This window comes from Streptomyces actinomycinicus (assembly GCF_016741775.1).
Lineage (GTDB): Bacteria > Actinomycetota > Actinomycetes > Streptomycetales > Streptomycetaceae > Streptomyces > Streptomyces actinomycinicus.
The window spans coordinates 57,672-103,356 of the sequence record NZ_JAERRK010000028.1 but is presented as its reverse complement, the minus strand read 5'-3'; the positions used below and the strand labels follow the sequence as shown (position 1 = coordinate 103,356).

The 45,685-nt window shown below is 72.9% G+C and carries 36 protein-coding genes and 1 other RNA gene (1 of these 37 running past the window's edge); 7 read left to right on the top strand and 30 right to left on the bottom strand.

All coding sequences use genetic code 11. The features are described from left to right. Positions 1–138: 138 nt before the first annotated feature. A complete protein-coding gene (locus tag JK359_RS35245) occupies positions 139–537 on the bottom strand; it encodes a DUF4234 domain-containing protein (RefSeq protein WP_201843710.1) in 399 nt (132 codons plus the stop codon). Positions 538–830: 293 nt separating this feature from the next. Between JK359_RS35245 and JK359_RS35240 the strand changes: the two genes are divergently transcribed. Further along, positions 831–1,820 (top strand): sigma-70 family RNA polymerase sigma factor, encoded by a 990-nt coding sequence (locus tag JK359_RS35240; RefSeq protein WP_201843709.1) that lies wholly within the window; start codon positions 831–833, stop codon positions 1,818–1,820. Between the two features lie 52 nt (positions 1,821–1,872). Here JK359_RS35240 and JK359_RS35235 read toward each other — a convergent pair whose 3' ends face one another. Beyond that, on the bottom strand, positions 1,873–2,541 hold the full coding sequence (locus JK359_RS35235) for a DUF998 domain-containing protein (RefSeq protein WP_201843708.1): 669 nt from the start codon (positions 2,539–2,541) through the stop codon (positions 1,873–1,875). Between the two features lie 166 nt (positions 2,542–2,707). Then, positions 2,708–3,013, bottom strand: coding sequence for a hypothetical protein (locus tag JK359_RS35230; protein ID WP_201843707.1), 306 nt, complete (start codon positions 3,011–3,013; stop codon positions 2,708–2,710). A 194-nt stretch (positions 3,014–3,207) separates the two neighbouring features. On the opposite strand from JK359_RS35230, the gene JK359_RS35225 reads away from it, so the two are divergent. Further along, positions 3,208–3,996, top strand: a complete 789-nt coding sequence (locus JK359_RS35225) for a VOC family protein (protein WP_201843706.1) — start codon at positions 3,208–3,210, stop codon at positions 3,994–3,996. A gap of 13 nt (positions 3,997–4,009) precedes the next feature. Here JK359_RS35225 and JK359_RS35220 read toward each other — a convergent pair whose 3' ends face one another. The 7 genes from JK359_RS35220 to JK359_RS35190 all read right to left on the bottom strand — a co-directional run bounded on the left by JK359_RS35220 (position 4,010) and on the right by JK359_RS35190 (position 13,840). Further along, positions 4,010–5,167, bottom strand: a complete 1,158-nt coding sequence (locus JK359_RS35220; protein ID WP_201843705.1) for an SUKH-4 family immunity protein — start codon at positions 5,165–5,167, stop codon at positions 4,010–4,012. 165 nt (positions 5,168–5,332) lie between these two features. After that, on the bottom strand, positions 5,333–7,642 hold the full coding sequence (locus JK359_RS35215) for a xanthine dehydrogenase family protein molybdopterin-binding subunit (protein WP_201843704.1): 2,310 nt from the start codon (positions 7,640–7,642) through the stop codon (positions 5,333–5,335). Further along, entirely contained in the window at positions 7,639–9,954 is a 2,316-nt protein-coding gene (locus tag JK359_RS35210; protein ID WP_201843703.1) for a 2Fe-2S iron-sulfur cluster-binding protein, read from the bottom strand. Before JK359_RS35210 ends, JK359_RS35215 begins: the two co-directional genes overlap by 4 nt. Then, the gene (locus tag JK359_RS35205) at positions 9,951–10,844 is read right to left on the bottom strand and encodes an FAD binding domain-containing protein (protein WP_201843702.1); all 894 of its coding nucleotides are present in this window, start codon (positions 10,842–10,844) and stop codon (positions 9,951–9,953) included. Before JK359_RS35205 ends, JK359_RS35210 begins: the two co-directional genes overlap by 4 nt. A gap of 270 nt (positions 10,845–11,114) precedes the next feature. Continuing rightward, on the bottom strand, positions 11,115–12,752 hold the full coding sequence (locus JK359_RS35200) for a beta-N-acetylhexosaminidase (RefSeq protein ID WP_201843701.1): 1,638 nt from the start codon (positions 12,750–12,752) through the stop codon (positions 11,115–11,117). Between the two features lie 198 nt (positions 12,753–12,950). Next, positions 12,951–13,238 (bottom strand): DUF3039 domain-containing protein, encoded by a 288-nt coding sequence (locus JK359_RS35195; protein ID WP_189294548.1) that lies wholly within the window; start codon positions 13,236–13,238, stop codon positions 12,951–12,953. A 29-nt stretch (positions 13,239–13,267) separates the two neighbouring features. After that, a complete protein-coding gene (locus JK359_RS35190) occupies positions 13,268–13,840 on the bottom strand; it encodes a YqgE/AlgH family protein (protein WP_201843700.1) in 573 nt (190 codons plus the stop codon). 333 nt (positions 13,841–14,173) lie between these two features. Between JK359_RS35190 and murA the strand changes: the two genes are divergently transcribed. Continuing rightward, the gene (gene murA, locus JK359_RS35185) at positions 14,174–15,514 is read left to right on the top strand and encodes a UDP-N-acetylglucosamine 1-carboxyvinyltransferase (RefSeq protein ID WP_201843699.1); all 1,341 of its coding nucleotides are present in this window, start codon (positions 14,174–14,176) and stop codon (positions 15,512–15,514) included. Between the two features lie 173 nt (positions 15,515–15,687). On the opposite strand, the gene JK359_RS35180 is transcribed toward murA, so the two are convergent. From JK359_RS35180 to JK359_RS35155, 6 genes are all read right to left on the bottom strand, one after another. Then, on the bottom strand, positions 15,688–15,969 hold the full coding sequence (locus tag JK359_RS35180) for an HU family DNA-binding protein (RefSeq protein ID WP_014673024.1): 282 nt from the start codon (positions 15,967–15,969) through the stop codon (positions 15,688–15,690). 324 nt (positions 15,970–16,293) lie between these two features. After that, a complete protein-coding gene (locus JK359_RS35175) occupies positions 16,294–17,709 on the bottom strand; it encodes an NAD-dependent malic enzyme (protein ID WP_201843698.1) in 1,416 nt (471 codons plus the stop codon). A 411-nt stretch (positions 17,710–18,120) separates the two neighbouring features. Next, positions 18,121–20,508, bottom strand: coding sequence for a HelD family protein (locus tag JK359_RS35170; protein WP_201843697.1), 2,388 nt, complete (start codon positions 20,506–20,508; stop codon positions 18,121–18,123). 60 nt (positions 20,509–20,568) lie between these two features. Next, positions 20,569–21,351 (bottom strand): anti-sigma factor family protein, encoded by a 783-nt coding sequence (locus JK359_RS35165; RefSeq protein ID WP_307788424.1) that lies wholly within the window; start codon positions 21,349–21,351, stop codon positions 20,569–20,571. 50 nt (positions 21,352–21,401) lie between these two features. Continuing rightward, a complete protein-coding gene (locus JK359_RS35160) occupies positions 21,402–21,989 on the bottom strand; it encodes a sigma-70 family RNA polymerase sigma factor (RefSeq protein WP_030348495.1) in 588 nt (195 codons plus the stop codon). Between the two features lie 249 nt (positions 21,990–22,238). Next, a complete protein-coding gene (locus JK359_RS35155) occupies positions 22,239–22,832 on the bottom strand; it encodes a CGNR zinc finger domain-containing protein (RefSeq protein WP_201843695.1) in 594 nt (197 codons plus the stop codon). A gap of 196 nt (positions 22,833–23,028) precedes the next feature. Here JK359_RS35155 and JK359_RS35150 point away from each other — a divergent pair, with 196 nt between their 5' ends. Continuing rightward, complete coding sequence (locus JK359_RS35150; RefSeq protein ID WP_201843694.1) at positions 23,029–23,214, top strand: hypothetical protein; 186 nt, start codon at positions 23,029–23,031, stop codon at positions 23,212–23,214. On the opposite strand, the gene JK359_RS35145 is transcribed toward JK359_RS35150, so the two are convergent. From JK359_RS35145 to JK359_RS35125, 5 genes are all read right to left on the bottom strand, one after another. Next, positions 23,211–24,362, bottom strand: coding sequence for a uroporphyrinogen-III synthase (locus tag JK359_RS35145; protein ID WP_201843693.1), 1,152 nt, complete (start codon positions 24,360–24,362; stop codon positions 23,211–23,213). The genes JK359_RS35150 and JK359_RS35145 overlap by 4 nt on opposite strands. Positions 24,363–24,450: 88 nt before the next feature. Next, on the bottom strand, positions 24,451–25,824 hold the full coding sequence (locus JK359_RS35140; RefSeq protein ID WP_201843692.1) for a nitrate/nitrite transporter: 1,374 nt from the start codon (positions 25,822–25,824) through the stop codon (positions 24,451–24,453). A gap of 293 nt (positions 25,825–26,117) precedes the next feature. After that, positions 26,118–28,274, bottom strand: a complete 2,157-nt coding sequence (locus JK359_RS35135; protein ID WP_201843691.1) for a bifunctional polysaccharide deacetylase/glycosyltransferase family 2 protein — start codon at positions 28,272–28,274, stop codon at positions 26,118–26,120. Between the two features lie 31 nt (positions 28,275–28,305). Then, positions 28,306–29,286 carry a hypothetical protein gene (locus JK359_RS35130; protein ID WP_201843690.1) on the bottom strand — a complete coding sequence of 327 codons (981 nt, stop codon included), beginning with the start codon at positions 29,284–29,286 and terminating at the stop codon, positions 28,306–28,308. 156 nt (positions 29,287–29,442) lie between these two features. Further along, positions 29,443–30,420, bottom strand: a complete 978-nt coding sequence (locus JK359_RS35125) for a LysR family transcriptional regulator (protein WP_201843689.1) — start codon at positions 30,418–30,420, stop codon at positions 29,443–29,445. 107 nt (positions 30,421–30,527) lie between these two features. On the opposite strand from JK359_RS35125, the gene JK359_RS35120 reads away from it, so the two are divergent. Continuing rightward, entirely contained in the window at positions 30,528–31,784 is a 1,257-nt protein-coding gene (locus JK359_RS35120) for an MFS transporter (RefSeq protein WP_201843688.1), read from the top strand. A gap of 47 nt (positions 31,785–31,831) precedes the next feature. Here the strand turns inward: JK359_RS35120 and ssrA are convergent. The 5 genes from ssrA to ftsE all read right to left on the bottom strand — a co-directional run bounded on the left by ssrA (position 31,832) and on the right by ftsE (position 35,803). Continuing rightward, positions 31,832–32,200: a transfer-messenger RNA gene (gene ssrA, locus JK359_RS35115) on the bottom strand. Between the two features lie 111 nt (positions 32,201–32,311). After that, positions 32,312–32,854 (bottom strand): SsrA-binding protein SmpB, encoded by a 543-nt coding sequence (gene smpB, locus JK359_RS35110; RefSeq protein ID WP_236678942.1) that lies wholly within the window; start codon positions 32,852–32,854, stop codon positions 32,312–32,314. A 68-nt stretch (positions 32,855–32,922) separates the two neighbouring features. Further along, the gene (locus JK359_RS35105; protein WP_201843687.1) at positions 32,923–34,092 is read right to left on the bottom strand and encodes a S41 family peptidase; all 1,170 of its coding nucleotides are present in this window, start codon (positions 34,090–34,092) and stop codon (positions 32,923–32,925) included. A gap of 67 nt (positions 34,093–34,159) precedes the next feature. After that, positions 34,160–35,077, bottom strand: coding sequence for a permease-like cell division protein FtsX (gene ftsX / locus JK359_RS35100; protein ID WP_201843686.1), 918 nt, complete (start codon positions 35,075–35,077; stop codon positions 34,160–34,162). Positions 35,078–35,113: 36 nt separating this feature from the next. Further along, positions 35,114–35,803: a cell division ATP-binding protein FtsE gene (ftsE, locus tag JK359_RS35095; RefSeq protein WP_031159396.1), complete on the bottom strand. Its 690-nt coding sequence runs from the start codon at positions 35,801–35,803 to the stop codon at positions 35,114–35,116. Positions 35,804–36,039: 236 nt separating this feature from the next. On the opposite strand from ftsE, the gene JK359_RS35090 reads away from it, so the two are divergent. Beyond that, on the top strand, positions 36,040–36,240 hold the full coding sequence (locus JK359_RS35090; protein WP_201843685.1) for a hypothetical protein: 201 nt from the start codon (positions 36,040–36,042) through the stop codon (positions 36,238–36,240). A 131-nt stretch (positions 36,241–36,371) separates the two neighbouring features. Here the strand turns inward: JK359_RS35090 and JK359_RS35085 are convergent, their stop codons facing one another. The 4 genes from JK359_RS35085 to JK359_RS35070 all read right to left on the bottom strand — a co-directional run bounded on the left by JK359_RS35085 (position 36,372) and on the right by JK359_RS35070 (position 42,050). Then, on the bottom strand, positions 36,372–37,271 hold the full coding sequence (locus JK359_RS35085; RefSeq protein WP_201843684.1) for a hypothetical protein: 900 nt from the start codon (positions 37,269–37,271) through the stop codon (positions 36,372–36,374). A gap of 294 nt (positions 37,272–37,565) precedes the next feature. Further along, positions 37,566–38,672: a peptide chain release factor 2 gene (gene prfB, locus JK359_RS35080; RefSeq protein ID WP_201843683.1), complete on the bottom strand. Its 1,107-nt coding sequence runs from the start codon at positions 38,670–38,672 to the stop codon at positions 37,566–37,568. A gap of 122 nt (positions 38,673–38,794) precedes the next feature. After that, a complete protein-coding gene (locus JK359_RS35075; protein ID WP_201843682.1) occupies positions 38,795–40,021 on the bottom strand; it encodes a serine/threonine-protein kinase in 1,227 nt (408 codons plus the stop codon). Positions 40,022–40,334: 313 nt separating this feature from the next. Further along, positions 40,335–42,050, bottom strand: a complete 1,716-nt coding sequence (locus JK359_RS35070; RefSeq protein ID WP_201843681.1) for a serine/threonine-protein kinase — start codon at positions 42,048–42,050, stop codon at positions 40,335–40,337. A 394-nt stretch (positions 42,051–42,444) separates the two neighbouring features. Here JK359_RS35070 and JK359_RS35065 point away from each other — a divergent pair, with 394 nt between their 5' ends. Further along, a protein-coding gene (locus JK359_RS35065) for an FtsK/SpoIIIE domain-containing protein (protein ID WP_201843680.1) crosses the window boundary here: on the top strand, positions 42,445–45,685 show its 5' portion. It continues 1,175 nt past the right edge of the window; 3,241 of the gene's 4,416 nt are visible here — the first part of the coding sequence; the start codon lies at positions 42,445–42,447; the stop codon falls past the right edge of the window.

Sequence of the window (45,685 nt, the reverse complement as noted above, 5' to 3'; positions counted from 1 at the left end):
AAGCGAGTTACGTGGGTTCGAATCCCGCCACGGCCTCTGTTTTTCTGGATAGGTGAAACGAATGGGCGGCACCCTTGGGGGTGCCGCCCTTTTGGTGGGCCGCCTCAGTCGAGGGGCTACAGCGCTCAGCGCCTGGCGTCATGCCACGAGGGGAATGTCTGCGCCCTCTGGCGGATTGTCGTAGCGGGCCCAGATTGCATTCATTTCGTTCTGGTAGTAGAGGGCTTGCGCGCCGACGAACATCAGAATGACTCCGATCCAGGGGTTGCAATCGGCCGGCAGGCCGGCGGCGCGCCGCATCTGGGAGATGCGTTCGCCGCAGCGGTAGGTCGAAATGAAGGGCGGCAGGATGAGCATCCAGCCCAGGAGCTGAGCCAGCATGGCCCATACGGGGCTTACTTCGATGCGGTCGTCCAAGTCGCGCGCTTCGCGGTTGATCTTGTAGTACCAGACGAAGAAGTAGATACCGAAGGTGAGGAGTGGCCAGACGAGCCACACGAGGAAGATGTTGCGTGATTTTCCCGCTCGGCCGTGCATGGGTTCCTTCAGGTAGCGCGGAGTGGTCGCAGCAAGGGCTGGCGTGCGAGGCGGTTTTCGGCGTGAGGCCCACGGGACTCAGCTTTCTGCGGAACGCCTGCTCGCGCGAGACGGAGGCGGATCAACGGGTGAATCCGCCCTCACGCGCGGTGGCCGCCCCTGCCGCTTCCCGCCGGGAGCGGCCACGTCGACGGCGCTGCCGCGGCCGGCCGGGGTGGGCTAGGGTCGTTCAGCGGATTTCGCCGGTGCCGGAGGAACTGGTGCGGGCGGGCTGCTCGTCGAGGGGGTACGGCATGGGGGACGTGGCGGCGGGTACGGCATCGGCGCTCGAGGGGCTCGAGGAACGCCGGGGTGAGCTGACCGGCTACTGCTACCGGATGCTCGGGTCGTACGCCGAGGCCGAGGACGCGGTGCAGGAGACGCTGGTGCGGGCCTGGCGGAGCGTGGAACGGTTCGAGGGACGGTCGTCGCTGCGGTCCTGGCTGTACCGCATCGCCACCAACGTGTGCCTCGACGCCCTGGCCTCCGGAAAGCGACGTGCCCTGCCGATGGACCTCACCGGGCCGGCGGACGGCGCCACCCCACCGGGGCCCCCGGAGGACGCGGCCTCGTGGATCGGGCCCTGCCCGGGCGGTGACCCGGAGGCGTCCGCGACTGTCGGGGAATCGGTACGGCTCGCGTTCGTGGCCTCGCTGCAGCACCTGCCGCCCAGGCAGCGGGCGACGCTGATCCTGCGCGACGTCCTGGGCTTCTCCGCACGCGAGGTGGCCGATCTGCACGGCTCCACCGTCGCCTCGGTCAACAGCGCGCTGCAGCGGGCCCGTACGACGCTGGCCGCGCGCCGGGAAGCGGGCGGGGACAGCGCGCCCCAGCCGCCCGACGCCGTGCGCCGGGTGCTGGCCGACCGGTACGCCGCGGCCTTCTCCCGCTACGACATGGAGGAGCTGAACATGCTGCTCCACGTCGACGCGACCCTGTGCCTGCCGCCGTACGCGAAGTGGATGCGTGGCACCGGCGACATCGAGGCGTGGCTGACCGGACCGGCCGTCGGCTGTCGGGGGTCCCGTCTCGTCCCGACCATGGCGAACGGCTCCCCCGCCTTCGGGCAGTACCGCCCCCGCCCGGACGGCGCGGGCTACGCGCCCTGGGCCCTCCAGGTCGTCGAGTTCGCCGGCGACCGCATCACCGGCATCACGGCCTTCCGCGACACCGACCGTCTCTTCCCGCTCTTCGGTCTGCCGGACCACCTGGGCGCGGACTCCCCGCCCGGCGCCCCCCTCTGATCATGGACCGAAGTCCCCGGGGAGGCCGGTCGCCTGCGGGAGCGGCAGTAGGTCAGCTCTCCCCCGGTGCGGCGACGAGCCGGACCGTCACCGCGGTCAGCCACAGCAGACCGAGACCCGCGCCCGCGGTGAAGGCCAGGACGGAGGCGGCGGAGGCCATGAACCCGGCCAGGACGGCCACGGGCACGAGGCGCGAGGCCACGGCCCAGCCACGGTGGCCGCGCGCGGCGAGCGGGCGGGCCAGGACGACGAACGCGGCGCACAGGGCGAGGTAGCCGCCCGCCCCGGCGGCCATGTGGACGGTTCCGTGCCCGCTCAGCGCGGTGGCGTCCGGGGCGCCGGCCGGGAAGCCCGCGCCGGCGTCGGCCTCGAAGGCCGCGGCGGCCCAGAAAGATGCGCCGAACACCGCCACCAGTGCCGGACCCCAGGTGCCGGCCGGGCCATCGCGCAGCTCTCTGCGCAGTCCGCCGGCACAGGCGATCAGCAAGGCCCCGGTGACGAGGAAGTTGACCGTCTGGATCCAGCCCGCCTCACCGAGGGCGAGCTGGCTGATCGCGTTGCGGGTGAAGTCGAACCCGTCCCGCGTGAGACCTTGCACGATCCCCGCCGCGAGGAACAGCGGGCCCGCCACCATGCCGCCGGCCAGGGCGCACCGGACCACGGGGCGCGACGCGGTCCCGGCGGAGGCGACCTGCTGGGGGGCGCTGAGCGCGTGAGTCATGACCAAGCCTTCCTGGCTCCGAAGTTGTCGCTCATATGACCGACGGCCGGGGGCGAAGTCATCGCTCAGAGGATCGTGTCCTGGATCACATCATGCCGGTGACGCGTGTGGCGCCCGGCCGTCCGGTGAACGGACGGGGGGCGCCACACACGCGTCGGACGGGGAACTAGCCGGGGAACGGCTTGGCCGCCTCGTCCTCGGCCTTGATGCACGCGTCGAGCTTCCGCTGGATGGCGGCCGCATCGGCGAGCGCCTTCCTGGCCGCCGCGTCCTCACCCAGGTGCTTCAGCTGCGCGGCCTTGTTCTTGAGGTTCGCGATCTGCTGGCGCATCTGGCTCTTGTTGCAGGTGACGGCGGCCTTGGAGACCACACCGTGGCCGGCCGGGACGGCGGCCTGGGCGGGCATCGCCGTGACGAAGAGGCCTCCGACGATGGCCGCGGAGACGGCCAGGGCGGAAAAACGCTTGGTCATGAGTTGAATCCCCCATGAATAGAACTCGAGTTGGGTCGGAGCCGATCCTACAAAGCGCTGAGAACTCGTCAGTAACCGGCCCCCGAGCAGCGGTTCGGCGCTCGCTCCGGCCGGAACCTCGGAGGGTCCGCTTCGTTCTTCCGTGCGGACCCCGAGTGACGCGGTGTCCCGAACCCACGGTGGAGGACCACACCATGCAGACGACCACGTATGTGCCGGGCGCCCCGAACTGGCTCGATCTGGGGAGTCCGGACACCGGCGCGAGCGCCGCCTTCTACTCCGCCGTCTTCGGCTGGGAGCTGCGGTCGGCCGGTCCGGAGGCGGGTGACTACGGCTTCTTCCTGCGGGACGGCAGGACGGTCGCCGGGCTGGGCCCGCTCACCGAAGCGGGTGCGAGCCCGTCCTGGACGGTGTACTTCCACACGCCGGACGCCGACGCCACCGCCAAGGCCGTGGAGCAGGGGGGTGGCAGGGTCAGGGTCGCTCCGGCGGACGTCTTCTCCTTCGGCCGGATGGCTGCCTTCACCGACCCCACGGGCGCGGACTTCGCCGTCTGGCAGCCACGCGAGACGGGTGGCCTGGAGGTCGTCGGCGTGCCCGACAGCCTCTCCTGGGTGGAGCTGTACACCACCGACGCCGAGGCGGCGAAGGCGTTCTACCGGTCGGTGTTCTCCTGGCAGATGAACGACGTGGCCATGAGCCCGGAGCTGACCTACACCGTCCTCTCGCCGGCCGCCGCCGGCGCGGAGGCGGCCCACGGCGGGCTGATGCAGTTGCCCCAGGAGAACCTCGATGCCGGATCGACGCCGGAGTGGCATCCGTACTTCGAGGTGAGCGACTGTGACGCCACGGTCGGCAGGGCGCGCGAGGCGGGAGCCACCGTCATCATCCCGACGACCGAGGCGGAGGGCATCGGCCGGTTCGCCATGTTCCTCGACCCCGCCGGTGCGCCCTTCGCCGTCATCACGACGGCGAAGGACTGAGGGAGCCGGGCTCTCAGAGCACCCCGCCCGCCTCGTCCTGGAAGAGGTCCGTCCAGTAGTGCCAGGTGGCGTCGGGCAGGGTGCCCGTGGGGTCGAGGGCGTTCAGGGTGTGGATCATGGCGGCGGCCAGCTGGTCGTAGGCCGTGGTCGCCAGTTCGCGGGACAGGTGGGTGTCGATCCTGCGCTCGTGGTGCAGGAGCCAGAGGGTGAAGGCCAGGGTGGAGACGTCGGTGTTGAGCGGGTGGAGCGTGGCATCCGGCTCGCTGAAGGTGAGGACGGCGCCCGTTCTGCCGTCGACCACCAGGCTGTTCTCCTCCAGCAGGTGGCCGAGACGGATCAAGTGGTCGCAGTGGGCGGGGAGTTGCCCTGCCGGGTAGCCGGGGCGCTCCTGTGTGAAGTACTCCCGCAGGGTCGGCAACGGCACGTCCGTGTCGGTGCGGAAGAAGACCGCCTCCTCCGGCAGCCCCGTCTCGCGCAGGAAACGCCGGGTCGGCTCGTGGGTGAGCGACGGCGGGAAGTCGACCTCCTCGAAGCGGGCCGTCCTGCCCTGGCCGAACTCCTGGTCCAGGACGCGCGCGGGCACGTCCAGGGTGAGGCCTGAGGCAGTGCCGGGTCCGGCGATCAGGGCGAGGGGACGGATCAGTGCCGCCGCCTTCCAGTACGGCGGGACCTCGCCGTCCGTGTCCTCTTCGAAGAGGGCCAGCAGGCGGCGGGAGGCCTCGGTCACCGTCTTCGGCCCGTACTGGCCGGACAGCGAGGCGAAACGGCCGCGCAGGCCCGACAGTTCCTCGGTGACGGCGGCGAACCGCAGCAGCGTGTGCAGGGAGGGCGCCAAGGGGCGCGGGTCGGACGGGCCGGCGAGGTAGGCCGTGGTGATCTCGCCCGTGACGCCGTCGAGCAGGATCGACTCGCGCTCCATGCCGGCCGGCGTGAGCAGTTCCCCTATCACCAGGCGGCCCCGCAGCTCCTCCGCGAGGCGGAAGGGGCCGTCCGCGGCGTCGGCGAGCGTGCGCAGGCCGTGTCTGCGCAGCGGGGAGAAGGTCAGCAGGTCGGTGTCCGCGGGCAGTCCGGGTCCCGTGAGCAGACCGCGTGTCGGCGCGTGCGTGACGTGGCGGCCCAGCTCCGCCTCGGTCAGCGTGATCGCCGGGATTCCGGCGTCGGTCGTGCTCATCGCTCCCCCGCGATCTTCCCCGTGCGTGACGGGCGTGCGTACACGGGCGTACGCGGCCCTCGGACAGGTGCCCTCACTGCTCCGCACACTACGCCGCCCCACTGACAACGTCCCTCACGGGAAAGGACGTCGGGCGGCCCGCTACCGTTGCGCTCCCGGACCGGCTCAGCGGTCCGGGATCACCGCGGCCTGCGGGCGGATCGGGAGACGGTTGACCGGGCGGCCGGTGGCGGCACGGACGGCGGAGGCGATCGCCGCGGGAGCGGTGACGACGGGGACGGCGCTGACGGACTTCGCGCCGAAGGGGGCGACCACGTCCCGCTCCTCGACCAGTCTGACGATCCGGATGTCGGGGGCGTCCAGCGCGGTCGGGAGGGCGTAGCCGGTCAGGTCGGGATGGCGGACAAGGCCGCGGGGCGTACGGAGGTTCTCGGTGAGGGCGATGCCGACGCCCTGGGTGACGCCCGCCTCGATGCGTGCCGCCAGTTGCGCCGGGTTGAGCACCTGGCCCACGTCCTGGGCCACCGCCAGCTCCACCACGCGCACCGAGCCCAGTTCGACGTCGACGTCCACGACCGCGCGGATGGCGCAGAAGGCGAGGCCCACGAAGGCGTCGCCCTGGCCGGCGGCGTCCAGCGGCTCGGTGGGGTGCGGGCGGCACTGGGCCGTGGCCCACAGTTCCTTGCCCTCCATCGCCTCCATGACGGTCGTCGAGAGGACACCGTCGTACGAGGTGATCTTGCCGTCGGTGATCTGGAGCAGCTCGGTGGACATGCCGAACTTGTGCGCGAGGGGCTGCAGCAGCTGCGTGCGGACCATCTTCGCGGCCCGCTCCACCGCGCCGCCGGACACCCAGGTGTGCCGGCCCCGGCAGCCCGCGCCGGCCGACGGCTGGTCGGTGTCGACGGGAGCGACGTGGACTTCCTCGATGCCGAGGGTCTCCTGGACGATCTGCCGGGCGAGGGTGGTGAAGCCCTGGCCGGTCTCCACCGCCGCGCAGAGCACGGTGGCGATGCCGTCGTGGACCTTGACCGTCGCCGTGGACACCTCGTCGGCGCCCTCCGCGCCGAGCATGTGGACCATGCCCAGGCCGTAGCCGACGCCGCGGCGCACCGCGCCGGGTTCGCCCGCTCCCTCGGGTCCGCCGGGCAGCAGCCACTCCTCCTCGGGCGTGTCCTTGGGCAGCGCGGGCAGCGGGTGGTCCCGTACCGCCTGGAGGAGTTCGGCGACCGGTGCCGGGCAGGTCACGGTCTGGCCGATGGGCAGCACGTCACCGGTGGCGAGGACGTTGCGCAGGCGCAGTTCGGCCGGGTCCAGGCCGAGTTTCTTCGCGAGCTTGTCCATCTGCGCCTCGTAGGCGGCGCACACCTGCAGGGCGCCCTCGCCGCGCACATGGCCGGAGGGCGGGTTGTTGGTGCGGACGGCCCAGCCCTCGATGAAGGCGTTGGGGACGACGTACGGGCCGCACGCGAAGGAGACGGCGGCGGCGAGGGCGTCGGATGAGGTGTCGGCGTACGCGCCCGCGTCCAGCAGGATCTGCGCCTCGACCTTGACCAGCTTGCCGTCGGCGTCGGCGTGGTGCCGGTAGCGCAGCAGGGTGGGGTGGCGGTGGGCGTGGCCGAGGAAGGACTCCTCGCGCGTGGCGGTGAGTTTCACCGGGCAGCCGGTCTTGAGCGCGAGCAGGCCGAGCGGGAGCTGGAAGCCCTGGTCCTCGCGGTCGGCGGTGGCCCCCGGCACCCCCGTGACGACGATCTTCACCCGATCCGGGGACAGCCCGTAGCAGGCGGCGGCCGTGTTGCGGTCGGCGTGCGGGTCGGTGGAGGCCAGGTACAGCTCCACGCCGCCGTCGGGGCGCGGTACGGCGAGGCCGGCCTCGGCGCCGATGGGGGCGGGGTCCTGGCGGCCGATGCGGTACAGGCCCTCGACCACCACCTCGCCGGCCGAGTCCGGGTCGCCGTGGCGCAGGGGGATGTGCCGGATCAGGTTGCCGTCGGGGTGCAGCGGCTCCGCCTCGAAGGCCTGCTCGGGATCGGTCACCGGGTCGAGCACCTCGTACTCGACGATGACGGCAGCGGCGGCCATCCGCGCGGTGTCCGGGTGGTCGGCGGCGACGGCGGCGATGGGCTCGCCGTGGTGCCGTACGGCCTCGGAGGCGAACACCGGCCGGTCGGGCGTGCCCCGGCCGTGGCGGGGCGTGCCGGGAACGTCCTCGTGCGTGATGACGGCCCGTACGCCGGGCATCTCGCGCGCGTGGGTGGTGTCGATGGAGACGATGCGCGCGTGCGCGTGCGGGGAGCGCAGTACGGCCGCCCAGAGCAGGCCCTCGGCCCACAGGTCGGCCGCGTACGGGAAGGTGCCCTCGGTCTTGGCGCGGGCGTCGGCGTGCGGCAGGGAGGCGCCGAGGCCGTGCGGCAACGGCTCGGCCGCGGGGGCGGGTTCCGCGGCGGTGGTCGCGGTGCCGGCTTCGTGGCTCACGCCTGGCCTCCGTCCTGGCCGTAGTGCTGGTCCTGCGGTCCCGGCGGTGTGCCGTACGGGTCGGGCGTGTCGCCGTAGCCGCCCTGCGGGTCGCCGTACGTGCCGCCCTGGGTGTCCCCGTAGTCGTCGGGGGCCGCCTCGAACGCGCGCGGCGTCCGGGTGGTGTCGAAGGCGCCCGGCGCCTCGAACGCCGACGCGTGGACACCGCCGGAGCCGGGGCCCGCCTGGTGCGGGATCCGTGCCTCGTCCGCGTCCGTCCCGCTGCCGGCCTGGGCCGCCTCGCGCTCGGCGACGACCTCCTGCACGGCCTCCAGGACACCCCGGTAGCCCGTGCACCGGCAGAGGTTGCCGCACAGTGCCTGCCGGGCCTCCAGCTCGGTCGGCGCCGGGTTGCCCTCCAGCAGGTCGTGCAGGGTCATCGCCATGCCCGGCACGCAGAAGCCGCACTGGACGGCACCGCACCGGGCGAGCGCGCGCTGCACGTCGGAGGGTTCGCCGTCGGCGGCCAGGCCCTCGACCGTGCGCACCTCGCTGCCGGCCGTGGTGACCGCCGGGACCAGGCAGGAGGCGACCAGGCGGCCGTCGACCTGCACGTTGCACGCCCCGCACTCGCCCTGCGAGCAGCCGTCCTTGGCGCCCGCGAGGCCGAGCCGCTCGCGCAGCACGTACACCAGGGACTCGCCGATCCAGGCGTCGGTGACGGGGCGGTCGGTGCCGTTGACCCGCAGGACGTAGGAGGCGAGGGGGTGGTCGTCGTGCGGCGGGAGGGGTGCGGCGGCCTGCTCCTCACCGCCCTCGGGGGCGGCCTCCGGCGCGGGCGCGGACCCTTCGGCGGAGTGGGCACCGGCGGCCTCGCCGGACTCGTCCGTCACGGGCGGACCGGCGTCCGCACCGCCTGCCGGATCGGCGTCCGCCACCCCGGCGCCGGGCGTACCGGCCGCCCCCGGCGCACCGGCACGCGACCCCGGCACGCCCGTAGGGGTCCCTGGCACGCCGTCGGAGTCGGCGGGTGCGCCGGCACGGCCGGTGGGCGAACCGGTGGGGTCGGCGGGTGCGCCGGCACGGCCGCGGGGCGCGTCGGCGTCCGCGTCGGTGGTGCCGGGGTGGTCGCCGACCGTCGTCGGGGCGAGGGGTGCCCCCGGCCCGGCCGTGGCGGCCGTCGTCGCGGGCTGCGGGGCGTCGGGCCGGTCCGTGGGCCGGTCGTGGTCCGCGGGGCCGCCAGCGGGGCGTTCCGCGGCCTCCAGGGGGCCGTTGCCTTCGGCGCCCGGCGCCGCACCCGGCTCGGCGGACTGGTGCCCGGCGTACCCGCTCTCCGCGTACTCGTTCTCCGTGTACGCGCCCTCGGTGTGCCCGGCCCCGGACCCCCCGGCCTGCACGTGCCCGGGCTCGGTGTGCCCTGCCTCGGGCGCCCCGGCCTGCACGTGCCCGGCCCCGGACCGCCCGGCCTCCGCGGGACCGTCGCCCTCGTGCCCGGCCGGTGTCTCGTGCCCGGCCGGTGTCTCGTGCCCGGCCGGTGCGTCATGCCCGGCCGGTGCGTGCCCGTAGCCGTCCCGCGGAACGTACCCGTCCTCCTGGACGTAGCCGCCCTCCTGGACGTACCCGTCCCCCGTGTCGTACGCGTCCTCGTACCCGCCCTCCGGGCCGTACGCGTCCTGCGCGGGCGCCGGCGTGCCGCCCGCCGGGTGTGCGCCGGCGTGGTCCGGCAGGGCCGTGTGGCCGGTGCCGTCGGCGGGCGCGGGGGAGTCGGTCGGGGCCGGGGTCTGCGGAGGGGCGGTCCGGCTCAAGGGCCGGCCCGCGCCGTCCGTCGCCCAGGGTGCGGGCGCGCCGCCGGGCAGCGTGGCGGGCGGGGTGCCGCCCCACTGCTCGACCAGCGACGACGTGGTGAACTCGCCCGATTCATCCGGAAGGTCGCCGCCGGCGACGGGGATGGACCACTGCCCGGTGACGTCGTGACCCGGGGCGGCCGGTGCGGCGGGCTCCTCGAAGGTCCAGTGCTGGGTGGCACCGGGCTGGTAGGTGAACCGGTCGTCGGCGGCCTGCGGCTGGGCCGCCGCGGCGTTCGGGTCGGGCCACTGGCCGCCGCCCTCGGGCGCGGGCCAGTCGTCGGGGACGGGGCGTGTGGCCGTTATCCGCGGCGGCACGTAGCCGTGCCCGGGCGCGGCCAGCGGGCTGTCGCCGGACAGCAGCGCGTCGATGCCGCCCTCGGGCAGCTTCACGAAGGCGGTGGCGCCGTCGTCGTAGTCGCCCTGGGGCAGCGGGTTCCAGCGGCCGCCGCCCTGGGACGTGCCCTCTCCGTGCTGGTCGTCGGTCACGACAGCGCCCTCCCCAGTGCTCGTCGGGCCAGTGCGGCGACGGTGCGCCGCAGGTGCAGTACGGCGGGCGGTAGCGGGGTCACCGAGCCGTCGGGCTCGGGGGCCGGGTCGGGGATGCAGGCCGCGGCGACGTACTCGCCGAAGGCGTGCAGCGCCTCCGGGACGAGCGCGCGGTCGTTGTCCCAGTCGATGAGCTGCGCGACCCACTCCTCGGCCTCCAGGGGCCGCAGCGGCATCGGCGCTATGGCCCCGACGGCGCAGCGCACGCCGCGCCGGGCGGGGTCGAGGACGACGGCCACGGAGGCGACCGCGCGGCCGGGCCCGGTGCGGCCGGTCGCCTTCAGGAAGACCTGCGGGGCGTGCAGCAGCGGTACGCGCACGTAGCCGATGAGTTCGCCGCCACCGAGCATCTCCACGCCGGCCAGCAGGTGCGACACCGGGATCTCCCGGCGGGCCCCGCCCGGGCCCGCGATGATCAGCGTCGCTTCCAGGGCGGCCAGCACCGGCAGCGCGTCCCCGGTGGGGGCGGCCGTGGCGATGTTGCCGCCCAGGGTGCCCGCGTTGCGGATGTGCGGCGGACCCGCGGCGCGCGCGGCGGCGGCGAGCGCCGGGATCAGGGCCGCGAAGTCCGGGCGGCCCATGCGGGCGTGCGTGAGGCCCGCGCCGAGCAGCGCGTGGCCGTCCTGGTACTGCCAGCCGCGGATCTCGCTGATCCGGCCGAGGCCCACCAGGGCGGCCGGCCTGAGCTGGCCGGAGTTGACGGCGGCCATCAGGTCGGTGCCACCCGCGACCGGGACCGCGGCGGGCATGGCCGTGAGGGCCGCCACAGCCTCGTCCAGTGTCGTGGGCAGCGTGACGGCCTGCGCCGCCTGCGGTGCGTGCGTGGTCAAACCGGCTGCCCCTTCCCGCTGCCCCACATGGTCCCGCCTGTGCTGCCGTACGGTACGTGCTGACAGGGCGGACGACGCAACTCTGGCACATCTTTGCAACACCCGAACGCGGGGGTCCGCTAGGAGGCATTCGCCCACCTCACCGGCGAGATGGTCCGTTTTCGCACGGCATCACCGGTGCGCACCGATTGCCACTCTTCGGTGATCCTGCCGGGGTTTTCCCGTTACCTGTTCGAGGGTTCACCAATGCGGGGCGGGGTGGCCGGCCGGTCACCTCTGCGGGGGAGGTCCCTCGATCGGGCGGCCGAGCACGCCGGGGCGCCGCTGCCACGGCCGGGGCCCGGTGGGCGGCCGGTAGCCGACGCCGAGGGCGTCGAGCCGGCGGTAATGGGCGGCCATCCGGCGCTCGAAGTCGGCGAAGTCCCGTTCCGCCGGGGCGGGCAGCCGGCTCCAGGCCACCTCGGCGAAGGCCGCGAGCCGGGGGAAGGCCTGGTAGTCCACGCGCGCGATGTCCTCCATCACCTCGGTCCACAGGTTGGCCTGGGTGCCCAGCACGTGCCGGGCCTCCTCCTCGGTGAGCCCCTCCGGCACGGGTTCGAACCGGTAGACGTCCTCCAGGGTGCGCACGTAGCCGATCGGCACCGGTTCGTCCTCGCCCGGGGCCTGACGGTGGTCCAGGTACACGTACTGCTCGGGGCACATGACCACGTCGTGGCCGGCCCGCGCGGCGGCGATCCCGCCCGCGTAGCCGCGCCAGGAGGAGACCGCGGCGCCCGGCGCGAGACCGCCCTCGAGGATCTCGTCCCAGCCGATGAGGCGGCGCCCGCGCGCGGCGAGCCAGGCGTCGAAGTGCCCGATGAACCAGGCCTGCAGCCCGGCCTCGCCGGCGAGGCCGAGGTCGGCGATGCGGGTCTTGGCGGCCACGGACTCGGCCCACTGCCCCTTGGGGCACTCGTCGCCGCCGATGTGGACGAACTCCGAGAACCCGGCCGCGCCCGCGGGGAACAGCTCCAGGACTTCCTCGAACACCCCTTCGTAGAACCGCAGGGTGGTGTCGGTGGGCGCCAGGACGTTGGCGGAGATGCCCCAGTCGTCCCAGACGGACAGGGCGGTGGTGTCGACGACGTCGGTGTTGCCGAGTTCGGGGTATGCGGCGACGGCGGCCTGCGAGTGGCCCGGTACGTCGATCTCCGGGACGACACTGATGTGCCGTTCGGCGGCGTAGGCGACGATCTCCCGGATGTCGTCGTGGGTGTAGTAACCCCCGTGCGGCTTCTCCTCCCAGAGCGGTGAGGCACGGTGACCGATTTTCGTCCGCGCCCGCCAGGAAGCGGTCTCGGTCAGCCCGGGAAAGCGCCGGATCTCGATCCGCCAGCCCTGGTCGTCCGTCAGATGGAGGTGCAGGACGTTGAGTTTGTGGGCGGCCATCAGGTCCAGGTAGCGCAGCACGCCGTCCTTGGGCATGAAGTGCCGGGCCACGTCGAGCAGCAGGCCGCGCCAGCGGAAGCGGGGGGCGTCCTCGACGACCCGGCCGGGCACGGCGAGGGTGCGGCCGGGCCGTACGGGCGCGCGCCGGAAGGCGTCGGGGCCGAGGAGCTGACGCAGGGTCTGCGCGCCCCAGAACACACCGGCGGGTCCGCCGCCGCGGATCTCGATCCCGTGGCCGGGGACGGCGCCGAGCCGGTACGCCTCGGGTTCGAGGGTGTCGTCCAGGAGCAGCCGTACGGCGTCGCGGGCGTCCCGCGGGCCGGGCGGCAGCGGCAGCCCGAGGGCCGCGCCGAGCGTGGCCCGCAGCCAGCGTTCGGTGCGCTCCGTGCCCGGGCCGGCCCACAGGGTGGTGCGGTGGCCGAGCGGCACACGGTGGTCCGTCGGCCCCTCGACGGCATCCGGCGCCGGAATCAGTTCCATGACATCAGCCCCTCACCCCCCGGCGCGTTGCGCCCTGCGCAACGTGCGCCTCACCCTGCACAACGCTTCGAAGGCTAGGGACTGCACAGGACGGCCACAAGAGGTCTGGACCAGTTGAGGTCCGGGGAACAGAAAGATCCCCGGCCCGCGCTTCGTCACGCGGCCCAGGGACCTCACCGCCGGCAGGCGGGCCAGGGGCTACTTGTCGCCGCCCTTGCCCTTGCCCTCGTCGCCGCCGCTGCCCATGGACTCGTAGATCTCCTTGCACATGGGGCACACGGGGTACTTCTTCGGGTCGCGGCCCGGCACCCAGACCTTGCCGCACAGCGCCACGACGGGGGTCCCGTCGAGGGCGCTCGCCATGATCTTGTCCTTCTGGACGTAGTGGGCGAAGCGCTCGTGGTCGCCGTCACCGTGGGACACCTGTGGTGTCGGCTCTACGAGTGTCCCCGTACCAGTCCCGCGCTCGGGCTCAAGAGTGCTCATACCAGCCAGGGTACTGAAGCTCACAGGCTTCAGTTGAGCGACGGGTCGTCCGGATACGTGGCCACCATCGCCAGCTCGCTGCGCTGGCGGCGCAGCACCTCGCGCCAGAGCCGCTCCGGGGCCGGCGAGGACACGTCGCCCGGCTCGGACTCGACGACGTACCAGGCGCCTTCCACCAGCTCGTCCTCCAGCTGTCCGGGGCCCCAGCCGGCGTACCCGGCGAAGATTCTCAGCGAGCCGACGGCGGAGGCGAGCAGTTCCGGCGGGGCCTCCAGATCGACCAGGCCGATCGCGCCGTGCACCCGGCGCCAGCCGAGCGGGGCGCCGTCGCCGCTCGCCCCGCCCGGGATGACCGCGATGCCGAGCGCCGAGTCCAGCGACACCGGGCCGCCCTGGAAGACGACGCCGGGCTCGACGGCCAGCTCGGCCCAGCCTTCCAGGATGTCGCCCACGTCCACCGGGGTGGGGCGGTTGAGGACGACACCGAGGGAGCCCTCCTCGTCGTGGTCGAGGAGGAGCACCACCGCGCGGTCGAAGTTCGGGTCCGCCAGGGCGGGAGTGGCCACGAGCAGCCGCCCTGTGAGCGAGGACACCTCGGTCATGCCAGACATGATCCCGCATCTTTCCCCGGTGTGGGGAGCCAATCGGGGGCACGGGAGCGAGGACCGCCCTGTTCGGGCGCAGCGGCCCGTCAGGGCTCGTGCGGGGGCGGGCGCGGGGAACGGGCGGGCGCGCCGGAGGCGGGCCGTCGCGCCTCCGCGCGCCGGTGACCCCATGTGCCCGACGTGGAACGGTTCGTGTTGTGACACAGCTATGACGTGGCTGGGTGGTACTTGGGCTTACGGGCGGGGGGTACTCGGCGATTACCCTGTCTTCCCGGCCCCCGCGCTCAGTGATCGGCCGGACCCTGACCAACTCATCGGAACGCGAGATTCATGACCGTCAACGACGATGTCCTGCTTGTCCACGGCGGAACCCCGCTGGAGGGCGAGATCCGTGTCCGCGGTGCGAAGAACCTCGTGCCGAAGGCCATGGTCGCCGCCCTGCTGGGCAGCGAGCCGAGCCGACTGCGCAATGTTCCGGACATCCGTGACGTGCGGGTCGTGCGAGGCCTGCTCCAGCTGCACGGGGTGACGGTCCGTCCGGGCGACGAGCCCGGCGAACTGGTGATGGACCCGACGCGCGTCGAGAGCGCCAACGTGGCTGACATCGATGCCCACGCGGGTTCCAGCCGCATCCCGATCCTCTTCTGCGGCCCGCTGCTGCACCGCCTCGGGCACGCGTTCATCCCGGGCCTGGGCGGCTGCGACATCGGCGGCCGGCCCATCGACTTCCACTTCGACGTGCTGCGGCAGTTCGGCGCGACCATCGAGAAGCGGGCCGACGGGCAGTACCTGGAGGCGCCGAAGGGCCTGCGCGGTACGAAGATCCGCCTGCCGTACCCGTCCGTCGGCGCGACCGAGCAGGTGCTGCTGACGGCCGTACTGGCCGAGGGCGTCACGGAGTTGTCCAACGCGGCCGTGGAGCCGGAGATCGAGGACCTCATCTGCGTGCTGCAGAAGATGGGCGCGATCATCGCGATGGACACCGACCGCACGATCCGCATCACCGGTGTGGAGAAGCTCGGCGGTTACACCCACCGCGCCCTGTCGGACCGTCTGGAGGCCGCGTCCTGGGCGTCGGCCGCCCTCGCGACCAACGGCAACATCTACGTCCGGGGCGCCCAGCAGCGCTCCATGATGACGTTCCTGAACACCTACCGGAAGGTGGGCGGTGCCTTCGAGATCGACGACGAGGGCATCCGCTTCTGGCACCCCGGCGGCCAGCTGAAGTCCATCGCCCTGGAGACGGACGTCCACCCGGGCTTCCAGACCGACTGGCAGCAGCCCCTGGTGGTGGCCCTCACGCAGGCCACGGGCCTGTCCATCATCCACGAGACGGTGTACGAGTCCCGCCTGGGCTTCACCTCGGCCCTGAACCAGATGGGCGCGCACATCCAGCTGTACCGCGAGTGCCTGGGCGGCTCGGACTGCCGCTTCGGCCAGCGCAACTTCCTGCACTCCGCGGTCGTCTCCGGCCCGACCAAGCTCCAGGGCGCCGACCTGGTCATCCCCGACCTGCGCGGCGGCTTCTCGTACCTCATCGCGGCCCTGGCGGCCGAGGGCACCTCCCGGGTCCACGGCATCGACCTCATCAACCGCGGCTACGAGAACTTCATGGAGAAGCTCGTGGAACTCGGCGCGAAGGTCGAGCTGCCCGGCAAGGCGCTCGGCTAGGTACCGCGAACGGCAAAAGGGCGGCCCCCCTCGATGGAAGGGGGGCCGCCCTTTTGGCGTCTCCACTGCGTCGCGCCCCTGAAGGGGCGCGGGGAACCGCGTGGACAGCCACGGCGGACCCGCAGTCACCCACGGCGCTCACGTGGGCGGCGCTCGAAGCGGAGCGCTTTCGCTTACTTGCCCTTGGCGGCTTCCTTGAGCTTGCTGCCCGCGGTGACCTTCACGCTGAAGCCGGCCGGGATGTTGATGGGCTCGCCGGTCTGCGGGTTGCGCGCGGTGCGAGCGGCACGGTGGGTGCGCTCGAAGGTCAGGAAGCCGGGGATGGTGACCTTCTCGTCGCCCTTGGCGACGATCTCGCCGACGGTCTCGGCGAACGCGGCCAGCACGGCGTCGGCGTCCTTGCGGGTCACCTCGGCGCGGTCGGCCAGCGCGGCCACCAGCTCACTGCGGTTCATGTTGTTACTCCCGTGTTTTTCTTGCCGTTGGGGTGTGCCACGCGGCGGGGCCGCATAGTAGGCACTGCGATGCCGATGCGCTCGCGCCCCTTGGGGGTGCCCCCTGGACGTAGTCCCTGGGGGAGCATCCTGCCCCTACCTGCGGCGGGAAAGCCAATCCGGCACCCGTAGGAGTCGTGGGAACACCCTGGGGAGTCACACGAAAAGCGCCCGCTCGGCCGTCACCCTAGAGCGCGCCCGTCATCCGGTGGTTCCACGACGCGCCGGTGCAAGGGGCTGCCGTGGTGATCCTCACAGCCCCCGCACCGTTCGGCGCGTGAGGGGTCAGACGGTCGCGCCGGCGGCCTTCGCGGCCTCGCGGACCGCTCCGGCCACCGCGCCCGCGACCTTGTCGTTGAAGACGCTGGGGATGATGTAGTTCGGGTTCAGCTCGTCCTGGCTCACCACGTCGGCCAGGGCCTTTGCGGCGGCGAGCATCATCTCGGTGTTCACCGTGCGGGACTGGGCGTCCAGCAGGCCGCGGAAGACACCCGGGAAGACCAGCACGTTGTTGATCTGGTTCGGGAAGTCGGAGCGGCCGGTGGCCACGACGGCCGCCGTCTGGCGGGCGATCGCCGGCTCCACCTCGGGGTCGGGGTTCGCGAGCGCGAACACGATGGCGCCGTCGGCCATCGCGGCCACGTCGTCGCCGTCGAGCACGTTCGGGGCGGAGACGCCGATGAAGACGTCGGCGCCGCGGACGGCCTCCTTGAGGGTGCCGGTCAGGCCCTCGGGGTTGGTGTTGTCGGCGATCCAGCGCAGCGGCGAGTCGGCCGGGGCACCCACCAGGTCCTCGCGGCCCGCGTGGACGACACCGTGGATGTCGGCGACGACGGCGTTCTTCACGCCGGCCGCGAGCAGCAGCTTGAGGATGGCCGTACCGGCCGCGCCGGCGCCGGACATGACGACGCGGATGTTCTCGATGGCCTTGTCGGTGACGCGCAGGGCGTTGGTCAGGGCGGCGAGGACGACGATGGCGGTGCCGTGCTGGTCGTCGTGGAAGACGGGGATGTCGAGGGCCTCGCGCAGCCGGGCCTCGATCTCGAAGCAGCGCGGCGCGGAGATGTCCTCGAGGTTGATGCCGGCGAAGCCGGGGGCGATCGCCTTCACGATCTCGACGATCGCGTCGGTGTCCTGGGTGTCCAGGCAGAGCGGCCAGGCGTCGATGCCGGCGAAACGCTTGAAGAGGGCCGCCTTGCCCTCCATGACGGGCAGCGCGGCCTTCGGGCCGATGTTGCCGAGGCCCAGCACGGCGGAGCCGTCCGTCACGACCGCAACGGAGTTGCGCTTGATGGTGAGGCGGCGGGCGTCCTCGGGATTCTCGGCGATGGCCATGCAGACGCGGGCCACGCCGGGCGTGTAGACCATGGACAGGTCGTCACGGTTGCGGATGGGGTGCTTCGACGCCATCTCGATCTTGCCGCCGAGGTGCATGAGGAACGTACGGTCCGAGACCTTGCCCAGCGTGACGCCCTCGATGCCGCGCAGCTTCTCGACGATCTCCTCGGCGTGGGCCGTGGACGTGGCCGCGATGGTGACGTCGATGCGGAGCTTCTCGTGTCCGGACGCGGTGACGTCGAGACCCGTGACCGAGCCTCCGGAGGACTCCACGGCGTTGGTGAGCTGCGAGACGGCGGTTCCGCTCGCGGGCACCTCCAGCCGGATGGTCATCGAGTAGGAGACGCTGGGCGCCGTTGCCATGGCCGACTTCCTCTGCTTTCACCGTGTCGCGAGTTGTGCCGTCCGATCGTCGCACCTACCGATCAGTACGCGGTAGTCGCCCTGGATTGCGGACGTTTTGTTCACACGCGGTTCCCGCCAGGTGCGCGGTTTCGGAAAACCACTTCCACCATACGAGAAGTGATCAGACAAAATAAAGAGACCCACGTCACATCGGACGTGGGTCTCTTCAAGCTCAGTGACACCGACCCGCCATGCTCGCCTCGCGGCAAGTGGTCCCTCTGAGGGACGAAGGTTGGGCCCGGGGGCTTGGATCGGGCCGGTGCCACACCCAGGCTAACAAACGGATCCCCGACGGCCATTCCCACGCCCGGACTTCTTCGGGCGCTAGGGCCAGACCCCGCGTCCCCGGCAGGATCCGAAAGAGAGGCCCTAGTCCCGCAGCAGGTCCGGCACCCCGGCCGCGTCCGGCTCGTCCCGCTCCCCCGAGACGACCGTGAGCTGCTGCGTCGCGCGGGTCAGCGCCACGTAGAGCACGCGCAGGCCGGCCGGCGACTCGTCGGCGATCTCGGCGGGCGAGACGACGACCGTCGCGTCGTACTCCAGGCCCTTGGCCTCGAGGCTGCCGAGGGCCACGACCCGGTCGCCGAGCCCGGCCAGCCAGCGCCTGGCCTCCTCGCGCCGGTTCATCGCGACGACCACGCCGACCGTGCCGTCGACCAGGCCCAGCAGCCGCCCGGCCTCGGCGCGCACGGTCTGTCCCAGGGATTCCCGGACGGCCGTGTCCGGCCCGGCGCCCGTGCTCACGAACCGCGGCTCGACCCCGGTGGACCGGACGGCTCTGGGCGCCTCGGAGCCCGGCATGGCGAGGGCGAGCACCTTCGCGGCCAGCTCGGCGATCTCGGAGGGGTTGCGGTAGTTCACGGTCAGCTGGAAGCGGCGCCGGGGCCGGGTGCCCAGGGCCTCGTCACGGGCCTCGGCCGCCTCGTCCGGGTCGGACCAGGAGGACTGCGCCGGATCCCCGACGACCGTCCAGGTGGCGTGCCGGCCACGGCGGCCGACCATGCGCCACTGCATCGGCGTGAGGTCCTGTGCCTCGTCCACGATGACGTGCGCGTACTCGGTGCGCTCCTGGGCCAGCCGCTCGGCCCGCTCCCGCTGGGTCTCCTCGCGCACCGGCATCAGCTCCTCCAGGCCGGTGAGCTGGTCCAGCGGGTCCAGTTCGCGCTTCTTCCTGGGCCGGTGCGGCGCGCCGAGGATCGCCTGGAGTTCGTCGAGCACGGCGATGTCGTGCACGGAGTGGCCGTCCCGCTTCAGGGAGCGGGCGACCTTGCGGACCTCGCCGGGGTTGAGGATCCGCCGGGCCCAGCGGCCGAGCCGCTTCTCGTCCGCCATGGCGGCGAGCACGGCCTTCGGGGTCAGCTCGGGCCACCAGGCGTCGAGGAAGGTGATGAAGGCGTCCTCCGTGGTGACGTCCTCGTCGAAGGAGGCGCGCAGCTCGGCGGCCAGCTCGGGGTCGGCGTGCCGGGCGGCGGCCCCGGATCTGGCCCACAGGGCGTCCAGGAGCAGCCTGCGGGCACGCGGGCGGAGCAGGTTGACGGGGGCGGTGCCGCTCAGGGCGGTACGGCGGATGCGTTCCAGCTCGTCGGCCTCCAGTTCCAGGCGGCGGCCGAAGGCGACCACGCGGAGGCGGGCGGGCGGACCGGTGACCGGCCGCTGCTCGCCGTCCTCGTCCGGCGCGGCCCGGCCCGCCGGAGCCGCCGGTCCCAGCTCCAGGGCCCCCCGGGCGGCCTTGCGCAGCACCTTCAGCATCCGGTAGGAGCCCTTGGCGCGGGCCACGGCCGGGGAGTCGTACAGCGTGGCCTCCACGCCGTCGACCAGCGAGCCGATGGCGCGGATCGCGACCTGCCCCTCCTCGCCGAGCGAGGGCAGCACACCCTCGGTGTAGGCGACCAGCAGCGGGGTCGGCGAGACGATCAGGATGCCGCCCGCGTACCGGCGCCGGTCCTGGTACAGCAGGTAGGCGGCGCGGTGCAGGGCGACGGCGGTCTTGCCGGTGCCCGGACCGCCCTCGACGTAGGTGACCGAGGCGGCGGGGGCGCGGACGACCAGGTCCTGCTCGGCCTGGATGGAGGAGACGATGTCCCGCATGGTGTGGCTGCGGGCCTGGCCGAGGGCGGCCATGAGGGCGCCGTCGCCGATGACCGGCAGTTCCCGGCCGTCGAGCCTGGCCGTCAGCTCCGGCCGCATCAGGTCGTCCTCGACGCCGAGCACCCGGCGCCCCTTGGAGCGGATGACCCGGCGCCGCACCACCCGCCCCGGCTGCACGGGCGTGGCCCGGTAGAACGGTGCGGCGGCGGGCGCCCGCCAGTCGATCACCAGCGGCGCGTAGTCCTCGTCGAGGACGCCGATGCGGCCGATGTGCAGGGTCTCGGCGATGTCGGCGGTGCCGTCGTCCCGGACGGCGCCCTCGGCGGGCTCCACCGAGGTGTAGGCGCCGTCGGGGCCCTTCTTGCCGTCCTTGCCGAGCAGCAGGTCGATGCGCCCGAAGAGGAAGTCCTCGAACTCGTTGTTCAGCCGGTTCAGATGGATGCCGGCCCGGTAGACCTGGGCGTCCCGTTCGGCCAGCGCGCCGGGCGTGCCGACCTGGCCGCGCTTGGCCGCGTCGCTCAGCAGGAACTCGGCGTCGTGGATCTTCTCCTCGAGCCGCCGGTACACCCGGTCCAGGTGTTCCTGTTCGACGCTGATCTCTCGGTCACGGACGGAATCCTGTGCGTCGTGCACCGAGCCGACCGCGGACTGCTGAACCTGAGCGGCCACCGGGCCCCCTTCTGACGTGCTGGGCAGCCGTCAACCGTACGCGAAGGGGGCCGGGCGATGCTACGCGTCCACCTGCACCAGCTTCTTGCCCTCGAAGGTCACCACCTCGAAGTGGTCGATCTCGTTGGGCTGGAACGCGGCGGCCCCGCCGATGTACAGCGGATTCTTCGCGGTCTCGGTCTTGGCGTTCGGGATGCCGTATCCCCAGTCCGGGACGGACCACGAGGACATGGTCACGCGCTGCCCGTTCTTCGCCACCAGCACCAGGGAGCACTTCAGCGGTCCCTTGACGTTCTTCAGCTCCAGGACGGCCTGGGTGCCCCAGTCCTTCTGCGCCATGCCGACGGTGGCGCTGACGTGGGTCGACGCGTCCGTGGCCGACTTCTTGTCGCTCATGGTCTGGAACGTGGCCTGCGCCGGGGTGGCGGCGACCTGCTTGCCGTCGTCCGAGCCACCCCCGTTCACCGCCACCGCCGCCAGCGGTCCCGCGATGATCAGCGCGGCCGCCGCGGCGATCATGTAGAAGCTGCGCCGGCGCTTCTGGGCGCGCCGTTCGGCGACCTCGTCGACCAGCTTCTCGGCCAGCCGCGGACTCGGCTTCGCGGACAGCGACTCGCCGATCGCGGCGGTGCCGCCGGAGCCCGGCAGGTCCGCGAGGGCGGCCAGCATCGGTTCCATCCCGGCCAGCTCGTCGAGTTGCTGGGCACACCACTCGCAGCCGGCGAGGTGCGCCTCGAAAGCGGTTGCCTCGGCGTCGTCGAGGATCCCGAGGGCGTAGGCGCCGACGGTCTCGTGCTCGCTCGGCACCGAAGATCCCTGACTGGGGCTCATAGGACCAGACATACCCGGACCACCCGGTCCGAATCCCTGCATTCCCCCGTACCCGTTGCTCATCACGCCGTCACCCCCCGCTCCTCCAGTGCCAGCTTCATCGACCGCAGGGCGTAGAACACCCGGGAACGGACCGTGCCGCTCGGTATACCGAGCGTCTCGGCCGCCTCGTTGACGGTACGCCCCTTGAAGTACGTCTCGACGAGCACCTCCCGGTGGGCCGGGGTCAGGTCGTCGAGCGCGTCCGACAGCGTCATCAGCCACAGCGCCTTGTCGATCTCGTCCTCCGCGGGGATGACCTCCAGCGGCGACGGATCGACCTCCTGCGGCCGGGCCTGCCGGCTGCGGTGGCCGTCGATGACGATGCGGCGTGCGACCGTCACCAGCCAGGGGCGTACCGAACCGGTCGCCCGATTGAGCTGACCGGCGTTCTTCCAGGCACGGATGAGCGTTTCCTGTACGACGTCCTCGGCGCGCTGGCGGTCTCCCGCGACCAGCCGCAGGACATATGCGAGCAAGGGCCCCGCGTGCTCCCGGTAGAGGGCACGCATCAGCTCCTCGTCTGGTTCGGAGGGCTGTGATGAGGACATGCGATGTCGGGCCCTCGCTCCACGTTCATTGGCCACGGCCGCATCCTTGCGCACGCCCACCTCCGGTGTCCGGGGGTTCCCCCAGTCGGTCGCTCGCCCACCCGTACGGAACAGGGGGGCTTCGTGTTCAAACCGGAGTGACAGATTTCTCCGGGGTGATGTGACGAGCGGGACATGGGCGCACATTCCCACCGTGTGATCTTTACATTCCCGACACATCGCCGGAGGACCCGCGAACTACCCGTGTAGACACCAACAAAAACCCGGTGTAACCGAAATCACGTGCCTCGCGGGCCCCTCACGTCCCTTTCACGCGCGCGCGAGCGCCGCACGACGCCGGTGCCGGGCGACCCGCTCGCGGTTGCCGCACACCTCGCTGGAACACCAACGGCGGCGCCGCCCGCGGGAGGTGTCCAGGTACACGAGCGGGCAGTCGTCCCCCTCGCACTCCCGGACCGCGGCCCACGCCACGGGGTCGGTGAGCAGCTCCACCGCGTCCAGGGCGACGAGGGCGAGAAGGGCCGCGCACCCCGGCGGTTCGGCCAGCTCCCGCACCAGGGTGCCGTCCGCGCCCCGTACCGCGCGTGGGGCGGGCGGTGCGGTCCGGGCGGTCTCGTTGACCCGGGCGAGCGCGCACTCGTACGCGCCGGCGTCCACCGGGTGCGAGGTGCGCAGCAACTGGCCGACGTGCCCCCTCAGTTCCCGGAAGCCCACCAGCCAGGAGGCGTCGGCGTGGGCCAGCGGCGTGCCGGGCGGCACCAGCGCGGCGCCGGCGATCCAGGCGCACAACGGCCCGACGGCGTCGAGCCGTTCGGCCGGATGCGTGGTCGCGAGGAGATCCAGACAGATCCGCCCGGCGTCGAACCGCAGTTCGTACGGGGACGTGGCCGTACCCAGTGCCATGTGCCTGCCACCGCCTAGGACAGGGGAACCGTTCCGTCGCTTCCTCTCACAGTGCCCGCCCGCTCACGCCTGAGGAACCCCTCGTACCGCTCCCGGTGCGCGCCGCTCGCCGGCGCCCGCCCGGCTGGACGCCCGCGTATGGGTGTGCGCGCCTCGGCCATGGCCCGGGCGGGGCCGCCCGGATCGGCTGGAAGACATGACGCATTCGAGGGAGAACCGCACCGGCCGGACCGTCCTGGGGGCCGCGACGGTCCCCATGGGACTGATCGACGGGGCCTTCGTCCGGGCGGTGCTGTCGACGGTGGCCCTGGGCTGCCTGGCACGGGCGCTGCTGCTGGTGCGCCCGCCGGCGGTGCCCGGCGGGCCGCGGGCGGCCGGCTAACCGTCGGCGTACTTCGCGTCCGTGGCCGGGTCCAGCGCGAGCCGGTAGCCGCGCTTCACCACCGTCTGGATCAGCTTCGGGGCGCCGAGAGCCGTGCGCAGGCGGGCCATCGCCGTCTCCACGGCGTGTTCGTCGCGTCCCGCGCCGGGAAGGGCACGCAGCAGGTCGGCGCGGGCCACCACCCAGCCGGGGCGGCGGGCAAGGGTGCGCAGGAGGGACATGCCGGCCGGGGGGACCGGCTTCAGGTCACCGTCGACCAGCACCGCGTGGCCCCGGATCTCCACCCGGTGCCCGGCGACCGGCAAGGACCGGGAGCGGGCCGGGAGTTCCTGGCACAGGAGCTGGACCAGGGGGCCGAGGCGGAAGCGTTCCGGCTGGACGGTGTCCACCCCGCGGGCCTGCAACGGCAGCGCGGTGACCGGGCCGACGCAGGCCGGCAGGACGTCGTGGGTCAGGGCCGACAGCAACTCGTCCAGCAGTCCCCGCTCCTCCGCGCGGGACAGCAGGGACGCCGCGGCGGGGGCGCTGGTGAAGGTGACGGCGTCCAGGCCGCGGGTGACGGCCGCGTCCAGCAGACGGTCCAGGGGGCTGATGTCCTCCGGGGGCATCCAGCGGTAGACCGGCACGGGCACCACCTCCGCACCGGCGGCCCGCAGCGACTCCACGAACCCGGGCAGGGGCTCCCCGTGGAGCTGTACGGCGATGCGCCGGCCGTCGACGCCTTCCTCCAGGAGGCGGTCGAGCACCTCGGCCAGGGACTCCGAGGTGGGCGACCACTCCTCCGTGAGGCCGGCCGCCCGGATGGCGCCCTTGACCTTCGGGCCCCGGGCGAGCAGCCGTACCTCGCGCAGCCCGGCGAGCAGCTGCTCGCCGAGCCCCCAGCCGTCCGCGGCCTCGACCCAGCCCCGGAAGCCGATCGCCGTGGTGGCGACGACGTCGTCCGGCCCGTGGTCGATGATCTCCTTCGTGGCGGCGAGCAGTTCGCCGTCGTCGGCGAGCGGCACGATCCGCAGGGCGGGGGCGTGCAGGACCGCGGCACCGCGCCGCTGGAGCAGGACGCCCAACTCGTCGGCCCGGCGCGCGGCGGTGACGCCCACGGTGAACCCGGCGAGGGGTCCGTGCTCGGATTGCTGCTCTTCGTCGTACATGGGGGCTCTCCTAGCTGACCGGCACGCCGACCGAGCCTGTCAATCAAGCGTGACAGGTTCGGTTCGGCTCGATGTCACCGGTGTTACGTCACACCTCGGCATAGCTGAGCTGGTCCTTCTTCTCCGAGGCCGTCTCCGTGGCCGGTACGCGCGCGGCCGGGCGGCGAAGGTATACGGCCCAGGTGACCGCGAAGCACACACCGTAGAAGGCGAGGAAGGCGACGAACGCGCCGGTGCCGGAGCCGTAGGAGAGGAAGGACTGGCGGAAGGCGAGGTTGATGCCGACACCGCCGAGCGCGCCGACCGCGCCGATGAGCCCCATCGCGGCGCCGGACAGCCGCCGGCCGTAGCGGGCGGCCTCCTCGCCCGCCAGCCCCTCGGCGACCGCCTTGGCTTGGAAGATGCCGGGGATCATCTTGTACGTCGAGCCGTTGCCGAGCCCGCTGAGCACGAACAGGACGACGAAGACGGACACGAACAGCGGCAGCGACTTCCGCATCCCGGCCGCGATGAGGACGGCGGTGGCGGCGGCCATGCCGACGTAGTTCCACAGGGTGATGCGGGCGCCGCCGTAGCGGTCGGCGAGCCGGCCGCCGACGGGACGGATCAGGGAGCCCAGCAGCGGGCCGATGAACGTGAGGTACGCCGCCTGCAGCGGGGTCCGCCCGAACTGGTTGGTCAGCACCTGGCCGAAGGCGAAGCTGTAACCGATGAAGGAGCCGAAGGTGCCGACGTACAGGAAGGCCATGATCCAGGTGTGGGCGTCCTTCGCGGCGTCCTTGGCGGCGCCGGTGTCGTTGCGCACCGCGGCCAGGTTGTCCATGAACAGCGCGGCGAGCACGGCGGCCACGACGATCAGCGGGATGTAGATGCCGAGCAGCAGCCGCGGGCCGCCGTTCGCTCCGATGACGCCGAGCGCGACGAGCTGGATCACGGGCACGCCGATGTTGCCGCCGCCCGCGTTGAGGCCGAGCGCCCATCCCTTCTTCCTCAGCGGGAAGAAGGCGTTGATGTTGGTCATGGAGGAGGCGAAGTTGCCGCCGCCGACACCGGCCAGCAGGCCCACCAGGAGGAAGGTCGAGAAGGACGTACCCGGCTCCATCACCGCGAACGCGGCGACGGCCGGGACGAGCAGCAGACTCGCCGAGATGATCGTCCAGTTGCGCCCGCCGAAGAGGGCCACCGCGAACGTGTACGGCACCCGGACGACCGCACCGACCAGCGTGACCATGGAGGTCAGCAGGAACTTGTCGGCGGGGGTGAGGCCGTACTCCGGGCCCATGAACAGCACCAGCACGGACCACATGGTCCAGACGGAGAACCCGATGTGCTCGGAGAGCACGGAGAACCAGAGATTGCGGCGGGCGATCCGCTCGCCGGCCGCCGTCCAGAACCCTTCGTCCTCCGGATCCCAGTGCTCGATCCAGCGGCCACTGCGACGGGTTCGGGCTGGGACTGTCATCACGCCTCCACGGTGCTCCGGCTGCTCGGTCTGCCGACCACTGACAGAGCCCGAAGGTAGGAAGGGCGCGTTTCCGGCCCTGTGGCTGCGAGTGACCGGAAGGGAACGTTGCTCTCACTCGCACCCGGAACGGCCGGTGAGGCGGCCGGCCCGGACGACCCGGGCACGGAGCACACGGCAGCCCCCGGACGACCCGGGCACGGAGCACACGGCAGCCTCGGGAGGCCCCGCCCCGCCGGCCGGACCACGGGGTCTCGCCCGGCTGGCCGGACCACGGGGTCTCGCCCCGCCGGTCAGCCCACCGGGTCCTGCGCCGCCACCGGCTGCCGCCGCGCCGGTGCCTCCGGCGGCGCCGCCACCCCGCCCGTGCGGCGCAGCTTCTGCCAGCGCAGGCGGCCGCCGGTGAGGGCGGTGATCCAGGACTGGAGCAGCACGACGTACATCAGCTGCCGGTAGAGGAGCTGCTGGAGAGGGAGGGAGAGCAGCGGGGTCAGGGGTTCGCGGTCCAGGTGGAAGGCGTAGGCCGCGCAGATCGCCTGCACGGCCAGGACGGCGGACCAGGCCACGACCGTCTTCCCGGCCGGGCCGAAGACCAGGCCGTAGACGAGGAACAGGTCGATCAGCGGGGCCAGCAGCGGCGCGACGACCATGAAGAGCGCGACCAGGGGCAGCCCGACCCGGCCGAACCGGCCGGACGGGCCCCGCTCGAACAGGGCGCGGCGGTGCTTCCAGATGGCCTGCATGGTGCCGTAGGACCAGCGGTAGCGCTGGGACCACAGCTGCTGGACCGACTCCGGCGCCTCCGTCCAGGCGCGGGCCTTCTCGGCGTACACCACGCGCCAGCCGTCGCGGTGCAGGGCCATCGTGACGTCGGTGTCCTCGGCGAGCGTGTCGTCGCTCATGCCGCCGACGCGTTCCAGGGCGGACCTGCGGAACGCCCCGACCGCGCCGGGGATGGTCGGCATGCAGTCCAGGACGTCGTACATCCGGCGGTCGAGGTTGAAGCCCATCACGTACTCGATGTGCTGCCAGGCGCCGATGAGCCGGTTCTTGTTGCCCACCTTGGCGTTCCCGGCGACGGCGCCGACGCGGGGGTCGGCGAAGGGCTGGACGAGTTCGCGGACGGTGGCCGGTTCGAAGACGGTGTCGCCGTCCATCATCACGACCAGGTCGTACCGGGCGTTCGCGAGGCCCCGGTTGAGGGCGGCCGGCTTGCCCGCGTTCTCCTGGCGGATCACCCGGACACCGGGCAGGTCCAGCGCCTCGACGAGCTGCGCCGTGCCGTCCGCGGAACCATCGTCGACGACGAGGACCTCGATCGGATGATCGCTGCGCATCAGCGAACGGACCGTGTTCTCGATGCACTTGGCCTCGTTGTACGCCGGCACCAGCACCGACACCGGTTCGGTGACCGGCCGTTCGCCCCAGCGGAAGTCACTGCGCCGGGTGCGGCGGGCGTGCGAGCCGGACAGCAGCAGCATCAGGCCGAAGCGGGCGAGGACCAGGCAGCCCACGGCGGCGAGACCGGCGACGAGGACGGTGGTGGCGTTGTCGGACGCCTTCACCAGGAACACCCAGGCCTTCCCCTTCCACAGGTCCAGGCCCGTGACCGGGGTGTCCGCGCTCGGTGCCCGCAGCGCGCCGGTGAGGGTCCGGAAGGTGTAGCCCTGCTGCTGGAGCCGGGGCAGCAGCGTGTCCAGCGCCTGGACGGTCTGGTGCCGGTCGCCGCCCGAGTCGTGCATGAGGACGACCGCGCCCCGGCCGCCGTGGGGCGTGGCCCTGCGGATGATCTCCGCGACGCCGGGCCTGCGCCAGTCCTCGCTGTCGGTGTCGTCGACGACGGTGAGATAGCCCCGGCTGCCGACGTACCGGGTGACCGGCCACGACCGGTTGTCGATGGCGTTCGCGGAGGAGGAGTACGGCGGCCGGAACAGCGAGCTGCGGATACCGGCCGCGCCGGCGAGCGCCAGCTGGTTCTGGGACAGCTCCCAGTCGATGCGCTTCGTGGAGTGGTACGACAGGTCGGGGTGGCCGAAGGTGTGCAGACCGACCTCGTGTCCCTCGGCGACCATGCGCCGGACCAGCTCCGGGTGGCGGGAGGTCATGGCCCCGGTGACGAAGAAGACCGCGTGCGCGTGGTGCTCCTTCAGCACGTCGAGCACCTTCGGGGTCCACTCCGGGTCGGGCCCGTCGTCGAAGGTGAGGACGATGCGGTGGTCGGGTATGCGCAGGCTGCCGCTGCGGCCGTGGCGGGTGTCGATGACCGGCCCGCCGTCCAGGATCCGCCGCGGCACCTCGTCGTCGGCCGCCGCGGGCCGGATGCGGTGGTCCGCGAGTATCTCGTTGTGCACATAGCCGCGCAGCATGAGCATCGCCAGGGTCGCGCCCAGCACCAGCAGGGGCAGCAGGTAGCGCAGCGGCAGCCGGGGGCGGCGGGGACGTGTGGCCATCGGAGTGTGTCTCTACGTGGTGAGAACGTGGTCAGAGCGGGAGCTTGGGGTGCGGGTGCCGGGTGCGGCCGGGCGGGGTGTGGGTACGGCCCGGCGTGGACGGCGAGGGCGCCGGCGCGGTGGCGGTGGCGGTGCCGGTGGCGGACGGGTCCGGGGTGACGTCGGTGGACGGCGCCGCCGGGGACGGGGAGTCCGTGCCGCCGTCGGCGGTGCCGGGCGCGGAGGGGGTACCGGCGGCCGGCTCCCCGGAGGCCGAGGTACGCGCACCGGGGCCGGTGGACGATCCGCTGCCGGGCACGGCGATGCCGGTAGCCGCGGCGCCCACGGCCGGCCCGGGTACCGCACCGGTTCCCGGCGGGGCCGGGGCGTCGGTGGCACCGGGCCGCGGCGAGGCGTCCGCCCGGCCGGCCGGCTTGCCCTCGTGCTGGCCCGGCACCGGCAGCCAGGGCGCGGCGGAGTTGCCCGACAGCAGGGTGGCGACGATGACGGCGGCGTAACCGGCGCAGGCGACGCCGACCCCCAGGCCGAGACGCCGGAAGCGCCGGCTGCGACGCCCGGTCTCGTCCACGAAGACGGGCGCCTCGGACCCCCGCGAACCGCCTGCGTTCCCCACACCGCCGGAGCCGATCCGGACGCCGTCCAGCTCGACGGTCATACCGTGCGGACCGGCGCAAGAGCCGACGGATCCAGCGGCCTCGGCGGACTCAGCGGCGTCCCCCACCCCACCGGCCTCGACCGGGGCGAGAGTCTGGGTGCTCTCGGCGGCCCTGGTGGACCCGCCAGGCCCGGCGGCCTCTGCAGGCTCGGTGGGCTCGGTGGGCTCGGTGGGCTCGGTGGGCTCGGTGGGCTCGGTGGGCTCGGTGGGCTCCGAGGGTTCATCCGGCTCGGTGGCGGTGGGCTCCGCATCCGCGGCCGGACGTACTCGTTCGTCGGCCTCGGCACGCGGCTGGATTTGCTTGGCGGATGCCTCTTCCGGCCCTGCCGGTTGGGCGTCTTCTGGCCACTTCTTCACGCGCGCACATCCCCCCACGGGACAGTTCAGGGCGCGTTCAGGATCGCGGGCGCCCGTCATCCGATCCAGGCCCCCACCCGGTCCGAGCGCCCCCTTCCCCACCTGCGCCCGAGCCATGAATGTAGCGCACGCCCAGAGCTGCCCGGCCCCGGGCCGTCAATGGCCGCCGTTCATCACGGCCTCGTCCATGGCCGGAATCCATCCATCGGCGGGGCGCCGCAACCAGCCCTCCGCCCGGGCGATCGCGGCCACCGCCTCCCGCAGCGCGGTCAGTCCGGGATGAACCAGCCCTTTCCGCCACACCAGGGAGACCGGCGACAGCGGGACGGGATCGACGAGGGGACGGCGCACCGTGCCGGGCAGGGCCGGGAAGTCCACCACCGCCAGCACCGGGTTCCGGGTCTTCGCCATGATGCGGCCGAACTCCTCGTCCCCGACGGCCAGCGGAAGCGGCGGGGCCGGCCGGACGCCCCGGCCCTCGAAGAGCCGCAGGGCCAGGTCGGTCCACTCCCGCGTGCGCGGATTCCCGGCACCGGCGTACACCGCTTCCCCGGCCAGCGCGGCCAGCGGAACCTCCGGCAGCGCGGTCAGCGGATGCTCCTCGGGCAGGACGACGGTCATCGGCTCGTACCGCACCGGCTGCTGCTCCAGGCCGGCCCGGAGCGCCGGGTCGAGGCCCGCGAAGCGGCCGAAGGAGACGTCCAGGCGACCGGCCAGCAACTCGGCCGCGGCTCCGGTCAGGCCACTCTCGTAGCGGGCCATCAGTTCGCAGTCGGGGGCGAGTTCGCGGGCCCGGTGCAGCACCCGGCGGCCGGTGGCCAGGCCCGGCGAGTTGAGGTCGACCAGCAGTGGGCGGGCCTGGCCGGGGGCGAACGCGGCGAGCAGTTCGTCCTGGGCGGCGAGGATCCGGCGCGCGTACGGCAGCAGCCGTTCACCGTCCGGGGTCAGCGTGACCTGCCGGGTGGTCCGCACGAACAGCTCGGCACCCAGCTCCCGTTCCAGGCGCCGTACGTCCCTGCTGAGCGCCTGCTGGGCGACGTACAGGCGGGCCGCGGCCCGGGTGAAGTGCAGTTCCTCGGCGACGGCGATGAAGGCGCGCAGCAGGCGCGGATCCAGGTGGGCGGGAGCGGGCATGACGGTGAACCTACAACGTGGATGCGGACGTACTGACAACACAGGTGCGTGAATCGGCCCTCCACAGGTGTTGGACCCGTTGATCCACTCCGGGCGACCGTTGACCCATGCCGCAACAGACCCTTCAGGACGACCGCGTCCACAAGAAGACCCGCATAGCCGGGGAGGGACGCCGACTCGACGGATACCGGCGCCTCTTCGCCCTTCCGGGCACCCGTGCCTTCACCGTCGGCAACCTGCTCGCCCGCCTGCCCATCGGCATGTTCGGCGTGAGCGCGGTCGTGATGATCGCCGGCTCACGGGGCTCGTACGCCCTCGCCGGTGCCGTCACCGCGACCGGGCTCGCGGCGACCGCGCTGGCCGGCCCGTTCGTCGCGCGGCTCGTCGACCGGCACGGGCAGGCCCGGGTCGCGGTGCCGGCCACGGTCGTCTCCGTGCTCGGCAGCCTCGCCCTGCTGCTGTGCGTCCGCTTCGACGCCCCGGACTGGACGCTGTTCGCCGCCTACGCCGGCACCGCGGCCACCCCGAACATCGGCGGCCTGTCCCGCGCCCGCTGGGCCCATCTGCTGCGCGACGACCCGGACGCGCTGCACACCGCGAACTCCTTCGAGCAGGCCGCCGACGAACTGTGCTTCATGCTCGGACCGGTGCTCGCGTCCTTCCTGACCGGCAGCTTCTTCCCGGAGGCCGGGACGCTCGTGGGCGCGGTGCTGCTGCTCGCCGGCATGCTGCTGTTCACCGCCCGGCGGGCGACCGAGCCGCCCACCCGGTCACGTTCGCGGGGGCCGTCGCCGCTGCGCAGCCCCGGCATCCTGCCGCTGCTGGCCTGCTTCACGGCCACCGGTGCGGTGTTCGGTGCGATGGAGGTCGCCACGATCGCCCATGCCGACGCGCAGGGGCATCGCGCGGCGGCCGGTGCCGTGCTCGCGCTGCAGGCGGCGGGCTCGTGCGCGGCGGGTCTGGCGTACGGGGCGCTGAAGCCGGCCCGGCCACGGCTCACCCGGTGCCTGGCGGCCATGGCCGCCTTGATGGTCCTGCCCTGGGCCGCGGCGGCCGTGGGCTCGCTGGTGGTGCTCGCCGGTGCGCTGCTGGTCGCGGGGATGGCGACCGCGCCCACCATGGTCACGGCGATGACGGTGGTGCAGCGGCGCACGCCGGCCGACCGGCTCAACGAGGGCATGAGCCTGGTCGTGACCGGGCTGCTCACCGGGATCGCCTGCGGCTCCGCGGCGGGCGGCTGGGCGGCGGAACACCTCTCCCCCGTCACCGCCTACGCCGTACCGGCCGCGGCGGCGGCTCTGGCGCTGGTCATCAGCGCGGCCGACGCCGCACAGGGCATGACAGCCGACACCGCACAGGCATGACAAAGGCCCCGCCGCTCGAAGCGACGGGGCCCGTGCCCACATGGGGTAAGTGGAGATGGCGGGAATCGAACCCGCGTCCAACGGTGCGGAATCAGGGCTTCTCCGTGTGCAGTCCGCTGTGCTTTTCTCAGCCCCGGCGATCACGCGAACAAGTCGCCGACGGGCTCAGTCACTGTTTGATTTCCCTCTTCACCCCGTGACCGGGATCAAGGTTTAGTTCCCTAGCTGATGCCAGGATCCGGGTCGGGAACAGCCCCGGGCTGACACTTCGCAAGTCGCTACTTAGGCAGCGAGGGCGAAGGAATCGCGCTTGGTGTTGGCGATTATTTGTTGCGACATATGGTTTACGAGATCATTGCCGCTTCCTCGACACGCTTCCCCTGCTTCGACAGCCGCTGTCGAAACCGATCATCCCCATGTTTTATTAACAACGGTCCCCTCCGGGGAGGGTGTGCACCCGCTGTGGAGTGCAGTGCCATCGTACGTGACCAACGCGCACCGGTGCCAGCTTATTCCCGGCGGCCCGGTCAGGCGCCGCGCTGCCTGCGCTTGGCCGCGGCGATCGCACGGTCCGACTCGCGCCGGTCCTGCTTCTCCCGCAGGGTCTGCCGCTTGTCGTACTCCTTCTTGCCCCGGGCGAGGGCGATCTCCGCCTTGGCCCGGCCGTCCTTGAAGTACACGGCGAGGGGCACGATCGTGTGACCGGTCTCCTGAGCCTTGGACTCCAGCTTGTCGATCTCCTCGCGGTGCAGGAGCAGCTTGCGCTTGCGGCGCGCGGAGTGGTTGGTCCAGCTGCCCTGGTGATACTCGGGGATGTGGGCGTTGTGCAGCCACGCCTCGCCCCGGTCGATCTGGACGAAGCCGTCGGTCAGCGAGCTGCGCCCCTCGCGCAGCGACTTGACCTCGGTGCCGGTGAGGACGAGCCCGGCCTCGTAGGTGTCGATGATCGCGTAGTCGTGGCGGGCCTTCTTGTTCTGGGCGACGATCTTGCGCTTGCCGCCCTTCTCGCCGTCCCTCGCCTTCGCGGCGGCCCCGCCCTGCTTGGGCTGGGACTCCTTCGGTACGTACATTCCCTTGCTCATAGTGCCGACCATTTTCGCACCAGGGAGGGGGTGTACGTACAGCAGATTACGGGTGGCTACGAGGGGTCGCCGAGGCCGGTGAGGACCGTCTCGGCCCGTTCCAGGGCTTCGGCCCCCGCCTCCAGGTCGGGGGTGATGCCCCGGCCGTCGACCACGTGGCCGGAGGGGGTGCGGTAGTGGCCGACGGTCAGCTCGGCCACCGAGCCGTCGGGCAGCTTCGTCGGCATCTGGACGGATCCCTTGCCGAAGGTGCGGGAGCCGATGACGACGGCGCGGCCCCGGTCCTGCAGGGCGCCGGTGAGCAGCTCGGCCGCGCTCATGGTTCCGCCGTCGACGAGGACGACCAGGGGCCGGGTGGTGTCGCCGCCCGGGTCGGCGTGCAGGGCGCGCTGGTCACCGTCGACGTCGTAGGTGGCGACCAGGCCGCCGTCCAGGAAGGCGGACGCGGTGTCCACCGCCTCGGTGACCAGGCCGCCGGAGTTGCCGCGCAGGTCGAGGACGGTGCGCTCGTCGGCCGGGGTGGTCTCCAGCGCCTCGCGGACCGTGGCGGCGGTGCCCTTGGTGAACGCGGCGACCTTCAGCACGGTGACCCCGGCGGCCGGCCGGTGCACGCTGACGGAGTCGGTGGACAGCCGGGCCCGGTGCAGGGTCTCGGTCCACACGCGGGTGCCGCGCCCGAGGCCGAGGGTGACCGTCGTGCCCGCCGGGGCGTCCTCGGCGTCACCGCGGAGTAAGGAGATCACCTCGGTGACCGGGCGGCCGTCGACCCGGCTGCCGTCGACGCTGCGCAGCCGGTCGCCGGCGCGGATCCCCGCGACACCGGCGGGCGAGCCGGGCTGCACCTTGGTGATCGCGATCCCGCCGTCCGCCTCCTGGCGGGCCCACAGCCCCACGCCGGTGTACCGGCCGTCGAGGGCGTCCTGGAATTCCTCGTACTCGCCCTCGGAGTAGACCGCGCCCCAGCGGTCCCCGCTGCGGCTGACGGCCCGCTCGGCGGCCTCCATCGGGGACTTGCCGTCGGCCATCGCCTCGGCGGCGGCCCGCTCGACGGCCTCGTGCCGGGTGGCCGGGCCCGACGGTCCGGCGGCGGCCCCGCGCGCGGGACCATCGGGTTCCGGGAAGGAACCGGTGGCGGCGCCGGCGATCAGCACACCGGCGAAGACCAATGTCAGGGCTGCCCCGCGGCGAATGCGACGGGGCTGACAGAACAGGTCACGGCCTGACATGGCGGTGAGTCTAGGACAACACGGAGGGCCGTACGGCCGGATGCCCGTACGACCCTCTTGGCATGCGTCACACCTTCAGGTACTTGCGCAGCGCGAAGAACGCCGCAAGCGACGGCATCAGAACACTCGTGGCGAGGATCAGCGGCAGCTTGGTCAACACCGCGTCCCAGCCTACGAAGTTGATCAACTGGAGCTTGCTGGCCAGCGCCATTCCGTGGTCGATGGTGAAGTACCGGCCGGCCACCAGCAGGACACAGGCGAGGCTGCCGCCGATGAGACCGGCCACGGCCGCCTCGGCGATGAACGGCGCCTGGATGTAGAAGCCCGAGGCACCGACCAGGCGCATGATGCCGGTCTCGCGCCGACGGCTGAACGCCGACACCCGCACGGTGTTGACGATCAGCAGCAGCGCGATCAGCAGCATCAGCGCCATCACGAACAGCGCGCCCTGGTTCATCAGGCCCAGCAGCTGGAAGAGGTTGTCCAGGATGCCCTTCTGGTCCTGCACCGACTGCACGCCGTCCCGCCCGTTGAACGCCGTGGCGATCACCTGGTACTTCTGCGGGTCCTTGAGCTTGATCCGGTACGACTCCTGCATCTGGTCCGGCGTGAGCGAGCCGGCCAGCGGGGAGTTGCCGAACTGCTCCTTGTAGTGCTTGTACGCCTCGTCCTGCGACTCGTGCGTCACCTGCTCGACGACCTGCATGTCCTTGAGATCCGCGAGGATCTGCTTCTTCTGGTCCTCGGTGACCGCGCCCTTGGCGCAGTTGACGTCGTTCTCGGCGTCGTGCTTGTTGCACAGGAAGATCGAGACGTTGACCTTGTCGTACCAGTAGCCCTTCATGGTGCTCACCTGGTCGCTCATCAGCAGCGAGCCGCCGAAGAGGGCCAGGGACAGGGCGACGGACACGATGACGGCGAAGGTCATCGTCAGGTTGCGGCGGAGACCGACACCGATCTCGGACAGGACGAACTGGGCGCGCATGGCGGGTTCTTCAGGCCTTTCGGAAGCTGGGTGCGGTCAGTGCTGGTAGCCGTAGACGCCGCGGGCCTGGTCGCGGACGAGGCGGCCCTTCTCCAGCTCGATGACGCGCTTGCGCATCTGGTCCACGATGTTCTGGTCGTGCGTCGCCATGATCACGGTGGTGCCCGTCCGGTTGATGCGGTCGAGCAGCTTCATGATGCCGACGGAGGTCTGCGGGTCGAGGTTGCCGGTGGGCTCGTCGGCGATGAGCAGCTTCGGCCGGTTGACGAAGGCGCGCGCGATGGCCACGCGCTGCTGCTCACCACCGGACAGCTCGCCCGGCATCCGGTCCTCCTTGCCGCCGAGCCCGACGAGATCGAGCACCTGGGGCACGGACTTGCGGATCTCGCCCCGGGACTTGCCGATCACCTCCTGCGCGAAGGCAACGTTCTCGGCGACCGTCTTGTTCGGCAGCAGCCGGAAGTCCTGGAACACGGTCCCCAGCTGGCGGCGCATCTGCGGCACCTTCCAGTTGGAGAGGCGCGCGAGGTCCTTGCCCAGCACGTGCACCTGGCCGTGGCTGCACCGCTCCTCGCGGAGGACGAGCCGCAGGAAGGTGGACTTTCCGGAGCCGGAGGATCCCACGAGAAAGACGAACTCGCCCTTCTCCACCTCGAGGGAGACATCCCTGAGTGCGGGGCGGGTCTGCTTGGGGTAGACCTTGGAGACGTTGTCGAATCGGATCACGGATGCACCACGGGTCGCCGGGGGTAGATGAGCGTGACCATACGCGAACCGGGTGTGCAAGTGCAGTCGCAGGTTCAGGTTGGGCAAGACTTGTACGTTTTTGTACCGGCCCCTGCCCGCGGCCCTCTCCCCGAGGGCCCGCGCACGCTCCGCGGGAACCTGGCACAGTGGGAGGGGAACGTTCTCGTTCCCGTGAGCGTTGTACGTGTGATGGCCGGTGCAAGGAGGGCGAGCGCATGACGTACGACCGGTTGGTGTGCGCGAACTGCGCGTCGCCCGTGAGCGAGGGCCGGTGCCCGGTGTGCCGTGCCAACCGCGAGCGACTGCAGCAGGAGGGCCTCTTCGGCGGTCTGAACGGGCTGAACCCGATGGCGCTGATCGCGCTGCTGGCGGTGCTGATCGCCGCGGTTGCGCTGCTGGCGCACCAGACCGTGTGAGGAAGTCCGCAGGTGCGCCGGCGGTACGCGTGAGCGCGTAGCCCCGCGAAGACGCCGGGAGGGCCCGGAGCCAGTGGCTCCGGGCCCTCCCGTCTGTGTCGTGCGCGCGGTGCGTGAACGTATCGCTACGCTCAGGCGGCGGCGCCGCCCCTGCCGGTCACCAGACGCGGCAGGACACGGAAGCCGATGCCGCCGGCGATCATCGTCGCGGCGCCGACGAGCAGGAACGCGGTCTGGCCGGCACCGGTCTCGGCGAGCTGCTTGTCGCCGCCCTGGGCCGAGGTGTCGGAACCGGTGTCGGTGAGCGCCGAGGAGCCCTCGTCCTGCGGGACGTTGTTGTTGCCGCCCTCGGGGTGGCTGCCACCGGTGCCGGAACCGCCGTCGCCGGAACCGCCGGTGCCGCTGTCACCGCCCGAGTTGCCGTTGCCACCCGAGTTGCCGTTGCCACCCGAGTTGCCGTTGCCGCCGGAGTTGCCGTTGCCGCCGTCGGAACCGTTGCCGCCGTTTCCGTTGCCGCCGTTTCCGTTGCCGCCGTCGGTCGTGCCACCGTCGGTGGTGCCGCCGTCCGTGGTGCCGCCGTCGGTCGTGCCGCCGTCGGTGGTCCCGCCGTCCGTGGTGCCGCCGTCGGTGGTCCCGCCGTCCGTGGTGCCGCCGTCGGTGGTCCCGCCGTCCGTGGTGCCGCCGTCGGTCGTGCCACCGTCCGTGGTACCACCGTCGGTCGTGCCACCGTCGGTGGTCCCGCCGTCCGTGGTCCCGCCGTCGGTGGAGCCACCGTCCGTGGTACCGCCATCGGTGGTGGTCGAACCACCGTCGGTACCGCCGTCGGTGCAGATGCCGATCGGGCAGTCGCCACCGCCGCCGTCGGTGTTGCCACCGTCGGCGCCGACACCGCTCACGCCGAGGCTGATCGGGCCCGCCTGGACGTCGAGGTCCAGGGCGGATGCCGCGCCGGCCGCGGTCAGCGACGCACCGGCCGCGATCACGGCACCGGCGGCTATCCGCGCGACCCGGATCCGCGTCTTCTTCGTCATATGGTTGCTACCCCCAGTAGCTGTTCGTCAATGGGCGTCGCGTCGGGGCGTGCCGTGATCGACGGAGGCAGCTGGTGACGAAGCGCGTCAACTCGATCCCCCGGTTCACATGCGCCCCTCAAGTACGCATGCCGCGGCTCACCCTTCCCATTTTTCAAAGCAACGTCAAGGTCGTTGCGGGCGCAATGTCCGGTGGGGTGATGTTTGCGGGGAATCGAAGCCTGTGAGTGTGATGTAAAACCCAGACAAATGACAACTGCCGCCTCATGGGCGGCAGTTGTTATGTCGACAAAGTTACCTCTCTTGCTGCTTGCGCCAGCGAATGCCGGCCTCCAGGAACCCGTCGATCTCGCCGTTGAAAACGGCCTCCGGGTTGCCCACCTCGAACTCGGTGCGCAGGTCCTTGACCATCTGGTAGGGGTGCAGCACGTACGAACGCATCTGGTTGCCCCAGGAGTTGCCGCCGTCGCCCTTGAGGGCGTCCATCTTGGCCTGCTCCTCCTGGCGGCGCCGCTCCAGGAGCTTGGCCTGGAGGACGTTCATCGCCGTGGCCTTGTTCTGGATCTGCGAGCGCTCGTTCTGGCAGGAGACCACGATGCCGGTGGGGAGGTGCGTGATGCGGACCGCGGAGTCGGTCGTGTTGACGCCCTGGCCGCCCGGGCCGGAGGACCGGTAGACGTCGATCCGCAGGTCGGACTCGTCGATCTCGACGTGGTCGGACTGCTCGACGACGGGCAGGACCTCGACACCGGCGAAGGAGGTCTGCCGGCGACCCTGGTTGTCGAAGGGCGAGATGCGCACGAGGCGGTGCGTGCCCTGCTCGACGGAGAGGGTGCCGTAGGCGTAGGGCGCCTGCACGGAGAAGGTGGTCGACTTGATGCCGGCCTCTTCCGCGTACGACGTCTCGATCAGCTCGGTCTTGTAGCCGCGCTGCTCGGCCCAGCGCAGGTACATGCGCTGCAGCCGCTCGGCGAAGTCCGCGGCGTCGACGCCGCCGGCCTCGGCGCGGATGTTGACGAGCGCCTCGCGGGAGTCGTACTCGCCGGACAGGAGGGTGCGGACCTCCATCTCGTCCAGCGCCTTCTTCACCGAGGTCAGCTCGGACTCGGCCTCGGCGCGGGTGTCCGGGTCGTCCTCCTCCTCGGCCATCTCGAAGAGGACCGCGAGATCGTCGATCCGGCCACGCAGCGCCTCCGCCTTCCTGACCTCGGCCTGGAGGTGGGAGAGCTTGCTGGTGATCTTCTGCGCCTCGTCCGGGTTGTCCCACAGGGACGGCGCGGCCGCCTGCTCCTCGAGCACGGCGATGTCTGCCCTCAGCCTGTCGAGGTCCAGGACGGCCTCGATCGACTCCATGGTCGAGGAGAGGGACTTCAGCTCTTCGGATACATCGACGACTGCCACGCCTTCCAGCGTAACGGCTGTGGCAAGCGCCCTCGGCCGAACGGGGGCCGGAACCGCTTGTGACGGTGGGCGGAGCCCCTTGGGACAGCCCCTTGCGACGGCGGGTTGAGCCCTCGGGTGGGTCAGGGGGCCGACGTGCTGTGAGTGCCCGGCGCCGGCTGGTCGTCACCGTCGGACGACGCGAACCACGCCCCGACGGCCACCACGGCGGCCACCACCACGCCCGCCACCCCCAGCGTCACCCTGCGCCGCCGCACCGCGGCCCGGTGCCGGGCCGAACCCGGCCGGGGCGCACCGGTGGGCCGGGGGGCGCGCGCGGTCCCGTGGGCACCGCCGGCCAGCTCGTCCGGCGCGGGCACCCGCATCGACGTGTGTGTGTCCCGGTTGGAGTCCGGCCGGGCGCCGGGGACCAGGGAGACCGCGCCCCGCCGCCGTACCGGCTCACCACCGGAGGGTGCCGCCGGGGCCGGCTCGTCCGTGTCCTCCTCGGCGAGCCCCGGCTCGTCCACGTCCAGCGGCGGCATCCCGGCGAGTATCGGCAGCTGCTCGCGCAGCCGTGCCGCCAGCTCCGAGGCGCGCAGCCGGGAGGCGGGCGCCTTGGCCAGGCACTGCACCAGCAGCTGCCACAGCTCCTCGGGGATGCCGGGCAGCGGTACGACGGTCTCGGTGACGTGCCGGCGCAGGACCGCGCCGGGGTGTCCCCCGCCGAAGGGGGTGAAGCCGGCCAGCAGCTCGTACAGGACCGTGGCCAGGGCGTAGATGTCCACGGCGGCCCGGGGCGGCAGGCCCTCCACGATCTCCGGGGCCAGGTAGTCGGGCGTCCCGATGATCTTCGTGGCCCGGGTCCGCTTCGGCGAGTCGATCAGCTTGGCGACGCCGAAGTCGGTGAGCAGGGCGGGGTGTGATCCGCCCGGCCCGAGCGGGCCCTGCATGTCGAGCAGGACGTTCTCGGGCTTGACGTCCCGGTGGACCACCCCGGCCGCGTGCGCCGCGGCCAGCGCGTCGGCGACGTCGGCGACGATCGCCACGGCCGCCTCGGGGGCGAGCCTCCGCTCCCGTTCCAGCCGGGTGCGCAGGTCGGTACCGCGCACGAGGTCCATCACCAGGGCCAGGTCGTTGCCGTCGACGACCAGGTCGCGCACGGTGACGATGTGCGGGTGCTCCAGGCCGAGCAGCGCGGTGCGCTCCTGGACGAAGCGTCCGACCAGCTCCTGGTCGGAGGCGAGGTCCTCGCGCAGGAGCTTGACGGCGACGGGACCGTCCGGCCCCTCGCCCAGCCACACCGTGCCGGCGCTGCCCCGCCCCAGGATCTGGTTCGCGGTGTACCGGCTGCCGATCTTCCGTGCCAAGACTGCTCCTACAGACGCGTGTTGCCGACAAAACTACGCGTCCGACGAGCCAACCTTCACCGCGGAGACGGAAATCACCCGCCAGATGTCGACAAATCCCCAAACCAGCGGTGGAATTCCGGGGCGCGGTCACCGGCCGCCCGGCTCCGAAGGCCTGGCCCCCGAGCCGCTCACAGGACCGGTTCGGAATATCCGGTCGTGCGAGACCGGTTCCCGGCGGCCGGTCCGGGAGACCGGTCCCCAGGGGCCGGTGCCCGGCGGCCGGTTCACCGGTCCCCAGGGGCCGGTGCCCGGCGGCGGCCGGTTCCCGTGATCAGTTTCCGCTGCCGGAGGAGCCGCCCACCTTCTCGACCCAGTCGCCGACCTTGCCGATCCAGTCGGTCATCTGGTCCCAGTAGCCCTTGCCCTGGCCGACCCAGGTGTGCAGCGGGGTCAGCTCCCAGATCAGCCAGCTCGCCACGACCAGGATGACGATCGTGAACAGGCAGCCCTTCAGACAGCCCAGGCCGGGGATCTTCATCGGGTTGGCGTTGCGCTGCCGTGGGGCCCGGGGCTCCCGCGCGGGCCGCTGCGGCTCGGGCCGGGCGGGCGGCGCGTACCGCTGCGGCTGCTGCGGCTGCTGCGGCTGCTGCGGCGGGGCGTACTGCTGGGGCTGCTGCTGCGGATAGCCGTACCCGGGGGCCTGCTGGGGCTGCCGGCCGCGCGGCTGCGGCTGCTGCGGGCGGGCCTGCGGGGCCTGGCGCGGCTGCTGCTGTGGCCGGGCCACCTGCCGCTGGGGGCGGCGGCGCAGCGGGTCCTCGTCGGGGTCGAGGTACTGGACCTGCGTCTGATCGTTGCGGTCACGGGCGGCGCGCAGCTGCGTCTGCCAGGGGTGCGGCTGCTCGGGCTGCTGCCCCTGCTGGCCGTACTGCCCCGGCGGGACGGGCGGCATCACGGCCGTCGGGTCCGCCGCGCCGGTGTTCGGCAGGACCGCGGTGGGGTCGGCGGCGCCGGCCGGGCCGCCCGTGTGCGGCAGCACGCTGGTCGCGGCGTTCGGGTCGTACGCACCCTGCGGCGCGTTCGTGGGCAGCACCTGGGTGGGGTCGGCGGCGCCGGGCACGCCCGGGACGGCCGTCGGGTCCGGGTCGGGGGCGAGCAGCGCCCCGACGCCCTCGGCGGCGGCGATCTGCGCGGCGTTCGCGTGCACGCCGACCCCCTCGGCGACGACCCGCAGGCCACGCGCGAGGTTCTCGGCGCTCGGCCGCTCGTCCGGGTTCTTACGCAGGCAGCGCTCTATGACCGTCCACAGCGGCTCGGGGACGGTGGAGGGGCGGCGCGGCTCAGCGCTCAGATGCTGGTGCAGGACCTCCAGGGCGCTGCCGCCGGAGAACGGCGGCCGCCCGGTGACCAGCTCGTACAGCAGGATGCCGGCGCCGTAGATGTCGACCGCGGAGGTCTGCGGGCGGCCCTCGGCGGACTCCGGCGCCACGTACGCGGGCGTGCCGACGAACTCGTGGGTGCGGGTCAGCCCCGGGGAGTCGGCGAGGCGGGCGATGCCGAAGTCGGTGAGCATCGGGTGCATCTGGCCCTCGTGCTGCATGAGCAGCACGTTCGCGGGCTTCAGGTCGCGGTGGACGACGCCGTCGGCGTGGCTCGCGGCGAGCGCGTCGGCGATCTGGGCCGTCATCAGTGCGGCGGCGACCGGGGTGAGCGGGCCGTTCTCGCGCAGGTAGCGGTGCAGGTCGGGGCCGTCGACGAGGTCCATGACCAGCGCCAGCAGATCGCCCTCGACGACCAGGTCGCGGACCCGGACGATGTTGGGGTGCGTGAGCCGGAGCAGGACGGAGCGCTCCCGCAGGAAGCGCATCACGATGTCGGGGTCGCCGGCCAGCTCCTCCTTGAGGACCTTGATCGCGACCGTCTCTCCCGGCTGACCGGGCACGGCCGCCTCGGCGCCCGCGGTCTCTCGCTGGCGGGCACGCCAGACGGTGCCTGTGGCGCCGCGTCCGAGCGGCTCCTCAAGCAGGTACTTGCTGCCGACTGGCCGCACGTCACGCGCTCCCTGCTGCTTGCTGTTGCTTGCTTGCCTGCATTCCGGTGCTCCGACCCACTGTAGTGGGGCTCTTCGGGGCACTACGTATGCGTTCCCGAGCATGTTCGAGGTGTTCGACGGAAAGACGCCCGCACCGGTCCCGTGGTTGCCGGAGCCGGACGTGACCGATCTCAACTGATCGCCAGTGGGGTACTGGTCAGGCACTTTTGGGGGCAGAGCCGACCAATCAAGATCACTTGTGCCCGGGTCCCGGGCGCGTTGTCAGTGGCAGGTGCGAGGATGCCTCCAGCAGCCCGCTGGGACGTGCCGGCGGCTGCTGGCCGACGTGCTCGTGGGGGTGGGGGGAAGTCCGCGCCCGCGCAGACCCGCGCAGAAGGGACCGCTGACGCCGATGCAGATCCGGCTGACCGTCGTAGACCCGCTCGGCCCGTCCCCGCAGCGGGGCCGCGCCGCGAGCCGCGACGTACTGGTCACGGCGCCCGCGGGCACGGAGCTGGCCGCGGTGGCGTCGGCGCTGGCCGGCGCGGTCACCGGAGAGGGCGGGCAGGGCGGCCGGGACACCGGCGGCGCGACCGTCGTCCTCTACGCGGGCACGGACCGGCTGGACCCGCGCCGCGCCACGCTCGGCGAGCCGCCGCTGGTCGACGGAGCCGTGCTGTCCCTCGGCGCCCCCGCCGCCGCCGAACCGCACCCCGAGCTGGACGACGCCCCGGCCCAGCTCCATGTGATCGCCGGCCCCGACGCGGGCGGGGTCCACCTGCTGCACGGCGGCCGGATCACCGTCGGCCGCTCCGCCGAGGCGGACGTCCCGCTGGACGACCTCGACGTCTCCCGACTGCACTGCGTGGTCACCGTCGGCGCGGACGGCCGCGTCTCGGTCGCCGACCTCGGCTCCACGAACGGCACGTCGCTCGACGGCGTGCGGCTGACGGAACGGCCCGTGCGGTTCCCTGCCGGGGGCTTGCTGCGGATCGGGGAGTCGGCCCTGCGGGTCACCCCGTCCGGGGGCCCCGGGGCCAGGGTCCGGGCGGTACCCGACGGGGAGGGGTGCGTGCGGGTCGTCCCGGGCGGCGCCCGGCCCGCGGCCGACACCGGCCCCCCTGCCGCACCGGCCGCGCGGGGAGCGTCGCCGGTGGCGGGCGGTGTCGATGGTTCCGGCGCGCCCGGCGGCGCGGTCACCGGGACCGGCGCGGCCGGTGAGCCGGTGCGCGGGGGCTCGGGGCGTGCCGGGGGCGCGCATCACGACTACGACTCCTCCGGTTCCGCCGGCTGGGGTGCCTCCGGCGGTGGCGCGGGGGCCCAGGAGCACCGGCGTGGGCAGACGCCGGTGGTACCGGGCCAGGCCGGAGCGCCGCACGCCGAGAGCCGGGAGAGGGACGCCGGTGCCTACGGTGCCGTTGCCGGTGCCGGTGCGTTCGGGGTCGGTGCCTCCGGTGCCGACGCTTCGACTGCTGATGCCTACGGTGCCGGGGCCTCCGGGGTCGACGCTTCGGCCGCTGATGCCTACGGTGCCGGGGCCTCCGGGGCCGACGCTTCGGCCGCTGATGCCTACGGTGCCGGGGCCTCCGGGGCCGACGCTTCGGCCGCTGATGCCTACGGTGCCGGGGCCTTCGGTGCCGACGCTTCCGGCGCCGGACCTGGCGCCGGACCTGGCGCCGGTTCCGGTGGGGACACCCACGCGGGGCGCTTCGGTGTCGGCGGGGCGGGTGCCGCGCACGCCGGTGAGAACGCGCACGGGGGCGGGCGCAAGGACACTCCGCTCCGGGGTACGGACGCCCCGCAGGGGACCCGGCGGCGCGGGTTCGGCGCCTGGGCCCGCCGGCTGACGGGTGCCCGCGGGGAGCAGCCGAGCAGCCGGCAGACCCACGACGGTACGGCCGCCGCCACCGCCGGCGCCCCCGTCCCCCGAGCGTTCCGGCAGCCCGAGACCTGGCCCGACCCGGCGGCCCTGCTGCTGACCGCGCTCGGCCCCGGCCCCCGCCTCTGGGAACGCGGACCGGGGCACCCCGAGGCGCTGACCGTCCGGCTCGGCACGGCCGACCGGAGCGCACCGGACGGCTCGGGGCTGCTGCCCGCCGTGCCGGTGACCGCCGCGCTGCGGGAGGCGGGCGCGCTGGGCCTGGCCGGTCCACGGCCCCGGCTGTCCGGGCTGGCCCGCGCGGTGCTGGCCCAGCTCGCCGCGCTGCACTCGCCCGACCTGCTGGAGATCGTGCTGATCAGCGCGGACCGCTCGAGGCCGGTGGCCGAGCGCACGGCCGAGTGGGCCTGGCTGGGCTGGCTCCCGCACGTCCGGCCGGGCCACGGCCAGGACTGCCGTCTGCTGCTGGCCTACGACCGCGAGCAGGCGGCGGCCCGCACGGAGGAACTGCTGCGCCGGGTCGAGGACCACGCGGCGACGGGCCGGACCGCGGCCCATCCGTCCCCGGCCCGCATCGCGGACGGCACGGCGCCGACGGGGGCCCCGGGGACGCCCACGCCGTCCGGCACACCCGGCCCTGGCACGCCAGGCTCCAGCACACCCAGCCCTGGCACGCCAGGCTCCAGCACACCCAGCCCTGGCACGCCGGGCTCCAGTACACCCGGCCCAGGTACGCCGGGCTCCGGCACACCCGGCCCTGGCACGCCAGGCTCCAGCACACCCGGCCCTGGCACGCCAGGCTCCGGCACATCCGGCGCCGGCACTCCCGGCTCCGGCACGCCGGCCAGGGGCACCGCCTCGTCCCCGGCCGACCTGCCCGCCCCCGGCACGCCCGATCCCTCCTACGGCCGCCCCGCCCCCGACGCCGGCCCCGGAACCCTGGGATCCCCCGGCGGGCCCACAGCCCCCACCGACACGGACACGGACACGGACACGGGCACGGGCATCCTCGGCAGCCCCGCCTCCCACGCCGGCCCCGGAGCCCTCCGAGCTTCCGGCGGCCCCACAACCCCCGCGGATCCCGGAACCCGCGGGACCCCGACCGGCCCCCGAACCCCCGGCTCCGTCCCCAGCGACCCCGGAACCTCCGGCTCCCGCAGCAACCCCACCGTCTCCACCGGCCCCCGATCCGTCGGCGGTCCCACGGCCGCCATAGACCCCGAAACCCTCCGAGCCCCCGGCAGCCCCATAACCCGTACCGGCCCGGGAACCCTCGGCTCCCCCGGCAGCCCCGCCACCCCGGCCGCTCCCGTCCGTCGTCCGTCCTGGGCCAGGGACGGGGCCGGGCCGGACGGGGGCGGTGGGTTCGCCGGGCCGTTCACCGTCGTCGTGGTGGACGGGGACCCGGGGGGCGCCGGACTGCAGGAGGCCCTCGCGCGGCTGGCCGTGGCCGGGCCGCGGGCCGGGGTCCACGTCGTGTGTCTGGCGGAGACCGAGCCCGCTTCGCCGGCGTCGCCCGTCGCGCGGACGTACGAGGCCGCGTGCGAAGTGACGCCGACGTTCCGGCACTGCGGTGCCGTGGCCCTGCTCAGCGGGGACGTCGCCGCCGCGCTGCAACTGCTGCGGGTCGCGCGGGGCGGTCCCGTCGGCCCCGGCGTGCCCGCCGCCGTCGACGCCGTCTCCGCCGCCTGGGCGGAGCGGTTCGCGCGGGCGATGGCGCCGCTGCGCCCGGACGGCCCGGCCGGTGAGCGGCACACGCGCGTGTCCGTGCCGC

Coding starts and splice junctions, on each gene's coding strand:
- JK359_RS35105 (WP_201843687.1), bottom strand. CDS start 34,092: ATGTCAGGCCGTGACCTGTTCTGTCAGCCCCGTCGCATTCGCCGCGGG.
- JK359_RS35190 (WP_201843700.1), bottom strand. CDS start 13,840: ATGACCGAGGTGTCCTCGCTCACAGGGCGGCTGCTCGTGGCCACTCCC.
- JK359_RS35090 (WP_201843685.1), top strand. CDS start 36,040: ATGACGTACGACCGGTTGGTGTGCGCGAACTGCGCGTCGCCCGTGAGC.
- JK359_RS35200 (WP_201843701.1), bottom strand. CDS start 12,752: ATGGAACTGATTCCGGCGCCGGATGCCGTCGAGGGGCCGACGGACCAC.
- JK359_RS35125 (WP_201843689.1), bottom strand. CDS start 30,420: ATGCCCGCTCCCGCCCACCTGGATCCGCGCCTGCTGCGCGCCTTCATC.
- JK359_RS35220 (WP_201843705.1), bottom strand. CDS start 5,167: ATGAGCACGACCGACGCCGGAATCCCGGCGATCACGCTGACCGAGGCG.
- JK359_RS35175 (WP_201843698.1), bottom strand. CDS start 17,709: ATGGCAACGGCGCCCAGCGTCTCCTACTCGATGACCATCCGGCTGGAG.
- ftsX (WP_201843686.1), bottom strand. CDS start 35,077: ATGCGCGCCCAGTTCGTCCTGTCCGAGATCGGTGTCGGTCTCCGCCGC.
- JK359_RS35195 (WP_189294548.1), bottom strand. CDS start 13,238: ATGAGCACTCTTGAGCCCGAGCGCGGGACTGGTACGGGGACACTCGTA.
- JK359_RS35145 (WP_201843693.1), bottom strand. CDS start 24,362: ATGTACGACGAAGAGCAGCAATCCGAGCACGGACCCCTCGCCGGGTTC.
- murA (WP_201843699.1), top strand. CDS start 14,174: ATGACCGTCAACGACGATGTCCTGCTTGTCCACGGCGGAACCCCGCTG.
- JK359_RS35165 (WP_307788424.1), bottom strand. CDS start 21,351: ATGTCTGGTCCTATGAGCCCCAGTCAGGGATCTTCGGTGCCGAGCGAG.
- JK359_RS35235 (WP_201843708.1), bottom strand. CDS start 2,541: ATGACTCACGCGCTCAGCGCCCCCCAGCAGGTCGCCTCCGCCGGGACC.
- JK359_RS35120 (WP_201843688.1), top strand. CDS start 30,528: ATGCCGCAACAGACCCTTCAGGACGACCGCGTCCACAAGAAGACCCGC.
- JK359_RS35180 (WP_014673024.1), bottom strand. CDS start 15,969: ATGAACCGCAGTGAGCTGGTGGCCGCGCTGGCCGACCGCGCCGAGGTG.
- smpB (WP_236678942.1), bottom strand. CDS start 32,854: ATGTACGTACCGAAGGAGTCCCAGCCCAAGCAGGGCGGGGCCGCCGCG.
- JK359_RS35245 (WP_201843710.1), bottom strand. CDS start 537: ATGCACGGCCGAGCGGGAAAATCACGCAACATCTTCCTCGTGTGGCTC.
- JK359_RS35085 (WP_201843684.1), bottom strand. CDS start 37,271: ATGACGAAGAAGACGCGGATCCGGGTCGCGCGGATAGCCGCCGGTGCC.
- JK359_RS35155 (WP_201843695.1), bottom strand. CDS start 22,832: ATGGCACTGGGTACGGCCACGTCCCCGTACGAACTGCGGTTCGACGCC.
- JK359_RS35150 (WP_201843694.1), top strand. CDS start 23,029: ATGACGCATTCGAGGGAGAACCGCACCGGCCGGACCGTCCTGGGGGCC.
- JK359_RS35230 (WP_201843707.1), bottom strand. CDS start 3,013: ATGACCAAGCGTTTTTCCGCCCTGGCCGTCTCCGCGGCCATCGTCGGA.
- JK359_RS35135 (WP_201843691.1), bottom strand. CDS start 28,274: ATGGCCACACGTCCCCGCCGCCCCCGGCTGCCGCTGCGCTACCTGCTG.
- JK359_RS35140 (WP_201843692.1), bottom strand. CDS start 25,824: ATGACAGTCCCAGCCCGAACCCGTCGCAGTGGCCGCTGGATCGAGCAC.
- JK359_RS35240 (WP_201843709.1), top strand. CDS start 831: ATGGGGGACGTGGCGGCGGGTACGGCATCGGCGCTCGAGGGGCTCGAG.
- JK359_RS35225 (WP_201843706.1), top strand. CDS start 3,208: ATGCAGACGACCACGTATGTGCCGGGCGCCCCGAACTGGCTCGATCTG.